This is a genomic window from Traorella sp. mt218, from assembly GCF_055420025.1.
In genome coordinates this window covers 1-57,671 of sequence record NZ_JBVAYM010000003.1, presented here as the reverse complement: position 1 = coordinate 57,671, position 57,671 = coordinate 1, and the positions used below count along the sequence as shown (strand labels likewise).

Genomic DNA, 57,671 nt, shown 5'->3' with positions numbered 1-57,671 from the left:
CTAATAGATGAAGAATCGTGCCATCTTCAATAGAATGAGCCAAGAAACCATCATAAAATCTTTCTTTTCTTGTGATCATTGTCAGGATCGTTCGAATCTGATGGATGTTTAAATCTTCTAAATAGATATTCTTACAGTATTGATCATAGTTTTCCATGTAATTTAGGTCAGCCGGTAAGAGCTGTATATACTCGAAGGCTTCTTTTGGATAGATTGGATAAGAGCGTCCTCCTTTTTCATTTTTCGTCCAGGCAACTTTTTTATAATCAGCAAAGAAATTGATTGCTGCTTGCAACTGATCTTGATTGATTTGTTTGATGAGGTCTTCTTCTTTAAGATGTTGATTTAGGATGGTTTCACCTAACTGCAGCGTGTTGTCATCAGGAATCGCAAAGATGATGTTGATATCATAGCCGGGGTGTTCATTGATAAAATCACTGCAAGCCTGTATAGCGGTTTCCCATGCTTCTTTTTTCGGATATCCATAGATACCTGATGAGATCAAAGGAAAGCCGATCGAATGACAAGCCCGTTCTGTCGCAAGCTTTAAAGCGTTTTGGTAACAACGATAAAGTAATTCGGGCTCATGATGTTGACCATCTATCCAGATGGGGCCTACGGCATGAATGATATAATTTGTATTAAGCTGGAAGGCAGGGGTAACAACAGCATTACCGGTTTCACAATAATTGATATTGCGACAGGCTGCTGTTAATTCCTTGTATCCGGCAGCTTTGAAAATAGCGCCGCATACGCCTCCGCCGGAATAAAGATGGTTGTTGGCGGCATTGACGATACAATCCGTTGTAACTTTTGTAATTCCTATATGTTGAATATGAATCGTGCTCATGTTTTCACCTCTTCTTTTATTTTAACACGCTTTTTGATCAAAGGTTTGTTTTTTATAAATTTCAATTCTTTTTCAGTATAATAATACTTAACAGAGGTGATGATATGAGGGTTTTGCTCGTGGAAGATGAAAGTCTCTGCATGTATACCATCCTTATCGGCAACCACACTCATCCCGGTATCCCCCGTAATTCTAATACTGTCATTGGCATATGAAGGATTAGAAGGATTACATGTTGTTATAAGTGGTGGTATTCGTTTAATTGCCGGTGATGATGGTATTAATGCGGCTGGTGGTAATGATGCGAGTGGTACTGATGGCGGACGTGATGGCGTGTTTGGTGATCATGGCGGCTTTGATTCTTCTTCTTCTGATGGTACGATCTTGATTTCAGGTGGTAACCTGTATATACATGCTTCAGGCGATGGTATTGATGCAAACGGTACACTTGAAATTAGCGGTGGTTATACGGTTGTCGTAGGTCCGACACAGGGAGATACCACAACGCTTGATTATGATGTCAGGGCAACGATCAGCGGCGGTATATTTATTGGTACAGGTGCTTCAGGGATGGCTCAAACCTTTAGTGATTCCACACAGGGCGTGATTGCTGTGAATGCCGGGCAACGCGCTGCGGGAACGCTGATTATCCTGACAGATCAAAAGGGCAATACGGTTATGAGCTATACTTCAGAATTAGATTTTAATGTAGTGATCCTCAGCAGTCCGGATATCATCAGCGGTGATACTTATACGATCATGATCGGTTCTGATTCAGGTGAATTTGAAGCATCATAAATTGATTTCAGCGGAATTTCCTTTTTTCTTCATCAAAATTTCATTTTCTGGCGTTAAATTAAAAGCATAGAAAGAAAGGATGATGATTATGTTCGATAAGGATCAGACAGAGATAAATGAAAATGAAAAAATAACAGAGGAAAAAGATATGAAGAAAGATAAAGCGAAAAGACGTTTTATCGCAATGGCGCTTTGTTTTTCACTAATTGGTGGAGTATGTGGTGCCGGAGTCATGAAACTGAGCGATGTGATCGGTAATGATGCATCAACGATCAATCTTGGAACACGTCCTTCTTCCATTATTAATGTCAATCATGTGAATACGGGAGAAGAATTGACAGCTGCCGAAATTTATGCGAAATATGTCAATTCAACGGTAGGTATTAAGACGGAATCAACAACGAATTATTTTGGTCATACAACGACATCAGCAACTGCCGGTTCCGGTTTTATTCTCACTTCGGATGGCTATATCGTTACGAATTATCACGTGATTCAAAATGCGCAGCGGATACAGGTGACTACTTATGATAACACATCATATGATGCGATCTTAGTGGGCTATGATGAGAACAATGATATTGCGGTATTGAAAATCGAGGCAGAAAATCTTACACCGGTCGTACTTGGTGATTCAGGCAATATGAATGTGGGCGATGATGTCGTTGCGATCGGTAATCCATTAGGTGAGCTGACCTTCTCTTTGACAGGAGGCAAGGTGAGTGCCTTAAATCGTGATATAACGACTTCAGAAGGGATTACGATGGAATTGATTCAGACAGATTGTGCGATCAACTCGGGTAATTCAGGTGGCGCTTTGTTCAATATGTATGGTGAGGTCATCGGTATTACCAATGCGAAATATTCATCTTCATCCAGTGGTACTTCAATTGATAATATCGGTTTTGCGATTCCGATCAGCAATGTCCTTGATATCATTGAAAGCATCATTGAAAAGGGCTATGTCAGTATGCCTTATATCGGTGTCACGGTTACCGATGCATCTGATCAATCTTCAATTGAAGGTGCTTTAGTGGCAGGTATTCAGAGCAATTCTCCGGCTGAACAAGCCAATCTGCAGGAGGGCGATATCATTACGTCAGTGAATGGTGAAACAATTAGCGGAAGCAGTGATTTAAAAGATAAGATTTCAGAAAGTAAGGTTGGTGATACCCTCTCACTTGAAGTATATCGGAATGGTAAAACCTTGACGATTGAGGTAACGGTCGGTGAACAGAATACGACGAATAATGGCGCAAATGTAGAAAAAAGTAATTTTTCAAGCTCAAATGATAGAAATTAATGAAAAGCATAGGTCAAAAGACTTATGCTTTTTTAAATCGTAATGGTTAAAATTTGATATAATAATAGAGTATTTATTCATGAAAGGAAATGTATATGAAAGATTATAAGATACTCGTCATTAATCCAGGTTCAACCTCTACCAAGCTCTCTTTATTTATCAATGATAAAAATATGTTTACCAGTGATGTTTTTCATGATTCTTCAATTTTAAAAAAATTTCCAACGATCAATGATCAATTGGATTATCGAATGAAGGTCGTAAGTGATTTTATAGAAAATAACCATCTTGATCTTTCAGACTTAGATGCGATTGCCTGCCGCGGCGGTGCAAGCTATTCGGTGGCCAGCGGTACTTATGAGGTAAGCGATCAGTTGATACAAGATACGAAAGAAGCAAAAGGCGGCTTATATCATTCCTCGATGTTAGGTGTACAGATGGGTAAAAAAGTACAGGAAAAATATGGTGGACGAATGTTCATGAGCGATCCGACCGTCGTTGATGAATATTGTGAATTGGCAAGAGTTACAGGTATTGACGGTATTTACCGTCGAGCAATCAGTCATGCCTTAAATTTAAAAGCGGCGGCCCGTAAGTATGCGACTTCAATTCATCGCAATTATGAGGACTTAAATCTTATCGTTGCGCATATTGATGGCGGCATTACGATTACGGCTCATGATCATGGCAAAATGATCGATGGCAATGATGGCGGTGGCGGAGAAGGACCTTTTACGCCTACGCGCATGGGTTCTATGGCCATAAGTGATGTCATCGCTTATTTATGGGATAAACCAAAGGAAGAAATGCGCAATCTATGTAGTGTCACAGGTGGCTTCTCCAATTATTTCGGTACTTCTGATTCAGATAAGATTCATCAGTTAGTAGAAAAAGGCGATAAAAAAGCAGTTCGTGTTTGGAATGCAATGATCTATCAGATCGCGAAATGTATTGGCGCCATGAGTGCGGTACTGGAAGGTCATGTTGATGGGATCGTGCTGACAGGTGGTTTGATGCGTTTTGAAGATATTAGGGAAGAAATTCAAAAGCGTTGCGGCTGGATTGCACCTATTGCGGTATATGCTGGAGAATATGAGCAGGAAGCACTGGCTTTCAATGCCTTGCAGGTGCTTAAGGGTGAAAAAGAGACCTTAGTTTATACAGGAAAACCTGTCTGGAATGGATTTGATGATGAAGAGAAAACCATGATCTGATCAATATTCGTCTATGAATTATGTTGATGGGTGTTGTAATAGTTGATATGAATATTAGAAAAATGGATGTAACTATTGACATTACAACACAGAAGTGTTATCTTTTAGATGTAATCAAAAAGATTACAACAGCCAGGGCATTTAAAATGAGATATTAGGAGGACAAAAAGATGACACAGATTGAAAAAGCATTAGAATTGATTCAGACATTTGCAAGTGGTGATACCGATAAGGCATATGAGCTGCTTGCAGAGGGATATATCCAGCATAATTTAGCTTATGGTACAGGACGTGATGCCTTTATAGGCAGCGTAAAATATTTAGCGGGTGCACCTGTTAAGACAACAGTAAAAAATATTCGTGCCTTTGAAGATCATGATAAGGTGTTCTTACATACCGTTTATAATTTTGCGGGTGCAGGTGAGCAGGTTGCTTTTGATATTTTCCGTTTTGATGAAAATGGTAAGATTATTGAACATTGGGATAATCTGGCAGCAAAGGCAGATGTAAATCCATCAGGTCATTCCCAGATTGACAATGTAGCTCCTGTTTTGGATTTAGATAAAACAGAAGCGAATCGTCAGTTAGTGAAGGATTTCTTATATGACGTGATGCAGGGAAACAATCCTCAGAAAACACCTGATTACTTTGATGGTGATACCTATATCCAGCATAACTCAGGTATTGCCGATGGCGTTTCCGGGTTAGGTGCGGCTTTAGAGGAAATGGCTAAGGCTAATATTGAGATGATTTATACGACCATTCATCAGGTGCTTGCCCAAGGCAATTATGTATTAGCTGTCAGTGAAGGAACTTTTGGTGGAAAGCCGACAAGCTATTATGATTTGTGGCGTGTAGAAAATGGCAAGATTGCTGAACACTGGGATGTGATGGAAACGATTGCCGATCGTTCTCAGTGGCAGAATGATAATGGAAAATTCTAAAAAAAAAGTCGGATCTTTATGGTCCGGCTTTTATCGATGATAATAATTTTTTAAAAATTCTTTTTTATATTCTTCAAAAGTACCATTGATGATGGCTTCACGTATTTCTTCGGTCAAACGAATGATAAAACGTAAATTATGCATGGAAGCAAGATTGTAATACTGATGCTTATCTTCCTGTTTTTCAGATTTCATCAAGGCTCTTAGCTGTGTTCGTGTCCATCCGGCTTTGCATGTCGGACAATCACAGTTGGCATCTAACAGCTCATGGATGCCATCAAATTTATGAAGGCTGATAGGACCATATTTTGTATAGATACGGCCATGACGGGCTTCTCTTGTCGGAGCTACACAGTCAAATGTATCGGCACCCATTTCTGAACCGATCAAAATATCATCCGGATGTGACAGACCTAAAAGATGACGAGGTTTATTTTCAGGTAATTCTTCACAGCACCAGCGAAGGATCTCACCCAAACTTTCTTTTAAGAAAGCACCTCCAAGTCCATATCCGTCAAAATCCATGCTGGCCAGCTTTTTGGCGGTAGAACGACGCAAATCTTCCCAGCGGCCACCTTGCAGTACACCGTAGAGTGATTGGCGATAACCAAGATCATCACGATGCTTGAGATGTTCGTCAAGACTGCGCTGTGCCCATCTTTCCGTACGTGCTAAAGCCTCTACGTTATAATCATAGCTGTCCGCCAATGAAGTCAATTCATCAAAGGCCATATGGATGTCTGCGCCAATACGGCATTGAATCTGCATCGATTCCTCCGGCCCGATAAAATCATCCTGATCTGTAAACGGATCATGAAAATATACCCCGTCTTCGCTTACATGTGCCAAACGATCTTTCGGATCGGTATTGATCACTTCCTGTTCACGCTTCATACTGACAACCTTGCCTAAACCGCTTCCTAAAGACATGACCTGGAAGCCACCGGAATCAGTCAATGTCGGTCCCTGCCATCCGGACCATTCTGCCAGTCCGCCATGCTCTGCAATTTCAGGAGATACATTACGCAAGTGATAGCCATTGCTTAACATGGCCTGTGCATGAATCGCATTCAAATCCTCACTGCTGACAAAGCGTACCTCACCTTTTGTGCCTACACACATAAAAGCAGGTGTATGAATATCGCCGTGAGGTGTATGAATGATACCGGCACGTCCTAATTTTCCATCTAATTTTTTTGTGATCTCAAAGCTGAACTGATTGTTGTTTTTATATTGTTTCATGTAATCTACCTCTTAACTTATTTGCAATGAACGCTTCTAATGGCGATAAGATGATCTCAAACCCCATACCGAGAAGATAGGCAAAAAGGGCCTGAGTCAAAAAGTCCATAAACGGAAGGACACCAATAAAAGCAATGGTTTCAAAAATTGCGGAATCAACCAAATGGGCAAAAGCAGATGATCCCAAAGCTCTGGCAATAAAGCTTCTTGAAAAAATATTTGGACTATTTTTTAAACGTATGAAAAGATGATTATTAAAAAGATTGGAACAGATATAAGCCATCAGCGAAGCCACGATGATTCGTGGTGTAAAGCCCAATACATCCGCATAGGCTTCCTGCATCTTCCATTCCTTATAAGCAGGTAAAGCAATTACGGCATAAAATACGATCATTGCGATGATATTCACCAAAAAACCTGCCCAAATGATATCCTTTGCTGTTTTCTTACCATAAAATTCAACGATCAGATCACCAAGAATATAGGTAAGCGGGAAAACAACGATGCCTCCGTCAACGGCAATGCCGAAAAAATCCCACAGCTTGATCGCCGCGAGATTTGACATCAACAGAGTGCTTGCTGAAAGAGCAGCAAAATAGATCAAAAGCTTTTGTTTAAAATTCGACATGAAAGTATTATACCATAAAAATAATGGAATGACAGTTAGATTCAATACATGAATCATCGTTGTTGCGATTCACAAGGATGAAAAAATAAACTTTTTCATTCTTTTTTTGGGAAAAATGACCATTTCATGGATATAAAATAGTAGGTGCCATAAATAAAAGGAGGGAGTACCATGACACCTGTATTTTTTGTATGGAGGGATTACAGATGGGTTTTGAACCTTTCATTCTTCTCCAACTATTCTATGAGAATATGATAGTTGTGAAAGAATGCTGGCGTTTGATCATGCTGTATATCAGTCTGATCAGTCGATAAGCTGTGATCCTCCCTCCTAAATGAAACCCCAGTGTTGCAGCACTGGGGTTTCCTATTTGTATGGAGTTCATCCGTTATTATTCTAGCATATCTTTTTGCATTTGTCATTAACATTTCACTTTTTTATGCACGACTAATAATCGAAAATAATTTTGCTTTCTTGCCGATGAATAGTAATCCATGGTTTAGCTTGAATCATATAAAATGATTGGGAAAAAATAGAAATACTGATATAATAATAACGAGGTGGATCATGGAAAATACGATTGAACAATTAAACAGTATGTTTAAAGGTGGTCTTGTTAATGGAATCTTGACGATTTCATTCTATGTCATCTTATTTCTTCTGGTAAATTATCTCATAACCAAACTTATTCGCAAGCATGAGTTCAAACATAAGGATGCAGTTCTCAGGATCAAAAGCATACTTCTATGGACGATTTTAATTTTCAGTGTGTTATCGCAAATTACCTTTATGCAGGATATTGCGACAACCTTACTTGCCGGAGGAGGCATCGTAGCTGTTGTTGTTGGTTTAGCGAGTCAGGAAGCGGCAAGCAGTGCTGTCAGCGGTATGATGATCCTGATATCCAAACCATTTAAGGTGGGAGATACGATCATTTTAAAGGAATATGATCTTCGCGGCAAGGTAACAGAGATGACCTTATCCCATACGGTCATCGAAACGCTTGAGAAAAATCTGATCATGATTCCGAATACCTTGGTCAATAAAGCGATTGTTGAGAATATGACGCATGAAACAGAGTACAAGGTAGCTTATCTGTCATTTGATGTTTCCTATGAGAGTGATCTGGATAAGGCAAGTGAGATCATGAAAGAAGTTATTACAAACCATCCTCTATATTATGATATCGGTGAAGAAGTAAAGATTCATTGCACGGAGCTGAAGGATAGCGGTATTACATTAAGAGCCAGGATGACGACCCGTAATATTGACGACAGCTTTGAATTATGCAGCCAATGTCGTTTACAGATAAAAAAAGCTTTTGACGAAGCAGGCATTGAAATTCCTTATCCGCATATTACCATCACCAAATAAAGCCATTGTAATCACAATGACTATTCTTAAAGAAGCGTTTTAATTTGAAGAAGCGCTTTTTCTTTTATATGACGGCTTTCTTCTAAAAGATGATTTATTTTTGTATTCCATTCATATCTTTCTTTTTCATCAAGTGAAGATAAGTTAATTTCGACATTGACACTGGCTCCCTGAATGGCCGCATCAAGAAAGATGATGCCGCAGGCCAGATCACTGATTGCATTTTTATTGCCATTGCTGATCATTTTTTCGCAGAGCCGTGAAGCTTGAAGTGAAAGCTCCATGATATGGTAAGGAGATTCAATGGCAATATATGTTGCTTGCTGGATTTCTTTTTGACGGAACCGTATTTCTTCATCTGTATTTTTAGGAAGACGACAGGCGCTCATGACATGATCATAGGCTTTGCAGTCTTCGTCAATTGCCTGTGTCAATTCTTTTTTTAGATCTTCAAGTGTCATGAAATGTTCAAGAAACTGTTGCCGGGTGCTTTCATCCAAGGCTAGAAATTTCTTTTTATGAATACTTAAATGGGCATACATGCCGGAAAGTGAGATACCTAAGGCTGCGACAAGGGCGCTGACACTGCCTCCGCCGGGCGTGGGTGAAGAACTGTCAATTTCATTTAAGATTTCTAAAGCGGTCTTTTCAATAAGCATACCTTTGCTCCCTTCTTATATATGAATCATTATATCATTAATGATGGTTTTCACAAATGCTTTCATAAAAAGAGTGAAGTGAGAAAATAGCTTGTCAAGGAACTATGACAACGGTTAAAATAAATATGAAAGGAAACGTTAAAACGTTTAGGAAGAGAAAGATGAAAGCTGAACAAATCAAAAAAGGCTTTATGGATCGCAACTGTGATTCATTATTGCTGGAGCTGTATGAAGATGAACATCGTCTTGATGATCAAAATCAGCGGTATATCGGCATGCTTGAAAAATATATCGCTTATTACGGAAACGATGACGTCCAAATTTATAATACACCGGGAAGAAGTGAGATCTGTGGCAATCATACCGACCATCAGCATGGCTGTGTCGTAGCTGCCGGCGTTAATTTGGATGCGATCGGAGCGGTCAGTGTTCAAAAAGATAAGGTTTCGATCATCTCTGATAATTTTTTTCTGGAAGATATTGAGATTGATGATCTGACGGTCAAAGAGGAAGAAAAAGGAACTTCTGAGGCTTTGGTACGAGGAATCCTGGCACGCTTTCAACAGCTTGGATATCAGATCGGCGGCTTTAAGGCTTATATTACCAGTGAAGTGATGATCGGTGCCGGATTATCCTCTTCGGCAGTCTTTGAGGTGATGATTGCAACGATACTTTCAGGACTTTATAATCGACAAATGATTCCTTCAGAAGAATTGGCAAAGATCGCCCAGTATGCGGAAAATGTATATTTCGGAAAACCATGTGGCCTGATGGATCAGTGTGCCTGTGCCTTTGGCGGACTGATCGCCATTGATTTTAAGGATGCTGCTTCTCCTTTGATAGAAAGCCTTCAGATTGATTTTTCTGCTTTTCATCATTGCTTATGTATCGTCGATACCAAAGGTTCTCACAGCGATCTGACAAATGACTATGCGGCGATTCCTTTAGAAATGAAAAAGGTAGCTCATTTTTTTGGAAAAGAGGTGCTTCGTGAAGTTGATGAGGAAGCATTTTATGAACAGCTTAATGAGATAAGAAAGCAGTGTGGTGATCGTTCACTCTTACGGTCGATCCATTTTTTCAATGAAAATCAAAGAGTGAACGGGCTTGTCAAAGCATTAAAAGAAAATGATTTTAAACGATTCAAAGAAATCATGAAGGCATCCGGTGATTCCAGCTTTAAATATTTACAGAATGTATATGCCGATCCAAATCATCAAAGTCTTTCATTGGCACTTGCCCTTTCAGAAAAAATATTACAGGATAAGGGTTTCTGCCGTGTTCATGGCGGTGGCTTTGCCGGTACGATCCAGGCCTTTGTGGAAGATGAACATGCATGGAGCTACAAGAAAGAAATGGAAAAATATTTTGGAGAGGACAGTGTGCATTTATTAAAGATCAGAAAACAGGGAAGCATACGGATGATGTAGAGGAAGAGATATGGATGAAGATTTGATTTATCAGATATTGGCCATCGTTTCTGAAATACCAAAAGGCAGGGTGGCCAGTTATAAGCAGATTGCCGAACTGTCCGGTCATGAGAAAAATGCCCGGCTCGTAGGACGTATTCTTTCACATGCCTCTTTCTATGGCAATTATCCGTGTCACCGGGTCGTCAGTCAATCCGGACGGCTCGTTCCTCATTGGGATGAACAAAAAGAGAGGCTGATGGAAGAAGGTGTTGGGTTTAAAAGTAACGGCCATGTAGATATGAAAAACTATCAGTGGAAGATATGAAGATGTATGTTTTAGAAAATGATAAGGAAAATGTTAGAAAAATGTAATCATTGATATTACAACATGAACATGATATAATTCAGACGAAAGCGGTGAGAACATGAAAAAAATAGTTTTATTGATGCTTGTTTTGGTATTAGGCGGATGCCGGACACAGGAAGAGCCTGAAACAGATCAGCCATATTGCAGTTTTAATAGTGATGAGTGTCTGTCGGATAGCGATGAATATGAAGCGTTCATCAAGGATAGCGATGTCTTCATAGAAATTACGATGCAGGAAGCGATCGATATGTTTGAAAATCAAGAAAGCGGTATTTTGTATTTTGGTTTTCCTGATTGCCCGTGGTGCTTAGAAGCATTGCCTATTATGGAAGAGGCCGCTAAAGAGAATGGCAAGGACATTTATTATGTGCGTACAAGAGATGATGAGCGTAATCTGATCTACACTGATGAAGAGAAAAGCGCCATTTTATCTTATGTAGGTCAATTTGAAGATACGGATGACGAGGGCAATGCAGCTCTTTTTGTACCGCTGGTAGTAACCGTAAAGGATGGTGAAGCAATCAGCGGTCATGTAGGAACTGTTGAGGGACATGATGCTCATGAAAGAGTGATGAGTCAGGATGAGCAGGATCAATTAAAGAAAATCTATGTTGAAATGTTTTCAGAGTGATAGGAAGTGAGCATATGCAGATATCCAGCCGATTTACAATAGCGATCCATATCTTTTGTTGTATCGATACGTTTAAGAATGAAAAGATAACAAGTGAATTTCTGGCTTCCAGCGTACAGGTCAATCCGGTCATTATCCGTAAGATATTAGGTCAGTTAAAAAAAGCGGGATTGGTACAGGTACATCGGGGAAGCGGAGGGGTTGAGATTTCAAAGCCTTTAGATAAGATTACTTTTTTAGATATTTATAAAGCGGTTGAATGTGTTGAAAGCAAGGGACTGTTTCATTTTCATGAAAATCCTAATCCAACATGTCCAGTAGGACGCAATATGCATTCAATATTGGATGAAAGACTTGAACATGTCCAACAGGTGATGGAGGATGAACTGGCTTCCATGACACTGGCTGATGTGAAAAAAGATTTAGATAAGATACTTGGTAATGACCGGACATAGAGCCGGTTTTTTTATTTTCTTGATGTAACTATTGACATTACAACAAAGGAGTGATATCCTTTAGATGTAATAAATAATATTACAACTATCAATTCTTATATGAAAGAAGGAAAGTGATGATGAATAAAAATCAGAATGATGTAGAAAACACTTTTATGAAAACAAGTGATATATTAACGATCTTACAAAAAAAGATACATACCGTCATCATGGCAACCATAAATGAACATCATCATCCGATGACCTGTGCCATTGATCTGATGTTATATGAGGATGATACCCTTTATTTTCTGACAGCTCGGGGCAAATCATTTTATGAGCGTTTGATGGCGCATCCGTATGTTGCGTTAACAGGGCTCAAAGGAGAGGATACCCTCTCATCTGTGGCCATTTCTTTACAGGGAAAGGTAAAAAATATAAGACATGAAAAGCTGAAAGAAATTTTTGAAGAAAATGAGTATATGAAAGACATCTATCCGAATGAGGAGGCCAGAGATGTCTTAGAAGTCTTCCGGTTTGAAGATTATCAGGGTGAATATTTTGATCTGAGCCAAAAACCCCTCATACGTATTCCATTTTCGTATCAGCGGCCATTGCCAAAGGGCCGATATCAGGTTCTTGACAGCTGTATCGGCTGTTTGAAATGTTATGATGTCTGTCCGCAGAAATGTATTGATATCACGCAAACGCCTGTTAAGATCATTCAGAAGCATTGTTTGCATTGTGCCAAATGTGTTGAGGTCTGTTTTCAACAGGCGATCGTAAGAATTTAGAGGTGATAGGATGAATCAGAAGGAAAGAGAAGAATATTTGATCGATCATTTGCTCATGGAGCGCCATCAAAAAGCAGATAAAAAGGACTATGGTTTTGATCTGTACCGTGCTCTGGTCAATGTGCGCAAGCCGATGCCGATCGATGAGGAATATCTGGAAATTGAAGATGAATATTTACAAGAACTGCTTCAAAAAAAGAAAATCGTGGAAATCAAAAGTGATCAGCGGATTGTTTTATGGCAGGGGGATATCACACGTTTAAAGGCGGATGCGATCGTCAATGCTGCCAACGAGCAGATGTTGGGTTGTTTTGTAGCGAATCATCACTGCATCGATAATGCCGTCCATACTTTCGCAGGCGTACGCTTACGTTTGACATGTGAAGAGCTGATGAAAAAACAGGGCTATTTAGAACCGGTTGGACAAGTAAAAGTAACCCCGGCCTATAATCTGCCGAGTCAGTATGTATTCCATACGGTAGGCCCTGTCGTATCTTCTGCACTGACAAAGCGTCATGAAAAGTTATTGAGGATGTGTTACTTGAACTGCCTGAAAAAAGCGGATGAAATGCACCTGGATTCCCTTGCATTCTGTTGTATCTCAACCGGCGTCTTTCGTTTCCCGCATGAAAAAGCTGCTGTGATCGCAGTGGATACGGTCCGGAAGTATTTGTCTTCATCTCAATTAAAACAGGTGATCTTCAATGTATTTAAGGATGAGGATAGAGAAATTTATGAAAAATTATTAAAGGAGTGATTCGATGAATTGGCAGACATTATTAAGCACTACACCGGCATCAGATTACATCAATCAAAAAGAAGATCATGATAAACAGATCAAAAAGGCCGTAAACATGATCAAAGAAGCCGGTGCCATTCTGATTGGAGCCGGAGCAGGATTATCAACTGCTGCAGGTCTTGCTTATGGGGGCAAACGTTTTACCGATAATTTTCAGGAATTTATTGATAAATATCATTCTCCATATATGAGCGATATGTACAGTGCCGGATTTTATCCGTTTCCAAGTGAAGAGGCAAAATGGGGATATTGGTCAAAACACAGCATGATCAACCGTATCTTACCAGAAGCAATGCAGCTGTACCAACAAATATATACGCTAGTAAAAGAAAAAGAAGTTTTTGTGATCACGACCAATGTGGATCATCAATTTTACAAGGTCGGCTTTAAGGATGAAGATGTCTTTGCGACACAGGGTGACTATGGAGAGATCCAGTGTGCCAAAGGCTGTCATCCAAAAGTTTATGATGCGAGGGAATTGTTCATCCGGATGGATCAGGCAAGAAAAGATTGTGAGATTCCTTCCTATATGGTGCCCCACTGTCCCGTTTGTGGAGGCGTGATGGCCATGCACCTGCGATGTGATGATACTTTTGTGGAAGATGAGCATTGGCATCGGCAGGCACAAAGATATCATGATTTCTTAAAAAGAAATAAACATAAGAAAGTCGTTTTACTGGAGCTGGGCGTAGGCTTCAATACACCTGTTATCATTCGTTTTCCTTTTGAGAAAATGGCACGTGAACATAAAAACTTCTCATTGATCCGTTTCAATCTGAATGAAGCGTTCATACCTGCCTCACTGAATGAAAGGTCCGTAGGTATCAATGCAGATATTCAAAAGACGATACATGATTTACTGGATGAATGGGAAAATTGAATATATCAAAGAAATTCAGAACTGATGAAAGTAAAATCATCAGTTTTTTTAATATCTGTTGACAAATACATACTACACTTGTAGTATATAAGTAGATACTACAAGTGTAGGAGGTGAAGGGATGAAATTAACTGAAGCTGAATGGCGCGTCATGGATGTTCTTTGGAAACAAAAGGAGTCTTCTTTGGGAGAAATCGTAGAAGCGCTGCGTTCCAAGAAGAATTGGAATCGTAATACGGTGCTGACTTATCTGACAAGGATGGAAAAGAAGGGACTTGTAACAATCAAACGAGAACAGGAACCGCATCGCTATGCACCTTTGATCTCACGTGATACATGTTTAAAGGCCGAACGGGAGCTGTTGATCAAAAAGGTTGAAAGAGGTTCTGTGGGAGATCTGATTGCCGCTTTTTTGAAAGAGAATAAAATAACTTCAGAAGAAAAGAAAAGGCTCAGCCAGCTTCTTGATGACATGGAGGTGTAGGTATGAGAAACATATGGGGATTTTTGATCCAGACATTGGAAGTTTCTCTTCTAGCTATCCTGCTTTTAATTCTGAAGCATTTATTGAAAGATAAGCTCTCACCCCGCTGGCAATATGGAATCTGGAGCATATTGATTTTGTCGATCTTACTTCCTGCCGGGCTGTTTGGCACTTATCTGATACCACTTTTGGATGTGTTCATAGAAGCTGTTAAGACGATATGTGAAAGTCATTTACATTCGTCTTATACACAGGCTTATGTCGCTGTGATCAATACGTCTGTTTTCCCGTATTTCACTTCATTTCCATCCAGTATAACGGATGTCCTGTTTGTGATTTATGCTGCGGGCATTTTATCAGGAATGATCAAGTATCTGAAAGACTACCTTTCATTAAAAAAACTGCTTCATAAAGCTGAACCTGTCAATGAGAGAGTAAAGAAACAGATCGGGGATGTTGCGCATCGCTATCAGCTTTCACCATGTAAGGCGGTCGTTGTTGAAGGGCTTTCCTCTGCCTTTGTATTCGGTATTTTCAAGCCTGTGCTGGTCCTTCCTCAAGAAGAGATTGATGACAAGATCCTTCTTCATGAATTGCTTCATGTACGTTATAAAGATTCTTTGCAGAATGTCATATGGTCCATCTTGAAATGTCTTCACTGGTGCAATCCGTTTCTTCATTATGTCTTTCATACGATTTCAAATGATTTAGAAGCGTTATGTGATCAGCGGGTATTGGAACATATACAGGGAGAAGAAAGGCGTGATTATGGACGGATCTTATTGGCAATGACCAATGAGAAATATCCCCATGCCTTCGCTACGACATCGATCTCAAACGGTGCCGGGCAAATCAAAAAAAGGATCGAAGCCATCACCCGCTTCAAAAAATATCCAAAGGGAATGGGGCTGGTTTCTGTGTGTATCGGGATCCTCTTGCTGCCGCTTGTTTTAGGAAGCGGTTCCTCTGTTACGATGATCGAAGCGAATACGAGTGATTTTGGTCAGCAGCTTTCTTTGGCAAGTACGCGTCTGATGACCATGCCGAGTGTCGCAGGTGCGATTGATTATTATGCGAAAGGTCTGTTAACCAATAATGATGCGTATATCATGGCTGTGATGCCATCTTCTTTACAAAGTGAATATCTTTCTGTTCTGGATGATCTTCCTGAAGTGAGCATTTCTTATCCGAATGAAGCCTTGTATCGTGTGTTAAATTTGAAGGAAACGGCAGATCATGTGATCGAAGGATTTTTGGTCTTCACGGATGATTCAAATGATTTCATTACCAGCACCTATGTACCGATCAAACTTACAAAAGAAATCGGCTGGAAGGTACAACAAAACGGAAAGGTCGAACAGTATGAACTGGATCGCAGTGACCCTTTTTCACAAATCAGAAATATCCATTGGGATGCCCCGGCATATGGTACATATCATATGGAATTAGAAAACGGTGAAACAGATATCAGCGTTCATCGGACCTACATCGTTCAAAATGAAACAGACTACTTCAATATGGGTTTTTATTCGACAAAACCGAATGCGAATGCCATTTTTGAAAGAAGCTATCAGACGATGAAGATTAAATATACCTATACCGGAGATGATTTTGATTATTACAGGATCGAATCGGCCATGGTTGACAAGGCGGATAAAGATGTTGTTCGTTATCCGACATGTCCGCAAAATCCTTGTACTTTTATTGGAAGCGATGGCAGCATAAGGGCTTATGCCATCGATGAAAACTGGGATCGTACGATCGAGATGTATCATACCAGTGATGTTCATGAAAGCTCATCTGAGATCGAGATGGGACTTCCTGATATCTTTGATTATCGTGTCAGGATCAATTGGGAAACGGTGGAAGAGGTCATCTTAGATCTAAAGGAGGATCATTATGAATGAATATCCAAAGGCAGTCAGCAGAATTGCTGTTTCTTATCTGATACTTTTCTTTTCATTTAAATTAGGAACAATTGAATGTATTCCGCATTGGATCGCTTATTGGATGATTTATAATACATTGGAAACGATAGCGGTTTATGAGAAAAGTGTCATGCTTTTAAGATCCTTAACGATCTTGTTGATTGGCTATGAGCTGATTTCATGGCTGCTTTCAGCATTTGGCGTGATGATCGATCAATCTTTCCTTACGATCTTCTTTTTAGCGTTATCACTCTATCTTCATTATCAGCTGCTGACCAATCTTGCGGATATTGCACAAAGACATCAATGCAGTCAGGCTAAAAGGATCCGACAGCTTCGTGATGCGCGTACCTTATTTTCTACGATTTCTGTACTTCCGATTTCATGGAATATGACAGGAATGATCATTTTTATCGCAATTGGTCTGATTATATCAATCTGGCTGATGCGTACGCTTTATACATATTCCTATGATGAAAAGTTACTTGTCAGGAAACAGGCTCAGATAGCCAGGGCGATGGAATCTTCATGATTCATCGTCTTTTTTTTTAAAAATATGGTAATATTTTAGTATTGAAGGAGGAGTGAGGATGAATAAGATTTCAATTGGATTTATTGGTTATGGAAATATGGCACAGGCGATGGCCAAAGGGCTGATCAAGGAAAACGTAGTCAGTCCTCAAAATATCTATGCTTGTGCCAGGCATTATGACAAACTGGTTCATAACGCAAAACAGCTGGGTGTCGTGGCTTGTGAAAGTGCTGCTGATGTCGTGCGGGCTGCTGACATGGTCATCATTGCCGTTAAGCCTTATCAGATTGAAGAGGTTGTAGGAGCGCTTGCTCATGCGCTGATCGGTAAGATCGTCGTATCGGTGGCTGCCGGTTATACATTTGATAAATATGAAAAGCTGCTTCCAAAGGAGGTTCATCATATCAGCACAAGTCCGAATACTCCTATTGAGGTAGGGGCCGGTATCCTTATATGTGAAAATCGTCATAATTTAAGCGAGGAAGAATATCGGATTTTCTGTCAGATATTTGAACCGATAGCCTTGATTGAAGAAGCAGATACATCACAATTGTCGATTGCCGGTACGATTTGCGGCTGTACGCCGGCTTATACGGCGATGTATATGGAAGCGTTGGCAGATGCAGCCGTTAAGCATGGTCTGACGCGGCAGGCTGCTTATCGCATGGTTGCTCAGATGATCTATGGGACAGGAAAGCTTTATCTGGAAACAGAAACGCACCCGGGAATCATGAAGGACCGGGTATGCTCACCTAACGGTACAACGATCAAAGGGGTCGCATCTTTGGAGAGAGATGGTTTCCGGGGAGCTGTGATATCGGCCATTGATGCGGCAGAAAGTAAAGAATAAAGCATATTTTGGAATTGAAATATGTGATATAATATATTAAAAGTGAGGTGGATAGGATATGATGGAAAAGTTGAAATTATATTTGACGCGTAAAAATGTTTATTTCGGGAATCTGGTGATTGGCATAGTGGCCATCATTTTGGGGATCTTGTATCTCTCTGCCGGAGGAAATGTCACAAGCTTGGATGATCTGGGGAATGTATTGTCACTGCTTAAATTCATGTGTGTTCTTTTTTATCTGGATTTGATCGTTTCACTTTTGTTGACGGCTTGTCTGGCTTTCCGTTTGTTTTATGTCAAGGATCATGAGATCACGGTCAAGATTTTAGGGGGTCTGAGCTTATTCAGTTCTTTGATGGGACTTTTGAGTTTTTCCGGAGTACATGCGCTGTATCAGTTATTGAATGGCAATTTTATGGCGCTTTTTGGACTTGGCGGTTTAAGCAGCTTAGGAACGATGCTGTTTCTCTTTGTTGCCAGTGAAATTGCTCAGGGTGTCACAGCCGGTTATCTTTTGTTTGTCAGGAAGACTGAGGAACTGGATGTATCAGCGGTGAAAGAGGATGCTGAACAGTTAGGGGAAATGGCCAAGGAAAAAGCCTCTATGGCGATGGATGCCGCAAGCAGGAAAGCCAATAAGCTTTCTGAAAAATGGAAAGCTTACTATGCTACTGAGAAAGGGAAAAAGACGATACGCTATGGCGGTATCACTCTTGCTTGTGTGGTCGTGGTGATCGTTGCCGTAAGTGTTTATTTCAGTCTGAAGAAAACGCCGATCGATCTTACTTCAAGCTGTGAACTGACATATAGCGGGGTATCGGGAGAAGGCTATGCCAATGTGAGCTGCAATGTCGATTATGATCAAAACAATCCAAATTTTGTTACTTTTGTCAATGGTGTTTCTTACGAAGTGGAAAATAACGGTTCTCTGTCAAATGGAGATACCATCGTCTTGAAAGCTATATATAGTGAAGAAACCGCAAAAGGAAGCAAGATCGAAGTAGTCAATCCGCAAAAAGAGTTTACAGTGGAAGGCTTAGAGGTCGTATATCGTACGTTTGCAGATATTCCTGAGGATGTATCCTCACAATTTGCACAGGCGGCAGAAACAGCTTTAAGAAAGGATATCGAAGAAACTGCACAAAGTGTCTTTGGACCGGTTACGATCGTGATCAACAGTTGTGATCAGATCGGTGTTTATTATTCCTATAACAGTTATTATCACGAAGGAACGGCTTATTATGTATATCGTACGAATGTGACGGAAGATTATACGTCACGCAGCGAAACCGTTACGGAATATTATTATGTCCGGATCAATAATATCAGCAGCCGGGAAGAAGTGGATCTGGGTCCGGATTTCTTGACGATATCACGTATCAGTCTGTATGGTGATGAAAAGACAGATGAAGAAGCTATCGAGTCTTTTAAAACATATCGAAGCGATCTGGAGGTCGTCAGTGAATCTTTATCTGATGAAACCTATGTAGATGAAACCGTACAAAAAGAAAATTAAAGGATGGGTCAGCCCATCCTTTAATTTGGAATTATTTTGAATAATCACGTTTTCCGAAAATATCGCTTCCGATACGTACCATCGTTGTTCCATGGCGCAGTGCAATCTCGTAATCATGGCTCATACCCATGGATAATTCTTGAAAGTGATATTTATTTTTTAACTGTTCTGCCTTACAAAAGACTTCTTCAATTCTCTTTTCATCATCCGTATTCGGACCGATGACCATCAGCCCTTTGATCATGACATGCTTATAAGCATGTGCCAAGACATCCTCTAATTCATCTTCATCAAAACCAAACTTCGTTTCTTCATGAGCAAGGTTTACCTGCAACAAGACATTGACGATGATATCTTTTTTTTGAGCTTCCTTTTCAATGGTTTCCAATAAATGAAGCGAATCAACAGAATGAATCAGAACGACCTTATCTACGATATATTTCACTTTATTTGTCTGTAAGTGACCGATCATATGCCAGCGTATATCTTCATCAGGCCGATATTTTTCAAGCAGCTCCTGTACCTTGTTTTCACCAAAGTCAAGCTGTCCGGCCTGGATGGCTTCATCGATACAATTGCGGGGATAAGTTTTGCTGACGGCAATTAAACGAACATTTTCTGGTAAAGTATTTTTAATTTTGTAAATATTTTCTTGAATCATGACCATAAACAAAAAAACAGGATTACATACCCTGTTTCTTTAATGTTCTCAGTGCGCGAGCAGAAATACGCATCTTTTGAGGCTTACCATCTACTACCACTTTTACTTTTTGTAAATTCACATTCCATTTACGACGAGTAGCACGCAATGAGTGAGAACGTTTATTCCCTGTTAAAGGGCCTTTACCAGAAATTGCACAAACTCTTGACATAACGTAAACCCTCCTTTCGACTTACTTGTCCATAATTTGCTTTATTACTATACCATTATCTAACCTAATTTGCAAGTATAAATTTTAGCGATTTTCAGCGATTTTTAAGGCTAATTCGAATGCAAGAAAGACAATCTTCACTTTTTCATCCAATTTCGCATGTCCGCTTAACGAACGTGGATCCCAGTCACTGTGATCCAAATTATCACCGGCATAAAAATACTGGAAAAAGTCAATGCCCCTGAAATCACACATAGCCTGCATCGCCGCACATTCCATTTCCACACAGATCGCTCCCTGTGCCTTTCTTCGATTGACCTTATCTCTGGTTTCACGATAAAAAGCATCGGTTGTCCAGCATCTGCCTTCAATATAAGGATAAGTGCTCTCTTCACAGATCTTTTTAAATTCAGGAATATATTTTTTATTGACTTGAATCGTATCGCTTGCGGAAGCATAATGATAGCTTGTTCCTTCGTCACGCAAAGCACTGGTTGGAATGATGATGCCGCAATCTTCGATGGACTTATCCAGGACACCGCAGTTTCCTAAAAGGATCAGAACTTCACTGCCCATCTGGTGTACTTCTTCATAATCACCTACACACATCGGGGCACCGACATAAGACTTGTAGAAAGAAAATTTATGTCCCTTATAAGTGATCTCATAGATAGGATTTTCTCCGTTACATGACGTATTATAAGCTATTTCTTTATGTTCAAGAAGGTCCAATACTTCTTCAAAAAGTGTCTTTGAGAAAACTGAGATCGTAATGGGTGGAAAATCTTTGATTTTCTCAACTGTTTTTGCCGGATCGATGACAGCACTTTTTGATGGGTCAAATTCTTCTAGCAGCATGTTATCACCTCGTTGTTTTCCTATTCTATCATATCTTGTTTTAAAGTCAACAAGGGGTTTTTGTAATCTTTCTTCCTAAAGGAAAACACTTCCAATTATTTGAAAAAATCGTTGAAAAAAACATCAAAATCTATTTTTATGTACTTCAAATTATGTTATTATAATAAGGAAAGCAGTTAGGAGGTATTTTTGTGGCGCAAAAACAGGTTCATGCAAGTGTTGAGATTGCTGATCACGAAGTAAGGCTCGTCGTTGGCGAGTTTCATGAAAATCACTTAAATATCCTTAGAGTAGAAAGAGTACGGCACAATGGCATTGAGAATCAGAAGATCGTGCATGAGGGTACGATCGTCAATGCTTTGATGAAGGCATGTGAAAATGCTTCTAAAATATTAGGCTATAAGATAGAAAGAGTTTTGTTGGCAGTTCCATGTGTCAACATGAAAAAATTGAACGGAAAGGTAAATGTTTCTGTAAAGGGTGACAAGATCCAGCTGTCAGATATCCAAAGAGGGATCAATGAGGTCGTTGTGAGCAGTCACGATGAAAATCTGGAGCTGGTGAATATCGGTGGTATCAAGTATGTCGTAAATGGCATTACTTCAAGAAAGATGCCTTTGAATGAAGAATGTGATCTTTTTTCAATTGATCTGGATCTGTTTTATTGTGATAAGAATACATTATATGCTTATGCCAATGTGATCGAGAAGGCAAATCTGGAAATTCTGGATATTTGTTTAGATGCATATGCGATTGGCGAAGAAGCTGCCTTGTTCGAACAGGCAGTCGGAAATTATATTGTTTTGATTGATTTGGAAAGACAGACAACGACATTATCTTTATTCTCACATGGTAAACTGTTGAACAGTGAGGTACTTTATGAAGGATATGGAGAATGGTTGACGCCATTGACCAATATGACAGGGTTAAAAAGAGAAGTCTGCGTGCGTTTATTAACTGAGAATGCGGTCTTGAAGGAAAAGGATTATCCAAATGTGCCGGTGTTTTTATGGGCAAACGGCAATCAGGAGAGAACGATTTCTCTGAAAGAGCTGCATGAGGCAGTGAAGGAGCCTGCAAACAGGTGGCTGGAGCTGATGAAGAATGCATGTCAGCCAATGATGGAAGGCGGCTCATGTCAGGTGATCTTGACAGGTGAAGGCTGTGAAGTCAGAGGCATGGATGAGGTTGTCAGTCAAATTGATGAAAAAGCAATGATCTATGTTCCACAGACGATAGGCGGGCGTGATTGTGCATTGACATGTACGCTTGGTATGTTTTATGCGTGGAAAGAAATCAATATGATACGTAATAACCGATTACAGGCTGCGGATGATCGATTGATCGATGACTCGCTGAAGGTAGTAAAAGGAAAGAACACAGAAGAAAGCGGATTTACAAAAAAGCTCATGAGCATCATCATGAATGAAAAATAAAAGGAGAAAAGTTATGGGAGAATTAGATTTCAGACAGGTTGCTAAAATCAAAGTATTTGGAGTTGGCGGCGGCGGTGGCAATGCCGTTAATCGCATGGCTAAGGAAGGCGTGCGGGGTGTAGATTTTTATGTATGTAATACGGATGCACAGGTCTTAGCAATTTCACCGGTTGCGAATAAGATCGTGTTAGGCAGAGAATTGACAGGAGGACTCGGTGCCGGAGGAAATCCTGAAATCGGTAAAGCAGCTGCGGAAGAAAGCGTTGAAGAAATCCGTGAAGCGATCAAAGGCAGCGATATGGTCTTTATCACGGCCGGTCTTGGTGGCGGAACAGGTACCGGAGCAGCCCCTGTATTTGCGAAGATTGCAAGAGAAGAAGGAGCTTTGACGGTCGGTATCGTTACGAAACCTTTCACTTTTGAAGGAAAAAAGAAAACGGAGCAGGCCAATAAAGGACTTGCGGAATTAAAGGAATATGTGGATTCACTGATCGTTGTATCAAACAACAATCTCTTGGAGATCATGGGCAGAAAACCAATCAGTGAAGCTTTTGAAGCGGCTGATAACGTATTGCGCCAGGGTGTGCAGACAATCACCGATCTGATTGCGGTGCCGGCTTTGGTCAACCTTGACTTTGCGGATGTTAAGGCCATCATGTCCAATCAGGGAACCTGTGTCATCGGTGTAGGTATGGCCGAAGGTGAAGACAAGGCGAAGGAAGCTGCGGAAAAAGCCATTCAGTCACCGCTCCTGGAAACAAAGGTTTCAGGTGCTACCAATGCCATCATCAACCTGACAGGTGGTGCCAGCACGACGCTTTATGATGCGGAAGATGCACGCAGCGTGATTGCGGAAGCCTGCGGTGGTGAAATCGATACGATCTATGGTATTGCAATCAATGAAAACTTAGGTGATGCGGTCATCGTTACGGTCATTGCGACAGGATTTGATGCTGTGGATAAGACATCTGAACCAACGTATGCACGTGAATCCTATGAAGCACCAAAAGCTTCAAAGACAAATACGTCAGGAAGTCATGTTGAAAAGAGCGAACCTGAGATTTTCCCTAAATTCTTTATGAATAAATAAATAATAAAACGCTGTTGTATCAAACGACAGCGTTGTTTTAATATGTGAAAAGAAGTTGATTTCTACTTATTTATTTTATATAAATTTATATAAATATTATATGCATTCGTACATTCTTCTAGTGAAAGATGTGTTTCTTCCACTAAATAATTAATGGCATCATCCTTAGTTTTAAATGAATTTAATAATACGGCTATTTCAGAAATTCGATGCAGTGAATGATCAAATTCATTAAAAGAAATACTTTTATCACTTAAATTATATAATTGATATTTCAACAAAGCCAATAGATTTTCATCCGCACATTTCTTATAATCTTCATCAGCAATCTTTTGACCGGCAAATAATTCATTGATTGAAATATCTAAAAGATGACATAAAGGCTCATACAATGAAGCATCTGGTAAACAGTGACCGTTTTCCCATTTTGAAACTGATTTATCAGTAACTCCTAATTGTTTGGCAAATTCTGATTGTGTAAGATTCTTATTTTTACGACATTGTGCAATAAATTTTCCTATTTTTTCTTGATCCATATATTGCTCCTTTCGTCATCATCATATCTTACAAGCTTATTTTATAACACCCATCAGAAGTAGAATTTATTCATCCGTAAATACTGATCTGTCTTATATGGATTTCTAATATCCGGCTTTATAAATAAAGAATTATTTTTCTAATACCGCTTCATATCCATTTATCTTATCCCCGGTAATCGTAATATAATAAGATTCACCAAATTTCGCATGCAAAGCAATTGCATCCATTTCTTTTGTGTATTCTTCCGGATATATATTTTCATAATTAGGATCTACATATTCAGTGATGATTGAAAATTGTATCGACAGATTTTCAACATCGCTTGGATTTTTGAAATTTTGTTTATCCAACGTGTAAATAAGTAATTCATCATGTTTTAACAGTGATTTATCTGCATTTGATGTACCGCCGCTGCCACTGGAATCATTTGCTTCATAATCTACGATAAGCAAGCCGATATCTTCTTTAATATCTAATTGTATTTGCAGTGCTATTTCATTATCACCGGCTTCATAGGGGATTTCATCCGATTTACTACATCCAGATAAAGTCAAAATCATCATGACGATCATTAATTTCTTTTTCATAATATCTCCTCATCACTTATAAATCTAAATATTTATCTATTACATATTTCAAATATCTTTCTCATGGTAGTTGCAGTTCTTATCGTTATTGAATGACGGATATCTGTACTTGCAGTTCTGCTCCACCAGTTTGTTTTCCGATAATCTTTTAAACGATAAGACCAAAAGATGTGGTTTTTATATTCTTGTATTTTCTCATATTCATTCGGGTTTCCCAGAACACTATATACATCATCATAAGTCACAGGTGGTATGATGAAAATTAAATTATCATAGATTTCCCTGTTATCAGTCCCCCACCAGTCAGGAGCGTTGACGAGTGTATCTTTAAGTTCAGATGCAGTCATGATAAAGACAGGTATTTCAAGATGAAATTTATCTTTTATGATTTTATAAATGTCTTGCATGATAGATTCTTTATGATCGATTTCACTTTCAAAAATAATGTTACCGCTATTTAGATAAGTAGATATGTTTTGATATTTATATTTTTGTAATTCTGATTTTAATTCATTCATTGAGATTTTATTTTTACCACTTATATTGATTCCTCTTAATAGTGCGATATATTTCATCATATGCTCACCTCCAGACTGTTTATATATTGATACCTGATTCTGCTTGCCATTTTCTTTCCTTTTTTAAATATATCTAACAGTTAAATTTTGTAATGATCCCTTTATACCAAGTAGGTATTTCAAGTTTAAAATGGTCATACCAGAGCATTTGAAGATCCGCCAATTTTCGAGCTGTCTTGATTTCTTCCTCGCCAAATGTCATTGCCCATGGTAAATAAGTGATCAGACTTTCAGAGGTATAGTATTTTAAAACAGGGAAGAAATCATCAGGTATTTTATTGTCGAAATAACCGTTGATCAGTCCTGTTTCAAAATATTCACTTTCCATTACATTCCAGTAAAAAGGTTTAAAATCATCATAAGGATCAGCTATTTGATTTTTTGTCAAAATCAATGATACCTATTTTTCCGTTATGAACGATCATATTTCCCAGATGATAGTCACCATGGGTAAAACATAAAGGTCTGTTTTTCATTAAAAAGCAATGATTTTTATAATACTGAATGATTTCATCCTGCATGGGAATTCTATATTCACAATTTAATAATTTCGTGATTCTTTTATCTACTTTTATTTCATATTTTTCCCACCATGAATCTTCTTGCTTGGGTATTTCAATGGAATGAAGCTTTTTTAGTGCCTGTCCTGCTTCTATTCCTAACAGATAGGCTTTTTCATCAGTGAGTGCTTTGATGGCTTCTTTACCATCAATTCCTTCTAAATAAGATAAAAGGATATAAACATCTCTGTTTGTCAGTGTTCCAAATTCTAAAGGGCATGAACAGTAAATATTTAATTTTTCCAGGTGTTTTAATGTTTCAAACTGTTTTTTCTTTTTGTCGTATAATTTTTTGTCAGAGATTCTTAGCAAAAAATGATTTTTATCAGAAGAAGTAAGGATGTACTTTTGATCCTTTGACCATCCTTTAGCAAGAGGTGTCATGAGGGTGATAGGGTGTTTTTTGATAAATTCTATTTCCGAAAACAAATGATCATCTCCTAACTTTTAAAAATATTCATGTATTTCCATTTTAACATTTTACAGGTAATATTCAATATGATCGTTTTCAACTTTCCGCATCAAGGGTTCTAAGAGATGATTTTCTCTCATAAATTGCTAGGGGAGAGTGAGTCATGGACGAATACAGCATAAAAGAAGTTGAATTGCTTTTTAATACGAGCATACAGCATGGTTTATCGCATCAGGAAGCGATGAAGCGATTAAAAAGTGATGGTTATAATGAAATTGTCAGTGTAAAGAAGAAAACGTTATTGATGATCTTTTTGGAACAGTTTAAGGATCCGATGGTGTATATCTTGCTTGTAGGGGCAGTTTTATCGCTTTTGTTAAGAGAAGTGATCGATGCCTTGATCATTTGTCTGGTGGTACTGCTGAATGCGGGAATCGGTGCTTTTCAGTTAGTAAAAAGCGAGAAAGCCTTGGAAGCATTGCAGGCGATGATGCAGCCGACCTGTAAGGTCGTGCGAGATAGCGGCGTCATGCTTATTGAAACAAGAGAAGTGGTAGTTGGGGATGTGATCGAATTTGAAGCAGGAGATTGTATTCCTTGCGATATCCGGCTTGTAAGCACGACACGATTGATGATGGATGAAAGCTTGCTGAGCGGTGAAAGTCATAATGTTTCGAAAAATGAATTTTATCGTTCTAAGGAGAAAACAGCATTAAGTGATCAGCATAATATGGTCTTTATGTCTACATATGTTACCAGTGGCAGAGGCAAGGGAATTGCCGTAAGCTGTGGAATGAATAGTGAAATGGGGAAGATCGCAAATCTTTTGAATGAAGATAACAGCGAAATGACACCTCTTCAGAAAAGAATGAATCAGCTTGGTAAGATGTTAGGCCTGCTGGCCGTTGTTATTTGTGTGATCATGCTGATGGTCAGCCTTTCAAAGGGCAAGAATTTTCTGGAAATGTTATTATTGGCGATTTCTTTAGCGGTTGCTGCTATTCCGGAAGGTCTGCCGGCAGTTGTTACCATCGTGCAGTCAATGGGTGTCAGCATGATGTCGAAGAATAAAGCCATCGTGCGGAAGCTGAGTGCCGTTGAAACCCTGGGCTCTGTCAATATCATTTGTTCGGACAAAACAGGAACGTTGACACAAAATAAGATGAGCGTCGTTCATACGTATTTTAATCATGAATTTGATCAGGAAGTACCTCTCATGGGACTTGTCTGTATGGCCTGTGCCCAAAATGTAGCGATCGGTGATGTCCTTGTCGGTGATTCCAGCGAAAAGGCACTTGTGGAATATGTCTTGCCTCGTCTGTCAATTTCTGACATCAATTGTGAATATTTGCGTATTGATGAGATTCCTTTTGATTCTGTGCGTAAGAAAATGAGTACCGTCCATCAGAAAGATCAGGATCAATATGTATTTTCTAAAGGCTCCTTGGAACATATCCTTAAACAATGTTCTTTTATCATGGTTCATAATCGAAGGATTCCTTTAGGAGAATATGAGCGCAAGCGATGTCTGGAGGCCTGTGCGATCATGGAAAATCAGGCATTGAGAGTTTTTGGCTTATGTATGAAGAAAAGCCCATTGACGAATCGCGATTATGAAAGTGAGGCTACCTTTTTAGGTCTTGTTGGTTTAAAGGATCCTGTAAAAGAAGAAGTGAAGGATGCGATTGAAAGGTGTCATCAGGCCGGTATCGAAGTGGTGATGATCACCGGTGATTCTTTGAAGACCGCTTTTGCGATCGGTAAGGAATGCGGACTTGTCGGTGATGAAAAAGAAATCATGAGCGGTCATGATATTGATGCATGCAGTGATATCCAGTTGAAAAATAAGATCAAAACGATCAAGATCTTTGCACGTGTTTCTCCTTCTCATAAGGTAAGACTGGTAGAGGCCTATCAAAAAGAAGGCAAAATCGTTGCAATGAGCGGAGATGGGGTCAATGATGCACCGGCTTTAAAAAAAGCAGATATCGGTATTGCCATGGGTAAAGGGGGCAGTGATGTTTGTAAGAGCGTGAGTGATATCGTCTTGATGGATGATCATTTTACGACCATCGTGAAAGCGATCGAAGCCGGAAGAAATATCTATTTAAAGATCCAGAAAAGTGTCTTCTATCTGCTTTCCTGTAACTTGGGAGAGATCATGACCTTATTTTTCGCAAGTCTTTTTATGACGCAATATGTACCGCCGTTATGTGCGATTCAGCTTTTATGGACAAATCTGGTGACCGATGCATTTCCGGCATTGGCATTAGGGGTGGAAGCTGATGAAAAGCAGGTCATGAAACAGAAACCTAAACCGACAAGTGAGAGCCTGTTTGCGCATGGCGGTCTGATTTTTGTGATATGTAACGGATTGTTTATTGGTACGATTTCCCTGGTTGCTTTCAGGATTGGGATTCAAACGAGTGATTTATGTGGTCAGAGCATGGCTTTCATGGTGCTTTCGCTTTCACAGATGTTTCATTCCCTGAATTGCCGGCAGATTCATGCATCCATGTTTAAGATTGGTTTTTTTAAGAACCGATGGCTGTTGCTGACCGTGGTAATGGGGATCATTCTTCAGATTTTTGTCTGTCAGCTTCCTTTCATGAATATCATTCTTAAGACGGTCCCATTGACTTTCATGCAATGGATCCTTGTATTTGGTTTGTCGATCAGTACGATTTTGATCAATGAGATCAGCAAGCTCTTTAACTGATTACTTAATAAAGTCATGATTTATCAATGACAAAAGTGTTAACTTATGATATTATTTTCTAGTAAAGGAAGGTAGTAGAAATGAGTACAACTTTAGTTGTTTTGGCCGCAGGCATGGGAAGCCGTTACGGCGGCTTGAAACAGATCGATCCTATCGGACCTAATGGAGAAGTCATCTTAGAATTATCGGTGTATGATGCTATTCAGGCAGGGTTTGACAAGGTCGTATTTATCATTAAAAAAGCGATTGAAAAAGAGTTTAAGGAAGCTATCGGTGATAAGCTTTCCAAACAGGTACATTGTGAATATGTATTTCAGGATTTTGCCTGTGTTCCGGAAGGCTTTAAGGTGCCTGAAGGCAGAGAAAAGCCACTGGGTACGGCACATGCACTGTATTGCTGTAAGGATGTTTTGGATGGTCCGTTTGCTGTCATCAATTCAGATGATTACTATGGACAGAGCTGTTTCAAGACATTGTATGATTTTTTAAATAATGAAGCCTGTGCCCATCATTATGCGATGGTCGGCTATGTGCTCCGTAATACATTGACGGATCATGGCAGCGTGGCTCGCGGACAGTGTATCGTAGAAAATGGGAAGCTTGTGAATGTGATCGAGCGTACGAAGATTGAAAAGCGTGATGGCAAGGTACAGCTTTTCTTAGATAATGAATGGCAGGATATTGATCCTGATACGCTTGTTTCGATGAATATGTGGGCATTTACACCGGATATCATTGATGAGATCACCCAGAAGTTTAAAGAGTTCCAGCAGGTATTGGAAGATGATCCGATGAAGGGTGAATTTTATATTCCGAATGTCGTTGGTGAATTGTTAAGGGAACATAAATGTGATGTGAAGATGCTGGAAAGTCATGATAAATGGTATGGTGTGACTTATCAGGAAGATAAAGAAAGTGTGAAGGAAGGTATTGCTTCTTTATATAAAAAGGGATGTTATCCTGAACCGTTATGGAAATAGCTTGCTATTTCCATTTTTGTTTATGATTTTCTACATGTGGAATAAATGATGAATTTGTTTAAGGAAGTTTTAGTGATGGTATCATTGTAAGATATGATATGATATAATATGAATATAAAATATCTCATTCATGTGGTTGTTATCTATCAAAGATATTTTCATATCATGCAGGAGGTGATTGTGTGGAACAGGCAAGCTTATTTGAAAAAGATCAAAGCGCTCCTTTAGCGTCAAGAATGCGTCCAAGAAATTTACAGGAATTCGTAGGACAGACGCATTTGTTAGGTGAAGGTAAGATGTTAAGAAGGCTCATTGAAAGCGATCAGATCTCTTCGATGATCTTTTGGGGACCTCCGGGTGTCGGAAAGACGACGCTGGCTCGTATCATTGCCAATCAGACCAAAAGTGCCTTTATTGACTTTTCAGCGGTTACCAGTGGTATCAAAGAGATTCGCGGCGTCATGCAAAGAGCAGAGGAAAACCGTCGTTTTGGGGAGCGGACGATCTTGTTCGTTGATGAAATTCATCGTTTTAACAAGGCGCAGCAGGATGCCTTTCTGCCTTTTGTGGAAAAAGGCAGTATCATTCTTATCGGTGCTACGACAGAGAATCCCTCCTTTGAAATCAATGCGGCTTTATTATCAAGATGTAAGGTCTTTGTCTTACAGGCGTTAACGATTGATGAAGTCGTTTCTCTTTTAAAGAGAGCCATTCATGATGAAAGAGGTTTTGGCAGTCAAAAAGTAGATATATCCGAAGATATGTTGAAAATGATTGCGACATTTGCGAATGGGGATGCCCGTACGGCATTATCAACGTTAGAAATGGTGATATTAAATGGTGATATGGATGAAGATGGTATTCATATTTCCATGGAAATATTGGAACAATGCATTTCCCGAAAATCATTGCTTTATGATAAGACCGGTGAAGAACACTATAATCTTATTTCAGCTTTACATAAGTCCATGCGCAATTCTGATCCGGATGCAGCAGTCTATTGGCTGGCAAGAATGTTAGAAGCAGGGGAAGATCCTTTATATATCGCTCGTAGAGTCATCCGTTTTGCCAGCGAAGATGTGGGATTGTCAGATCCAAGAGCTTTAGAGGTGGCGGTTGCTGCTTATCAGGCCGCTCATCTGATCGGTATGCCTGAGTGTACGGTGAATCTTAGCGAAGCAGTCATCTATATGGCTTTGGCTCCTAAATCGAATGCTTTATATACAGCCTATGAGAACGCCAAAAAAGATGCCTTGAATCATCTGGCAGAACCGGTTCCTCTAATTATCCGCAATGCCCCTACCAAACTGATGAAGGAGCTCAATTACGGTAAGGATTATCAGTATGCGCATAATACCAAAGAGAAACTTACCAATATGCAGTGCCTTCCTGATTCATTGAAAGATCGAGAATATTATCATCCATCGAATCAAGGATTGGAACAGAAATATCAAATAAGGCTTGAGGCGATTAAAAAATGGAAAAAGGAGCATCAATGACATAATTTTAAATAATGAAAAATTTATGGGCTTTGATTCTTCCGATTTTCCTGAAATTACGCAATTGCTGTTCCAAGTGGGTAGAAAGAGTCAATTGAATTGAAAATATGAAAGGAGCCCTCATAGCCGTTTGGTGAAAATCTAAAGCAATAGGATTACCTGAAGCGGAAAAAAGCTGAAACTTAAAATGAAATGATATCGACAAGTAGGAAAAGATATGCTAGAATAATAACGGATGAACTCCATACAAATAGGAAACCCCAGTGCTGCAACACTGGGGTTTCATTTAGGAGGGAGGATCACAGCTTATCGACTGATCAGACTGATATACAGCATGATCAAACGCCAGCATTCTTTCACAACTATCATATTCTCATAGAGTAGTTGGAGAAGAATGAAAGGTTCAAAACCCATCTGTAATCCCTCCATACAAAAAATACAGGTGTCATGGTACTCCCTCCTTTTATTTATGGCACCTACTATTTTATATCCATGAAATGGTCATTTTTCCCAAAAAAATAATGAAAATGTTTATTTTTTCATTATTTATGAATAGAAATGATGATCCTCCTGTGAACAGCACAGGAGGATGTTTTATGATAAAATAAAAATGGGTTTGGAAGTAAGAAGTACAGAGTCATAATTATGTTGTTTTATATTGATTATAATATAATGGAATTTAGGAGAAAAATTATGAAAAAAATCATGTCAGTGTTGATCGTAATCACTTGCGTAAAAAGGACGTCAATGATATTGATGATGAATTGTGTGTCAAGGGAGTTGTTTCTGAAACAAGTGATGAATATATCGTTATTGACGTAAATGAAGATGATGATTTATATAAAGATTATTCAAGTGTTATGGTTTCGCTTGATGTGGAAATTAAAGATGACTTGATAGATTTTACTGTTGGAGATGAAGTAGCTGTTTATTATGGCAGTATCAAATAAAGTCAGCCACCGCAGATTCATGAAGTTTATAAAATTCTTTATATCGGTGTTTCTAAATAAAAATATGTATTGGATCCAAAGTGGTTTGTTGGCCGTAAAAGAAAAAAAGTCCAGTATTGCTACTGGACAAATTTTATTGTGGCTGTTTGCCGATATATGCCAAGATACCGCCATCGACATAGAGAATATGTCCGTTGACAAAATTGCTGGCATCAGAAGCAAGGAATACGGCTGGTCCCATCAGATCTTTGGTAGTGCCCCATCGAGCTGCCGGTGTCTTCGAAATGATGAACTTATTGAATGGATGACCTTCTGTTCGTAAAGGTGCGGTCTGAGGTGTTTCGATGTATCCCGGACCGATACCGTTACATTGAATATTGTATTCACCGTATTCAGAAGCAATATTTCTGGTTAACATTTTTAATCCGCCCTTGGCAGCAGCATAGGCAGATACGGTTTCACGGCCAAGCTCACTCATCATGGAACAGATGTTGATGATCTTTCCATGTCCTTTTTTGATCATGGAAGGAATAACTGCCTTGGACACGATAAATGGTCCATTTAAGTCAATATCAACCACTTTACGGAAATCATCAGCACTCATTTCGATCATTGGGATACGCTTGATGATACCGGCATTATTGACAAGAATATCAATGACACCTATTTCTTCTTCAATTTTTTTCACAAGCCCCTGAACGGCTTTTTCATCAGTGACATCACATACATAGCCATGGGCTTCAATACCGGCTTCTTTATAAGCTTTTAAACCTTTGTCAACCAATTCCTGATTGATATCATTAAATGCGATTGTAGCACCTGATCTCGCAAAACCACTGGCAATCGCAAAACCAATTCCATAAGAAGCGCCCGTAACTAAAGCGACCTTGCCGTCTAAACGGAAGCTTTCCGGAGTAAATTCTTTCATTTTATGTACCTTCTTTCTTTATTCCCTTTAAGTATACTTTTGTTTGATTTGAATTTCAACTCTCTTGTTGGGCAGAATAAAAGGGAATTTTTTTATTTTCATGGTTCATAAGTCACACCATTTGCATCTTTTTCTCATATCATATAATATAAATAAAAGGATGTGAGAGTATGAATTGGTTTTCATTATTAAATTACAATTTAAACCGGGTCATGGAAGTTGATCCTGCCGCCAAAAGCAAGCTTGAAGTATTGCTTTTATATCCGCATATCAATGCGCTGATTCATTATCGGATCGGTCATTTCTTCTATACGCATAAATGGTATTTCGTAGCTCGCTTATTCGGACAGATGGGACGGTTTTGGACAAATATTGAAATTCATCCGGGGGCCACGATTGGCAAAGGGTTGATCATTGACCATGGAACCGGTTGTGTGATCGGTGAAACAACAGTGATCGGTGATGACTGCCTCTTGTATCACGGAGTCACCTTAGGTGGTAATGGGAAAGAAAGGGCCAAGCGTCATCCTACCTTGAAAAATCATGTCATGGTCGGCTGCAACGCCAGCGTATTGGGAAATATCACGATCGGAAATAATGTCCAGATCGGAGCAAATAGCGTTGTGGTAAAGGATATCGGGGATGATGAGGTGGCTTATGGATTAGCTGCAAGCATCAAAGAAGTAAAAAAGCAGGAGCATGAAAAATGCCCGATCATAGAAAATGTAAATGAGTGATTTCTTCGCTCATTTTCTTTTGAATTATGATACAATGTTGAGGAGGTGATTTGATGAAACATATAGAAGAATGCTTGACATTTATTCATGACTCATCAAGCATGTTTCATGCGGTAGAGAATGTGAAGAAAAAATGTGTTAATTTTATTGAATTGAGCGAAGGGGAAAGATGGCAGCTTGAAAAAGGGAAAAGCTATATCGTTACACGTAATCATTCATCCGTGATTGCATTTACGATCGGAAAATATATGGATGATCTGGCATTTAATATTTGTGCCTCACATACGGATTCACCGACCTTTAAATTAAAGGTTAATGGAGAAGTAGAGGCCAATCATGTCTTAAAGGGCAATGTTGAAGGATATGGAGGCATGATCATGAATACGTGGCTTGATCGTCCGTTGCGTCTGGCAGGCAGGGTCTGTATCCGTCGTAATGGAAAGGTTGAAGAGGTTTTATATGATTCTAAAACAGCGGTTTGTACTATTCCTAATGTTGCGATCCATATGAATCGTAAGCTTAATGACGGCTATGTCTATAATCCGCAAAATGATATGATGCCTCTTTTTAGTTCGACCTTGAAAAAGGGAGCGTTGAAGAAGAGGATCTGTGAAGATCTAAATATACGTGAAGAGGATTATATCAGCAGTGATCTTTATTTGGTCATTGATGAAAAGGGAAAGGTATTCGGATTGCAGAATGAATTTTTCTCAAGTCCTAAAATTGATAATCTGGAAAGTGTTTATGCAACTTTAATTGCTTTTTTAAATTCAACGAATGAGCGTCGTGTCAATATCTTTGCGGCTTTTGATAATGAAGAGGTAGGAAGCAATACGAAGCAGGGAGCTGATTCTTCCTTTTTGGAGGATGTAATGAGAAGGATTCAAAAGAGTCTGAATTATACGTATGAAGAATATCTGATGTCCCTTGTTCATTCGATGATGTTAAGTGTCGATAATGCCCATGCTTTGCATTGTAATCATCCTGAATTTTATGATGCAAATAATGCAGTGTATATGAATGAGGGCGTGGTGATCAAATCAAATGCCAATCAGCAATATACCAGTGATGCGGTTTCAGTGGCTTTGTTTACAGAAATATGCCGGAAGCATGAAATTCCTTATCAATTTTTCGTCAACCGCAGTGATGTGCGTGGGGGATCTACTTTAGGAAATATCTCGACTTCCCATGTATCGATCAAAAGCGTGGATATCGGCTGTGCACAGTTAGCGATGCATTCCAGTGTGGAGTGTGCGGGTGTTGAGGATATTGAACATATGATCCATGCCTGTACGGCTTTCTATGATTCAAATCTGCATGAAAAAGATCATCAGTGGGAGCTTTGATTATGAGTAAACTGATCTTGCCTGAAAATTATGATAATCCGCTTTCTTATTTAGATAGTGAGATTGCGATAAAAATCGTAAAGGACCAGTTTGAAAAACGATTGGCGGACTGCTTGAACCTGGTTCGTGTTTCGGCGCCGCTTTATGTTTCTAAGAAAAGCGGGTTGAATGATGATCTTAATGGTGTTGAGCGGCCGGTCAGCTTTGAGATCAAGGATCTGGATGAGCAGGTAGAGGTGGTACATTCATTGGCCAAATGGAAAAGGGCTGCTTTGAATCGTTATGATCTGAGAGGCTTTCAAGGTCTTTATACGGATATGAATGCGATTCGTCGTGATGAAGAATTAGATAATCTGCATTCGGTATATGTCGATCAGTGGGACTGGGAGAAGGTTATTTCCAGAGAAGACCGTAATCTTGATACATTAAAGGAAACGGTCTTGAAGATCGTGAAGGCGATCGTTCAGACGCAGACGATCTTACGCTATGCTTATCCGCAATTAAAACCGATGGTCAGCAACAATGTTTTCTTTATTACCACCCAGCAGTTAGAGGATCTTTATCCGGATCTGGCGCCAAAGGAAAGAGAGGATGCGATCTGCCGCAAACATTCTACCGTCTTTTTGATGCAGATTGGTGATCGTTTGAAAAGCGGTCAAAGACATGATGGGCGTGCTCCTGACTATGATGACTGGCAGCTGAATGGAGATTTGCTCGTTTATTATCCGCTATTGGATCGCTCGTTCGAGCTGAGCAGCATGGGAATTCGTGTTGATGAGAAAAGCCTCGTCAGTCAATGTGAAAAAGCTCATGCCAGTGAGCGATTGCATTATCCGTTCCACCAACAGATTCTTGAAGGAAAATTGCCTTTGACGATCGGCGGCGGCATCGGACAGTCACGTTTATGTATGCTTTTATTGAACAAGGCTCATATCGGTGAGGTCCAGGTATCGATGTGGAGCGAAGAAATGCGTAAAAAATGTAAAGAAAATAAGATCAATTTATTATAAGGAGTGTTTTTTTATGAGCAGCGTGTATGAAGAATCATTAAAGTTACATGAAGAACATAAAGGAAAGCTGGAAGTGGTCAGCAAGGTCAAAGTCAAGAATATGCATGACCTCAGTCTTGCTTATACACCGGGGGTTGCCGAGGCTTGTCGCAAGATCCATGAAAATCGTGAGGATGTTTATAAATATACGACCAAGGGCAATACGGTAGCGGTCGTGAGCGATGGTTCAGCGGTCTTGGGATTAGGAAATATCGGTCCTTGGGCTGCAATGCCGGTCATGGAAGGAAAATCTATCTTATTCAAGGAATTTGCAGGCATCGATGCTTTTCCGATCTGCTTGGATACGCAGGATAGCGAAGAGATCATTCGTATCGTAAAAGCCTTATCGCCGACATTTGGCGGAATTAATCTGGAGGATATTTCTGCACCTCGCTGTTTTGAGATCGAACGACGTTTAAAAGAAGAATGTGATATTCCGGTTTTTCATGATGATCAGCATGGTACGGCCATTGTTGTCAGTGCCGGAATCATCAATGCGTTGAAGCTGGTGAAAAAAGATATAGAAACCGCCCGCTTCGTCATTAATGGTGCCGGTAGTGCGGGAATCAGCATTGCCCGTCTTTTACTTCAGCTAGGTATGAAAAACTGTGTGCTCGTAGATAAGAACGGTGCCTTGTGTGAAGGAGAGCCATGGATGAATGATGCGCAAAAGGAAATGGCTCAGCTTACCAATCAAGAGAAAATACAGGGAGATTTAAAGAAGGTGATCGCCGGTCGTGATGTTTTCATCGGGGTCAGCGCACCGCATGTACTGACAGCAGAGATGGTAAGTACGATGAATCAAGATGCCATTATTTTCGCAATGGCCAACCCGACACCGGAGATCATGCCGGATGAGGCGAAAAAGGGCGGTGCCAGAGTGATTGCGACAGGAAGAAGTGATTTCCCAAATCAGATCAATAATGTGCTCGTATTCCCGGGCATCTTCCGCGGTGCTTTGGATGCACGTGCCAAGGATATCACAGAAGCGATGAAATTAGCGGCCGCAAAAGCCATTGCCGGCATTGTCAGCGATGATGAATTGAATGAAGAGTATATCATTCCTGATGCCTTTAATCCGAAAGTGGCTCAGGTCGTAGCTGAGGCTGTAAAAAAAGAGGCCTTAAAATGAAAGAAATCAGCGTTTTGAAACTTCAAGACAAGATCAGGGAAATGGTCCAGCAGGTTAATTTTCATTATCCACAGGATATTGAAGAACTCTTAAGAGAAGCCAGACAAAAGGAAACGAATCCTTTGGGAAAAGAAATTTTAGAGTTATTAGAAAGAAACAGTCAGATTGCTGCGGAAAAAAGAATCCCGATCTGTCAGGATACAGGGATGGTCATCGTTTTTATTGAGATCGGACAGGAAGTACATCTGGTCGATGGTTCTTTAAATGAAGCCATTCAAAAAGGAGTAGCCTTAGGATATGAAGAAGGCTATTTACGCAAAAGTATCGTTGCCGATCCTCTTTTTCACCGTATCAATACACAAGACAATACCCCTTGTATCATCTATCCGGCGATCGTTGACGGTGATGCTGTGAAACTAACGGTTGGCTGTAAAGGCTTTGGCAGTGAAAATATGTCGGTCATAAGGATGTTGAAACCGGCAGAGGGTGTTGAAGGGGTCAAGAGAACGATCCTTGATGCCATTAAAAATGCCGGACCGAATGCCTGCCCGCCGATGGTCGTAGGTGTCGGTATCGGTGGCAGCTTTGATTATGCGGCTGTTCTTGCGAAAAAAGCAACTTTACGTGACTGCTCGCTTGAAAATCCCGATCCCGAATATGCTCAATTGGAAAGGGAGCTTCTTGAAGAAGCTAATCAGCTGAACATCGGACCTCAGGGACTTGGAGGAAAGACAAGCGTTTTAAAGATCAATATCGAGCAGGTACCGACCCATATTGCCGGCCTGCCGGTAGCTATCAATATCTCATGTCATATCACACGACATATCAGTGAGGTGATCATATGAAAATAACCTTACCCCTGACCAAAGAAATTTGTGATAAGCTTCATGCAGGTGATTCCTTGCAGCTAAGCGGAGTCATCTATACGGCTCGTGATGCGGCGCATAAGCGTCTTGTCGAGATGATCCATAATAATGAGAAGCTTCCTTTTGAATTGGAAAATGCCTGTATTTATTATGTAGGGCCGACACCTGCACCTCCACATGCAATCGTAGGCAGTGCCGGACCGACAACGAGCATGCGTATGGATGCCTATGCACCCCTTCTTTATGATTTAGGGGTCCGTGCTACGATCGGAAAAGGATATCGTACGCAACAGGTCAAGGATGCTATTGTGCGCAACCATGCCGGCTATCTCATCTGTATCGGCGGTGCAGGTGCTCTTTTGAGCCAATGTATCAAAAAAGCGGAATGTATTGCTTTTGAAGATTTAAAAGCAGAAGCGATCTATCGCTATGAAGTAGAAGACTTTCCTTGCATCATAGCGATCGATTCTCATGGCAACAGTGTCTATTAACCTTACATTTTGCTTACACTTATGCAAGAAAGCCCCTTTTTAAGCGAAATTTGTGTATAATGAAATCGGGTGATCAAGATGAAGAGGTTAATCAAATGGACACTTTCAATCATTTTACTTATTTTTATCATATTGACGTCCTTAGGATTTGTGGAATATAAAAAGGCACTTAGTGAAATATCGCTGAAGGATAAAATCGCTCAGATTCAGGCGAAAGATGATTATGTCGAGATCGAAGATATCAGTGATTATGTCATCAAGGCAACGATCTCAACCGAGGATCAGCGCTTCTATTCGCATTGCGGTGTAGATTTCATTGCTTATGGAAGGATTGCCTATGTCCTTTTGACAACAGGACAGCTGAGCGGTGGTGGAAGCACGATCACACAGCAATTGGCAAAAAATCTTTATTTTGGTTATGAGCCTTCGATCATAAGAAAATTTGCGGAATTTTTCATGGTTCATGATATCGAAAGTCAATATGACAAAGATACGATATTGGAGATTTATCTAAATATCATTAATTATGGTGATAATCATATCGGTATCTATCAGGCAAGTGAGGGCTATTTCGGGAAAGAACCAAAGAATCTGACCTTTAATGAAGCAACCCTTGTCGTCGGTATCCCGCAGTCACCCAGCAATTACCAGCTCAGTGATCATGCTGAAAATGCCTATAAACGGCAGCAGGCGGTCATTCAGACACTGATTGATACCCAGACCTTTACTGAAGATGAAATACAAGAACTGATGGACTCAAATTGAGTCCTTTTTACTTACAGAATTGAAATAAAAAAATAAAATGATTTATGTTAAGATAAATAAAGATAGGAGGATTTGTTTTGAAGTTATATTCCCATAGACAATTATTTATATTCTTGTTTGTGATCATAAGCCTGATGCTTTTAGGATCTTTCTTTGATTATCAGATATCTTTAAAACTTTATGATGCCAAGCATATGTTTGGTATCCTTTTATCGGCGTATGGGCAGCTTCCTGCCATGTTATGTCTGATTGGCGGAGGAGGACTGCTGATGAAAGATGTCTTTGACCGACAAACAAGAAAAGAAACATTTATCATAACGTTCATCTTTGTTTTTATATTAAATCTTTTTGTTTTTGTCATGCTTTCCTTTGATACGCTTAAATATATTCCGCAGATGCCTCTTTTTATCGCTGTCATCATTTCGCTTTTCATCATCATAACTGTAAATATCATCATCTTTCGGCTATGTGAAAATAAGGATCATGATATGCTCCAGAAAATTGCATGGTTTCTTATCTTGACACCGATACTTACTTTACTTGTTGTCAATATCATCAAAATATTCTGGCAGCGTCCACGCATGCGTTTTATTTCAACACATCCGGAAATTTCTTTTCAGCCATGGTGGATGATCGGTAATTCATTGAAAGAACCGTTAAGCATGCAGGGAATACCTGCAGATGAATTTAAATCATTTCCTTCAGCACATACGGCCTGTGCTGCCTGCTGCTTTACGACAGGTGTGCTTTTATTGTTAAATAAACGTTTTGAAGGTAAAGGATATCTCTTATTTTCCATAAGCTTCATCTTTACATTGATGGTCGGATTGTCAAGGATCGTTGCCGGTGCTCATTTTTTAAGCGATATTACATGTGGAATGGCAATTTCTTTTTTCATACAGGCATTGTTGGCTAAAAAAATCTTTCATATAAAAAGTGTCAAGATGAAGGAGCGATGACATATAATGAAATATGAAAAAATTACGATGGGTCTTTATTTTGTTTTTGGCGCTTCTTCTTTTTATTCCTTCTTATGTGAAAACGATCCAGCAGGGGAAGCTTTTAAGTGGTGTGACCGTTGTTTTGGACAGCGGACACGGAGGAAAGGATCTGGGGGCGAGTGATGGAGGGGTCGATGAAGCTCCTTTAAATCTGGCAATTACCAAAAAGCTTGAAGCAAAATTAAAATCTTTAGGATGTCAGGTGATCCTGACACGAAAGGATGAGAATGATCTGGCTTCAATAACTGCTGTTAATCGTAAAAAAGAGGATATGAATAAACGAATCTCGATCATCAATGATGAAAAGAATGATTTATTTATCAGCATTCATATGAATAAATATCAAAGTGAGGATGTCAAAGGGTTTCATGTCTTTTATAAAGATGATGCTTCTAAGATGCTTGCTAGTTATATTCAAGAGAAGGGAAATGCTGTCTTAGAACAGGATAAAACGATTACAAAAGGCAATTTCTTTATTTTAAATGAAAGCAGGATACAGGGTGTTTTGATCGAATGTGGCTTTTTAAGCAATCCTGATGATCGTAAAAAGCTGACATCTGAAAATTATCAGAATAAGATCGTGGATTGTATTGCTGACAGTCTTGTTGATTATTTTGAAAGCAAGGGAATGAGCTGATATAAAAAAAGGCATTAGAAAATGCCTAGTAATTAAATTCATCATTTGATGGAAGAGTATGGAGAGGAGGAACTTTTTCGATTATAATATCAGGCTTTCTCTGCCGTATCTCATCTAATTCGAGATCAGAAGCACTAATATCAGTAATGATATGATCAATTTTTTCAATTGGTGCAGTAATAAAACTGTGAGTTAATCCAATTTTTGTATAATCACAAACGATGAATTTTTGTCCTGCTGTGCGTTGCAACATGGTTTCATTAATAATTACCTCTGGCATGATAGCTGTTGTCATGCCATTTTCTGCATTTAAGCCACCACAACCTAAAAAACATTTGGTTGCTACTACTTTGTTTAAGGCGTTTAAGGCTATATCACCAACTAATGATTCTTTTGGAAAGCGAAGCTCTCCGCCAGTCAAAGCAATTTGAACAAGGGGATCATGTTTGATGAAGATTGCTTTTGCATTATTTGTAATGATTGTGCACCGTTTTCCGATAATGTATTGAATAATTAAAAGAGCTGTAGAACTGGTATTAATAAAAATCGTATCATTTTCTTCTACTAATCTAGCAGCATATTTTGCAATTCCGTGTTTGTAGCGTTCATTAGTAAATTCATTATTATCAAAATGAATCATGTTCTGAACTAATTTTGCTCCACCATGATAACGTATAATTGCACCTTTATCTTCCCAATATTGAAGATCTCTACGTAAAGTAACAGGTGATACCTTAAATTCATTTTCTAGAGTGGTCATATCTACTTTTCCCATTTTTTGAATGATACGCATAATATCATCTCTTCTTTTTTTTACAGTTAAATAATCTACTTTCATGTTTTTCTCTCCAATTTATTATAATTATATGATTTTATTGTAATAAAAACAAGTATAAATAATCATAAAATTGCATTTTTTTTGAAAAAAATAATAATTATTATTTATAAATGATAATAATTTCATATAATTTTTTGAATTAAACTGAAATAATCATATAATCAGATAAACAATCTTAAAATAAGGTTGAACAATCTTATTAAAACGATTAAAATGAAATCATAAAGAGACCGCGGATCGATTTAGATAAAAAATGGGAACAATAATGAAAGGAGAAAGTAATCATTTATGGATGCTTAACAAGTTATTATGGATTTAAGTTTACTAAAAGAGCTATATGAAAAAGGTTTATATGTATTTGTTGACACATTTTCTGATTGGAAAGAAGCTGTTGCCTGTGCTTGTCAACCACTGATTCAAAAGGGTTATATAGATAGTGGATATGTAGATGGTATCTATAAAAACGTAGAAAAAAATGGATTCTATATTTTTATTGCTCCACACATCTGTATTCCTCATTGTGGTGCATACGAAAGTGTTCAAAAAAATTGTCTGAGTTTCATGAAGTGCAACTCTCCTGTATTGGGGGATCCTGATGAACCAGATATGGCTGCTGAGTTATTCTTTGTGATAGCGGCCGAAAATGAGGGGAAACACCTTGAAGAAATTCAGCGATTGGCAGAAATGCTAGAAAATGAAAAGATTATTGCTGCATTGCTTTCTTTACAGAATGAACAAGATTTTGTCAAATTACTTTATGGTAATGAATGTTTATTGTCAGAAACATGTGAATAGAAGAGGGATCTAAAAGAAAGGAGAAAATTATGGAAATTCTTAGTTCAATCGGCAGTTGGATTTATACGAATATTTTTACCACTGCAGATATGCTCTTGCTGGTCTTATGCTTTATTGGGCAGATGATTAACCGGAAAGGGTTAAAAAACGCTCTTGCAGGTGGTCTGAAATGCTTGATTGGATTTAATGTATACTCTACAGCAACCTCTACGATGACGAGTACTTTCCGACCATTGCTTTATGCTTTGAAAGATGCTTTTGGAATGGAAGTCGTTATCAATGATGTATATTATGGAAATTCTGCTATGCTTACTTATTTTGAAGAACATGGCGGAAATGCTGGACAAGCGGGTATTGTTTTGTGGATTGCTTTCGGTTTGATGATTGCATTTGCATTATTTAAGAAAATTACAAAAGTTCGTGATCTTCCTTTACAAGGTCATGGACTGGTTGTAGAAGCTACACGAAATTTAATTTTAATTTCATTATTAGCACCTGTATTGGATGGATGGCAATTGATTATTATCGCTGCTTTATTCATGGCTACCAAGATGTCCTGTATCGGAAATATATCAGTAGAAGCTTCCCAGGATCTGACAGATGGATCAGGAATGACTGTTGCACATAATCAAATGTTCTTAGATGGTGTTATGTATAAGATTGGCATGAAAATTGAAAAGGATACCTTGAAAAAAACAGGTCGATTACCTCGAAAGATCGATGATTTAGAGTTACCTGGATGGCTAAGCATATTTAATGATGTGTATGTTGCATGCTTTATTGTCATGTTTATATTCTTCGGAGCAATTATGTTGATTATGGGACAGCAAACTTTTATTGATCTTGGATTCACTACTCCAGATGCAAGTTTCCTTATGTACATTTTTAATACCGCCGCTACATTTCCAATTTCATTAGTGATCATGTTTACTGGTTTAAAAATGTTTAGTGCTGAAATTATGGCATCTTTTGATGGTATTAGTGAAAAACTCTTACATGGTGTTCTTCCTGGAATTGATGTAGCTGCTTTTTATGGATTCTGTGGAAATCCAAATGTAATCACTTTAGGATTTCTTGTAGGAACATTGTTGATGATCATATCAACTATCATTATGGCTCTTTTAAATGTTCCTGTTATAGTTATGGTTGGATATACGCAGATGATGTTTGACAATGCTTCCGTAGGTATGTTTGGCTATAAGAGAGGTGGATTAAAAGGATTATTATTAGGTGTACTTCTGGTTGCGATAGCAGATACATGGTTAGCTGCAAGTTTTGGAATGGCAACAGGTCTGTATGTGACTGGTGGTTTAGCAGCACCTTCTGATACATCGATACTATATGGAACGTTCGGATGGCTATTTAAATTAGGCGTTCCTGGTATTATTGCAGTAATAATCATAATTGGCCTGATACCAACTGTCCAATACATATTTACAAAAGATAAAGAAGATTATTGGTTAGTTGCATCTGATTGGGATGCCTATAAGGCAAAGCATCCAGAATTGGAAACACCTATTGTGAATTCTTCTAATTTAGATGAATCAAATTTGCAAGCATCCGAGTGAAAATTTAAAAAATTGATTTCAACAGGTATTCTGCTTTAATAAGTAGAATACCTGTTGATAAACATTGTATTGTAAAAGGAGGAACATTCTATGGCTTTGGATAAAAAGAAAAAATATAAAGTTTTAACATGCTGTGGTATAGGACAGGGTACCTGTATTTTACTTTCAAGAAATGTGAAAAGGGTATTTGATGAAATGGGAATTACAGCTACTGTTGAACCAGTTCAGGTATCTATTGGAGCATCACAAGGTAAGCTTTATGACATGATATTCTGTAATCGTAACTTAGTTGCCAATTTTGAAGATGCTGCTGCAAGCGGATGCAAGATAATTGGATTAAAAAATATTATGTCCACTGCAGAGATTAAGGAAAAGATTCTTGATGCCTATGAGTAGACGTTATTGGGCTTCCCAACAGCCAAAACAATACAAAAAAATCAAAGATTCACGTATAAAATGGCAACCAAAACGATTATCTTTTGAAGCAGGCTTAAAAACGCTTCCGTTCGTAGCGATAGGAATTTATTGTGTCCTTATATCAGTACTTTTAATATTGGTAGTATTAGCATTAAACATACTCCCACCTACGATTGTGGTTGGGCAATTGTTTAATCTTTATACGAAAGAATTTCCAACTATCTTATTTTTAGCGATGCTCTATGGTGTACAGATGTATTTAATTTACAGAGATATTGTACGACGATCTATGTCACGATTTCTCTGTGTCATACCAGTAATGTATTTTTTACTAGCAATAAATATTATTTTTCATCTTTAAAAAACATTTAAATATGTGAGTCACTTGAATTTATCGAAAGGAGATAAATATGGTTAATATTACAAAAACACTCTATTGCGATGTTGCCATTATCGGAGGAGGAACCGGAGGTTGCGCAGCAGCGATTGAATGTGGTAGAAAAGGATTGCACACTATTCTTTTGGAAAGAAGCGTGACTTTGGGCGGATTGGCTACAAATGGATACGTACCACAGATTGCCGGAGGAATTGAAGGACTTTCATTGGAATTTGCCAAGCGATTGGATGAGATTGGGCAATTGCGCAGCCCTTATCCGGATAAAGATTACTATCGGAATCCTTCTTTTGAACCAGAATATGGAAAACTTGTGCTTGAAGATATGTTATTTGAAGCAGGAGCTAGAATTTTGTACGATTCTACATGTATTGGCACAGTAGTGGAGAATGAAAAAATACAAGCTGCCATCTTTTATACTAAAGGAGGATACATGAAAGTAGTGGCAGATATATTCATTGATGCGACCGGTGATGCAGATGTTGCTGCTTTATCAGGTGTACCATATGAAGTAGGAGGACAGGATTTTGCAGGTCTTAACCAGGGAACTTCACAAGGAAGTCGGTGGGCTGGAGCAGATCTTATAAAATACCAAGCTGCAGAGGATGAATATAAAGCTTCAGAAAGAGAAAAAGGTAGGGAGCCACTTTATCCACTCATTTATGTTTTGGAAGAAGAAGCAATTAAGAAAGGTGAAATTTCCAGACATGTTTGTACAAAACGTTCGGGATTTTATCGTGTCCGGATACCTAATACTCCGGAGGATAATGCTGAGTTTGTAACTTTTTCTTTTCAAAGCTATTTTTGTCACAATACCGATGTTGAAGATATCACTCGTCAAATACTGGAACAACATCAATTAATCAAGCAATTTCATAAATTTTTACGAAAGTACGTACCTGGTTTTGAAAATGTGCGTCTTGTTGGATTGGGTTCTATACCTGGTGTTCGTGATTCTCGACGTATATTTGGAGAGTATATGCTGAAAGCATCAGATGTTGCTTCGGGTATGAAATTCAAGGACGGAATTGCTCGTTTTCCAGAACGTTTTGATGCTCATCATCCTACGAATCAATGGTGGTATACCATTCGACATATCCATATTCCTTCACCAATAGGCTCTGCTGTGATGGAAGAGTCGCATATAGGTCAGGACTGTGATGCACGTATGCATCCTTTTGGTGTACCTGGTGGATATCCTGCAAGAGTGAATCCTCAGGATTATTGTGAGATTCCTTATCGATGTCTATTACCTAAGAAAATTGAAAATTTGCTTTGTGTTGGACGTTGCTGTTCAGCAGAATTTCATGCAAATGGGGCAATGAGGATCATCGCACCAGCAATGGGTACTGGACAGGCAGCAGGGATTGCGGCGCATATGTCTATATCAAAGGGAATTCCACCACGTCAAGTGGATGGGGTAAAGGTACGTGAGCAATTAATCAAAGAAGGTGTTTTGCTGGATCAGCCATGTGATGGTTATTGGAAGGAAATAAGAGAAAAGAAACCTAATTTTGCTATTGATCGTGGAGATGAGATTGTTTTTGTTGAAGATGATTGATTTAGAAAATGAACGATAAAATGATAAATAAGGCGTCAAATCACCAAAAAAAGAATAGTGATATTTTATTAATCGTGTCAGATGTGGATGGAACATTAATTCATTCAAACGGACAGTTTTCGACGGCGACGATACAAGCGATTCACAAGATCAGGGAAAAAGGTATTTATTTTAGTCTAGGTACGGGACGAAACAATAATATGATTCGTTTGATTGCTAAGGCTCTTGATAATGATCTTTATTCTATAACAAATAATGGTGCATTGGTCATGGATCATCGGACGGGAAAAGTAATTTATAATCATACACTTAGTGAAAACCAAAGCAAAGGAATTCTCGGGGAGATTGAAAAATGTGATTGGAAATATATTTGTTATTCGAAAAGATGTATGTATTATTCAGGATATGTACATTTGATCGATGAGAAACTAGCTCAGGTGGTAGGAGATCCATCTAACTTATCCAACTTGTCAGATTTTACATATAAAGAAGTAAAGTCGTATCATGAAATTGAGGAAATCAATCAGTTATACAAAATAGGTATATTAAATATAAAAAAAGATGATTTTGAAGAAATTCAAAAAATAGCATCCTCTTTTGGTGCGGAATTGAAAAATTCAGGGAAAAATTTCCATGCTATTTTTCCTAAAAATGTTTCAAAAGAAGTCGGATTACAAAAGTTACAGGAATACTTACATGTTTCTCCATGGAATACGGCTGTAATTGGTGATTATGATAATGATTTACCACTATTTTCCCGTGCTGCTCATCGAATTGCGATGGGAAATGCATCCGCAGCAGTTCTAGCTGCATCAACGCAACAAACTTTATCTAATGATTTAGATGGGGTAGCACATTACTTGGAAAGTGTGCTTTCTCAATTGTGATAAAAGAGAAGAAAAATTTTTAAATGTGCTGGTATATAAATGGATAGAGAGGTGACAGTATGAACAAAATTGAAGGATATACGAGAGAAGAGTGGATAAGAAAGACGTTTCCTGAGTGGGGAACATGGTTAAACGAAGAAATTGAAGCCGAAAATGTAAAGTCTGATACTGTAGCAATGTGGTGGTTAGGGTGCACAGGTATTTGGTTTAAAACTCCTTTAGCAAATATTACGGTTGATTTATGGACCGGAAATGGTAAACGTACACACGGGAATGGCAAAATGGCCGTAGGACATCAGATGGCAAATATGTCAGGTGCAAGAAAGATGCAACCAAACTTGCGTGCTGTACCATTTGTAATAGATCCTTATGCAATTAATCAAATAGATGCCGTTTTAGCAACTCACTATCATCATGATCATATGAGTGAGGAATTGGCAGCACATGTAGTCAACGATGGCTTGATGACGACAAATAATAATGGAGAAAAAATTCCAGTTCCATTTATAGGACCAAAAAAGTCTGTGGAAACATGGATTTCATGGGGAGTACCTGAGGACCGTTGTCGAATTGTTAAACCAGGAGATACGCTGCAAATTAAAGATATTGAAATAGTAGTATTGCAGTCTTTTGATCGTACTTGTTTAGTAACAACTGATTCAGTTGGAGAAGATCGGGAAGAACTGGCAGGAAAGTGTCCAAATGATATGGATGAGAAAGCAGTTAATTATTTATTGAAAACTCCAGGAGGCAATATTTATCACAGTGGTGATTCTCATTATTCAATCTATTATGCAATGCATGGGAAAAAACATAAAATTGATGTAGCATTTGGATCATATGGAGAGAATCCGGTGGGAATACAAGATAAGATGACATCTGTAGATGTATTGCGAATGGCAGAAGCCCTGCGTTGCAAAGTTGTTATTCCAATCCATTATGATGTTTGGACGAATTTTCAGGCAGATCCATTAGAAATCCAGTGGCTATGGAAATATCGAAAAAATGTTTTAGATTATAAGTTTCATCCCTTTATTTGGGCAGTAGGTGGAAAATATGTTTATCCGACTGATCAGGCAAAACAGATTTACCATTATCCAAGAGGGTTTGATGATTGCTTCGAAGCGCCGCAAAATATCCCTTTTACTTCATTGTTATAATAATGAAAACATATCAATTAGGAATGTATGAAAAAGCAGTCCCAAGATCCTTGAAATGGGAGGAAAAGATGATTGCGGCAAAGGAAGCGGGATATGATTATATTGAAATCAGCATTGATGAAACAGAGGAAAAGCTGTCTCGATTAAATTGGAATACAGAAGAAAGATCGCATTTTTTAGGGTTACAAAAAAAGATGAAAATGCCAGTAACCTCTATGTGTCTAAGTGGTCATCGAAAATATCCGCTAGGTTCTTTAAATGAGGAAATAAGAAAGCGTTCTTTAGATATCATGGAAAAAGCCATTTTGCTTGCAAATGATTTAGGTATTCGAATGATACAATTAGCTGGTTATGATGTATATTATGAGAAATCTTCGAAAGAAAGTAAACAATGGTTTGAGATCAATTTACGAAAATCGGTAGAGATAGCTTCAAAATATGGAATTTTGCTAGGATTTGAAACGATGGAAACTCCTTTTATGAATACAGTAGAAAAAGCCATGAATTATGTTGATAAGATACAATCTCCTTATTTGCATGTATATCCAGATTTAGGAAATCTAACAAATGCTGCCCTTCAATATGGAATGAACGTTACGGATGATTTACTTTTGGGTAAAGGCCATTGTCTTGCAATGCATTTGAAAGAAACGAAGCCAGGTATATTCAGAGAGGTTCCTTTTGGAGAAGGTCATGTTGATTTTGATAAAGGAATTCAAACTGCTTATCAAATGGGGGTTCGTCGATATGTAACTGAATTTTGGCACATAGATGATGATTCCCAGTGGCAACATAAATTGAATCAGGTGTGCATATTATTCAAATCTAAATTAGATGAGGTTGAGAGAAAATGTTAAAAATAGAAAAAAAAGTAATGGGACATTTGAATAAATGTTATTCACTGGCCTTATTAGAATGGAATGGTAAAACATTTATCGCCTGTGCTGCTGAGAAACAAGATCCGGCGTATCTATTTGATGATGAGGGATGCCTAATCGAACAACTATGGGATGGGCCGGGAGGAGTAATGTCGATGGAGCAAATATCTGATATTGTTCCTACTTTATTTGCAACAGAACGGTTTTATTCACCTAATGATGGTTCTAAAGCTGCTATTGTATATTATCAACGAAAAAATGGAATATGGGAAAGAAATCTGTTATGTAAACTTCCATTTGTTCATCGCTTTGGTATTTTAGAACAGGGGGGGATTCGATATTTAATAGCTTGTACAATTAAATCTGCACATGCATTTAAAGACGATTGGACGTGTCCAGGAAGAGTATGGGTTGGAGAATTAGATGAGAATCTGAGCCTATATGATAGTGATCACCCTTTAAAGCTAACACCACTGATTAGTGGTCTATATCATAATCATGGTTTTTGTAAATTGAAAAAAGATGATGTTTCTGCTGCGCTCATTGGCGCAGACAATGGAATATATAAGGTCATTCCACCAAAAAATAAAATGTGTGAATGGCAATATCAAAAAATATTGGATGTACAGGCTAGCGATATGGTATGTGTAGATCTTGATGGAGATGGTAAAGAAGAATTAATCGTCATTTCTCCTTTCCATGGCGATTCGCTTAGCATTTATAGGCAAACGGAGCATGGATATGAATGGGTATATCGATCATCAAAAAGATTGCCTTTTCTTCATGCAATTTGTACAGGAAAAGTGAACGGCAATTCGTGTGCATTTGTAGGTAACCGTGAAGGAGATCGAGAATTATTTATAGTAAGCTATGACAAAGAGAAAGAAACATATCATATGGAACTTATCGATCATGGAAAAGGAGCTGCAAATTGTTTGTTTTTCGGTGAAAATAGGCTAGTCGCAGCAAACCGTGAAAGTGGAGAGATTGCTATGTACAAATTTATGGATGGAAGTGGATATAAATGTTAGAAGATTTAAAAAAGAGTGTTTGTCAGGCAAATAAAATGTTGCCTGAATATGGATTAGTAATTCTTACTTGGGGAAATGTTTCTGGTATAGATAGAAAGCGTAATTGGATTGTAATCAAACCAAGCGGTGTTCCTTATGATAAATTGTCTGCCTCTGATATGGTTGTTACAGATTTAGATGGTAAAGTTATTGAAGGATCATTGCAACCATCTAGTGATCTCCAAACACATTTGGAATTGTATAAAAAATTTCCTTCTATCGGAGGAGTTGTGCACACACATTCTATGAATGCAGTTGCTTTTGCGCAGGCGAGAATGGATATTCCTTCATTTGGAACAACACATGGCGATTACTTTTTTGGAGCTATTCCTTGCACAAGAGAGATGAAATTTGAGGAAATTAGTAATAATTACGAACATAATACAGGTAAGGTAATTGTTGAAGAATTTATGCATCGTAACATAGACCCTATGAGTATTCCAGGGGTATTAGTTTGTTCTCATGGTCCTTTTACGTGGGGAAAAAATCCTATGGATGCACTGAATAATGCGTTTATTCTAGAAACACTAGCACATATGGCAATTAAAACAATGGTTATCTCACCGAAGGCAGATCCAATGCAAAAATCTTTATTGGAAAAACACTATCTGCGAAAGCATGGCCCAAATGCTTATTATGGACAGAAGTTAATGTAATATTTATAAAAAAGCAGATTAAGTTTAGCAATTATGATAGATTTAAATGTTAGGATGATTTTCGTGAAATGAAAAGCATTTAGATTAAAAGAATCATAAAAAATATATGCTTATTTATCTTTTGTAGATGTGAATTATTATTCAGATTGTTCTACAAAATGGTTTATATAAACAGAAATTTAAAATGTTCATGAATAGTATAAAACGGATAGTGATATTTTAATGAAAAAATTTAGAATAGTAAGGAAGGACATACATTATGTCCTTTTTTATAAAAAGTTAATTGAAATAAGAAGGATCAAAGCAGTGAAGAAGACAGTAAGCTCATATTTTTGTTGGTTTTTTTCACTGTTTTGGAGTAAACATATTAGGTGAATTTGTAAATGATTATCCAAAATTATTGATTCTTTATTTTTAAGTATTTTATCTGAGTACCTTCATGGGTATTCTTTTCTTTTAATCTAATGTCAAACAATATAAAAAGGGCATCCGCCCTAGTATTTAAATTCTTCTTTCAAAGCATTCTTTACCTGATCCAAAGTTAATCCTTTGCCACTTAAATAATTTTCCATATCTTCTTTCATGGATTCATTGGTAGCATCAGAAAAAGTAACTAATACAGTATCATTATCTACGATATAGGTTTCTGAATCATCACCGTTGACACAATAGATAAGAGTACCGACACCGACACCAAAGGCTTCTACAACCGATGCTTCCTGATCCCCCAGGGTGATATATACTTTGAATTTCACACCGTCATCGTTTTTAGCCAATCCTAAAGTGGAGCCATATGAATTAGTTTCCGTTTCTAATGTAAAGACTTCCTTAACGGCTTCTAAATCACTTTTTTCATTTATTTCTTCCTGCTGTTCGTTTTCGTTGTTTGGCTTATCGGCATTACTGTTATTATTGCCGCAAGCTGTAAGACCTGAACAGAGTCCTAATACAAGTAACATACTTAATAGTTTTTTCATTTTATTTTCCTCCCTGTAATGAAATATGTTTTAATGATTTCTATTGTTTTTCAATAGTTTTTTGTTATTTTTATTATATCATATAAAATATGAATTGAAATTCATTTGTTGATTATAAAAAAACGAGTTATAAGCATTTATGCTTCTAACTCGTTTGTCTGCTTACATGGTGGAGCTTAAGGGACTCGAACCCTTGACCCCCTGCGTGCAAAGCAGGTGCTCTCCCAGCTGAGCTAAAACCCCATGTATATTTTAAATCGATGGTGGGCCTGAATGGACTTGAACCAACGACCTCACCCTTATCAGGGGTGCGCTCTAACCACCTGAGCTACAGGCCCATATCACCGATTGCTTGTATATAATACCATCAACAAATACACTTGTCAACAAAAAATTTAAAAAAATTAAATCTTTAATCAGATATTTTATTATAAGCTTGAATGGCATATTGAATCGCAATGATCGTCTTGCTGTCACGAATCGTTCCGTTCATCACTTGCTGGTATGCTTCATCCAGGTCAAGGAAATAACTGTTGATGCATTCATCTTCATCCATTGCTTTTGGGTGTTCAACTTTCGTTAAGTTTTTTGCTTCATAGATGTGAAGAACCTCACCGCAAAAACCCGGTGTCGGATAGAAAGTGAAACGTCTGATCATTTCTTCTGCTTTATAACCGGTTTCTTCTTCTAGCTCACGGCTGGCACATACGGCCAGATCTTCATTTGGTTCGATCTTACCTGCCGGTATTTCGATCGTTTCTTCAGAAACGACATAACGATATTGTCTGACAAGCAGAATCGCATGATCTTTGATCGCAAGGATAGCAACACCTCCCGGTGCCTTTACACATTCGCGGTAACTAGTCGTTCCATTTTCACATAAGACTTCATCTTTGGTTACTTTAATGACGCGCCCATCATAAATAAGCTGGCTGTTCAGCTGTTTTTCCATATAATCACCCTTTTCTATTATAAACGATTCTTACTGTCTTGACTATCAAAAAAAGAATATGCTATTCTTGATTCATTGGGGGTCACATATGAATAAATATATAGGAAACAGAAAATTTAATCTGCTGGTAATCTCTATTGCCATTCCGATCATGCTTCAAAATCTGGTGACTACTTCAGTTAATTTAGTCGATTCACTGATGGTCGGTCAGTTGGGAGATGCCGCAATAGGAGGGGTGGCAGCTGTCAATCGCTATTTTATGATCATGAACTATGGGGCATTAGGTGTTATCAATGCCGTGGGAATTTTTATCGCACAGTATTTTGGTGCCGAAAATGAACAGAAAATGAAGGAATCTTTCCGTTTTTCTGTCAGTGCTTCCTATCTTATCATATTACCTTTTTTCTTTGCGGCTTTATTTTTTCCTCGGCAGATCCTGCATTTCTTTACAGATGATGTGCTATTGATCAATGTGGGGGTTGAATATCTGCAAGTCGTCTGCCTTACGTATTTGCCGCTGGGGGCTTCTTTGGCGATCAGCAGTGCCATGAGATGTATTGGTGAAACAAAGATTCCTTTGGCGGTCAGTGTGCTGAGCGTATTGACAAATACTTTTTTTAATTATTGTCTGATTTTTGGTAATTTTGGTTTTCCGCGTCTTGGCGTCAGCGGTGCGGCAATTGCCACGTTGATTGCTCGAATCGTCGAACTGACAGTTTTGCTTTATATCATGAAAAGACGTCATTTTCCGTTTGCAAGCAAAGTCAGTGAGCTTCATCATATTCCTTTTTCGCTTATCAAGATCATCGCTTTTAAGGCGGCGCCTTTATGCCTCAATGAGCTTTTATGGTCAGGGGGCAATGCGATGATGCTGAAGCTGTATGGAACACGTGGCAGTCATGTTCTCAGCGGCTATGCGATCACGACAACGATGACAGATATCTTTTATACTCTTTTTGCGGGCATGGCGGTTGCGACAACGGTCATGGTATCTCAGCAGCTGGGGGCGAATCATCTAAAGGAAGCAAAAGAAAACGGCTATCATATGGTCGGCTTTTCCTTCTTTGTTTCGCTGCTCTTTGCAGGGTTCATGTATCTGATCAGCTTTACGGTGCCATTCTTATACGGCTCAGCCAGCACTGAGGTGATCAGCACCGCCCAAAATATGATCCATGTACAATCGATCTGCTTTATTTTATATACTTTGAATACACAAAATTATTTTATCGTCCGTGCCGGTGGTGATACGAAATCGACATTGATCATGGACAGCGGCTTCATGTGGCTGTTTACGATTCCTCTTCTGTCCTTGATCGCTTATCTGACATCGATCGATATCTATATCATGTATCTGGTGGGACAGACCAGCGAACTTCTCAAACTGATGCTTTCCACAAGGCTATTGCATAAAGAAAAATGGGTGGTGAACCTGACCAAGGTCTGAAATATGCATAAGTTTCAAGAAGCAGTTATGTGATAAAAATGCAGACAGACAGATGCATATGCATGAGAATGATTTACAAAGGTATTTTCGTGAAGTCAGCCTTGAAAGAATGGATTTCTGGTGATATATTTTAATTATAAAGTGAGTCATATCAAATAGGAGAAAATATGAGAAAAGCAGGTATTTTATTGGCTGTTTCATCACTGCCTTCATCGTATGGTATTGGTGATTTTGGCGAGAATTGTCTACATTTTATTGACGACCTGAAGAAGAGCGGCTGTCGCAGCTGGCAAATTTTGCCGCTGAATCCTTTAGGTTATGGCAATAGTCCCTATCAAGCCTATTCATCGAAGGCAATGGATGAATTGTATATTTCTTTGGATGAATTGAAGCGGATGGGATTGATCAGGAAAACAAAGAAGTTTCATGCACAGAAAAAAAGTGTCAGTTATGATGAAGTGCGGCATTTTAAAAGCGTCTATTATCAGGAGGCTTATCATAATTTCAAGCAGGATAAGGCTTTTAAAGAGTTTGCTTCGCAAAAATGGGTGATCGAATATGCTGTGTTTATCGTGTTTAAAAAACAAAATGACATGAAGATCTGGCATGAGTGGCCGCAAGAACAGCAGGATTGGATCAAAGACCGTGCTTATGATCTCACACCTTTTACTGAGGCCATCAATTATGAAATCTTTCTTCAATATATTCTTTATCAGCAATGGATGAGGGTAAAGGCTTATGCGAATGAAAATGATATTGAAATCATAGGTGATCTGCCGATTTATGTGGGAATTGACAGTGTTGATGTCTGGGCCAATCAGAATTATTTCTTGCTTGATGATCACTCCCATCCGACTTTTATTGCCGGTGTACCCCCTGATTATTTCAGCGTTACCGGACAGCGCTGGGGGAATCCGCTTTACGATTGGGATTATATGAAACAGCATGACTTTGATTTCTGGTGTGATCGACTGGCTTATAATACAAAGCTTTTTGATGTGATCCGAATTGATCATTTCCGTGCCTTTGATACTTATTGGAAGATTCCTGTCAGCTGTCCTACGGCTGTTGAAGGAGAATGGGTAGAGGCTCCGGGTTATGAATTATTCGATGTGTTGTTTGCAAGGATAGAAAATTTGAAGATCATAGCTGAAGATTTAGGTAATCTTCGTCCGGAGGTGCTCAAACTGAGAGATCATTTCCATCTGCCGGGCATGAAGGTGCTGCAGTTTACCTTTAATCCGCAAACACCGTATGCGAATGATGTTGAAAATGTGGTGGCATATACAGGGACTCATGATAATCAGCCGCTGGTAAGCTGGCTGAACTCACAGACCTCTTCTTTCAAAAGAAGAACCAGAGTCTTTTTAGATACGGCCGGCTATCATTATGAAAGTGTGATTGACAACCTGATGGCTTTTTTGATGAACAGCAAAGCCGATAGGGTCATCCTTCCGATGCAGGATATCTTACATTTAAATGCGAAAAGCCGTATGAATATTCCGGGAACGCTGTTGGATACAAACTGGACATGGAAATTGGCTGATTTCAAAGATTTTGAGAAAAAACTGGAGATGTTTTCAGATATGATTCGCTCATCGCAAAGATAGTCATATTTTTCATTGTGATAAGAGGTAAGATATGTCATAATGAAAGAGGGAAGCGATTATGGAAGAAATGTTGCTGATGATCTATATCATTTGCTTTGGACTATTGATGCTGGCAGTCTATGGGAAGGGTTATGCCAAATATTATCTTATGTTTAAATCAATGACAAGTGTTATTTTTGTCATGCTTGCTTGCTGGGTGATGAGAGAAAAGCTGTTTTGGCTATGGCTGATGGCTTTTCTTTTTTGTTTTCTGGGGGATGTGCTGTTAGGGATGGATGAGCGGAAGGAGAAAAACCGTTTCTTTGTGTGGGGACTTATAAGCTTTGTGACAGGCCATGTGTTTTTCATCATAAGGATGAGCGGGCTGACTTCTTTTGAATTGTGGGATCTGGTCTTGCCTGCCGGTATTGCTCTTGTGACATTTTTTTTGATCCGTCATCCGAAATTTCATGTAGGGGTTCATAAGCGCGCTGTCATTCTTTATTCATTGATCGTTACGCTGCTTTGTGTCAAAGGATATGATATGTTGCTGCTGGATAGATATTATTGGAATGTTTTTGTTGGCAGCGTGTTGTTTTTTATTTCTGATTTTCTTTTGCTTTTTATTTATTTTTATGAAGATAAGCTGAAGATCATGCGTTTTTTTAACTTGCTGACATATTATGGCGCAGTTTTTTTGCTTGCATGTACGGTATTCAGATAAATGAAATATTAAATTTTTAAGGGATAAATTTTCACATGTGGAAAAGTATCTCTTTTTTTTAAGGTATAATTAGGTTATAATACTCAGTA

At 38.6% G+C, this 57,671-nt stretch carries 61 protein-coding genes and 2 tRNA genes (1 of these 63 running past the window's edge); 44 read left to right on the top strand and 19 right to left on the bottom strand.

The genetic code is table 11. The features are described from left to right. On the bottom strand, positions 1–850 hold the 5' portion of the coding sequence (locus tag ACZYT3_RS02350) for a macro domain-containing protein (RefSeq protein ID WP_464087549.1). The gene continues 44 nt to the left of window position 1, outside the view; only the first 850 of its 894 coding nucleotides appear in the window; it begins with the start codon at positions 848–850; the stop codon falls past the left edge of the window. Next, the gene (locus ACZYT3_RS02345) at positions 847–1,023 is read right to left on the bottom strand and encodes a hypothetical protein (protein ID WP_464087548.1); all 177 of its coding nucleotides are present in this window, start codon (positions 1,021–1,023) and stop codon (positions 847–849) included. The genes ACZYT3_RS02350 and ACZYT3_RS02345 overlap by 4 nt, the downstream gene beginning before the upstream one ends. 31 nt (positions 1,024–1,054) lie before the next feature. On the opposite strand from ACZYT3_RS02345, the gene ACZYT3_RS02340 reads away from it, so the two are divergent. From ACZYT3_RS02340 to ACZYT3_RS02325, 4 genes are all read left to right on the top strand, one after another. Next, entirely contained in the window at positions 1,055–1,648 is a 594-nt protein-coding gene (locus tag ACZYT3_RS02340; protein ID WP_464087547.1) for a hypothetical protein, read from the top strand. An 88-nt stretch (positions 1,649–1,736) separates the two neighbouring features. Next, positions 1,737–2,951, top strand: coding sequence for a S1C family serine protease (locus ACZYT3_RS02335; RefSeq protein ID WP_464087546.1), 1,215 nt, complete (start codon positions 1,737–1,739; stop codon positions 2,949–2,951). Between the two features lie 95 nt (positions 2,952–3,046). Then, a complete protein-coding gene (gene buk, locus ACZYT3_RS02330; protein WP_464087545.1) occupies positions 3,047–4,165 on the top strand; it encodes a butyrate kinase in 1,119 nt (372 codons plus the stop codon). Positions 4,166–4,335: 170 nt separating this feature from the next. After that, positions 4,336–5,109, top strand: coding sequence for a nuclear transport factor 2 family protein (locus tag ACZYT3_RS02325; RefSeq protein ID WP_294561511.1), 774 nt, complete (start codon positions 4,336–4,338; stop codon positions 5,107–5,109). 30 nt (positions 5,110–5,139) lie between these two features. On the opposite strand, the gene tgt is transcribed toward ACZYT3_RS02325, so the two are convergent. Both tgt and ACZYT3_RS02315 read right to left on the bottom strand, forming a co-directional pair. Next, a complete protein-coding gene (tgt, locus tag ACZYT3_RS02320) occupies positions 5,140–6,351 on the bottom strand; it encodes a tRNA guanosine(34) transglycosylase Tgt (protein ID WP_464087544.1) in 1,212 nt (403 codons plus the stop codon). Further along, positions 6,338–6,979, bottom strand: coding sequence for a queuosine precursor transporter (locus ACZYT3_RS02315; RefSeq protein WP_464087543.1), 642 nt, complete (start codon positions 6,977–6,979; stop codon positions 6,338–6,340). The genes tgt and ACZYT3_RS02315 overlap by 14 nt, the downstream gene beginning before the upstream one ends. A 567-nt stretch (positions 6,980–7,546) precedes the next feature. Between ACZYT3_RS02315 and ACZYT3_RS02310 the strand changes: the two genes are divergently transcribed. Then, on the top strand, positions 7,547–8,353 hold the full coding sequence (locus ACZYT3_RS02310) for a mechanosensitive ion channel family protein (protein WP_464087542.1): 807 nt from the start codon (positions 7,547–7,549) through the stop codon (positions 8,351–8,353). 26 nt (positions 8,354–8,379) lie between these two features. Here ACZYT3_RS02310 and ACZYT3_RS02305 read toward each other — a convergent pair whose 3' ends face one another. Beyond that, on the bottom strand, positions 8,380–9,012 hold the full coding sequence (locus ACZYT3_RS02305) for a cyclodeaminase/cyclohydrolase family protein (RefSeq protein WP_294561499.1): 633 nt from the start codon (positions 9,010–9,012) through the stop codon (positions 8,380–8,382). A 161-nt stretch (positions 9,013–9,173) separates the two neighbouring features. Here ACZYT3_RS02305 and ACZYT3_RS02300 point away from each other — a divergent pair, with 161 nt between their 5' ends. The 12 genes from ACZYT3_RS02300 to ACZYT3_RS02245 all read left to right on the top strand — a co-directional run bounded on the left by ACZYT3_RS02300 (position 9,174) and on the right by ACZYT3_RS02245 (position 19,639). Then, entirely contained in the window at positions 9,174–10,442 is a 1,269-nt protein-coding gene (locus ACZYT3_RS02300) for a galactokinase (RefSeq protein WP_464087541.1), read from the top strand. 10 nt (positions 10,443–10,452) lie between these two features. Then, complete coding sequence (locus ACZYT3_RS02295) at positions 10,453–10,749, top strand: MGMT family protein (protein WP_294561497.1); 297 nt, start codon at positions 10,453–10,455, stop codon at positions 10,747–10,749. 100 nt (positions 10,750–10,849) lie between these two features. Further along, positions 10,850–11,422: a thioredoxin domain-containing protein gene (locus ACZYT3_RS02290; RefSeq protein WP_464087540.1), complete on the top strand. Its 573-nt coding sequence runs from the start codon at positions 10,850–10,852 to the stop codon at positions 11,420–11,422. 14 nt (positions 11,423–11,436) lie between these two features. Beyond that, on the top strand, positions 11,437–11,877 hold the full coding sequence (locus ACZYT3_RS02285; RefSeq protein ID WP_464087539.1) for an Rrf2 family transcriptional regulator: 441 nt from the start codon (positions 11,437–11,439) through the stop codon (positions 11,875–11,877). A gap of 116 nt (positions 11,878–11,993) precedes the next feature. Further along, positions 11,994–12,650, top strand: coding sequence for a pyridoxamine 5'-phosphate oxidase family protein (locus ACZYT3_RS02280; protein ID WP_464087538.1), 657 nt, complete (start codon positions 11,994–11,996; stop codon positions 12,648–12,650). A gap of 10 nt (positions 12,651–12,660) precedes the next feature. Then, positions 12,661–13,407, top strand: coding sequence for a protein-ADP-ribose hydrolase (locus ACZYT3_RS02275; protein ID WP_464087537.1), 747 nt, complete (start codon positions 12,661–12,663; stop codon positions 13,405–13,407). A gap of 4 nt (positions 13,408–13,411) precedes the next feature. Continuing rightward, positions 13,412–14,329, top strand: a complete 918-nt coding sequence (locus tag ACZYT3_RS02270; RefSeq protein ID WP_464087536.1) for an SIR2 family NAD-dependent protein deacylase — start codon at positions 13,412–13,414, stop codon at positions 14,327–14,329. A gap of 121 nt (positions 14,330–14,450) precedes the next feature. Then, complete coding sequence (locus tag ACZYT3_RS02265; protein WP_464087535.1) at positions 14,451–14,813, top strand: BlaI/MecI/CopY family transcriptional regulator; 363 nt, start codon at positions 14,451–14,453, stop codon at positions 14,811–14,813. A 2-nt stretch (positions 14,814–14,815) separates the two neighbouring features. Further along, complete coding sequence (locus tag ACZYT3_RS02260) at positions 14,816–16,720, top strand: M56 family metallopeptidase (RefSeq protein ID WP_464087534.1); 1,905 nt, start codon at positions 14,816–14,818, stop codon at positions 16,718–16,720. Beyond that, positions 16,713–17,273: a hypothetical protein gene (locus ACZYT3_RS02255; RefSeq protein WP_464087533.1), complete on the top strand. Its 561-nt coding sequence runs from the start codon at positions 16,713–16,715 to the stop codon at positions 17,271–17,273. Before ACZYT3_RS02260 ends, ACZYT3_RS02255 begins: the two co-directional genes overlap by 8 nt. Before the next feature lie 58 nt (positions 17,274–17,331). Next, positions 17,332–18,123, top strand: coding sequence for a pyrroline-5-carboxylate reductase (proC, locus tag ACZYT3_RS02250; protein WP_294561488.1), 792 nt, complete (start codon positions 17,332–17,334; stop codon positions 18,121–18,123). Positions 18,124–18,181: 58 nt separating this feature from the next. Then, positions 18,182–19,639 carry a hypothetical protein gene (locus ACZYT3_RS02245; protein WP_464087532.1) on the top strand — a complete coding sequence of 486 codons (1,458 nt, stop codon included), beginning with the start codon at positions 18,182–18,184 and terminating at the stop codon, positions 19,637–19,639. 31 nt (positions 19,640–19,670) lie between these two features. Here the strand turns inward: ACZYT3_RS02245 and ACZYT3_RS02240 are convergent, their stop codons facing one another. From ACZYT3_RS02240 to ACZYT3_RS02230, 3 genes are all read right to left on the bottom strand, one after another. Continuing rightward, positions 19,671–20,300: a YggS family pyridoxal phosphate-dependent enzyme gene (locus ACZYT3_RS02240; protein ID WP_464087531.1), complete on the bottom strand. Its 630-nt coding sequence runs from the start codon at positions 20,298–20,300 to the stop codon at positions 19,671–19,673. A 22-nt stretch (positions 20,301–20,322) separates the two neighbouring features. Further along, a complete protein-coding gene (gene rpmB / locus ACZYT3_RS02235) occupies positions 20,323–20,511 on the bottom strand; it encodes a 50S ribosomal protein L28 (RefSeq protein WP_071442063.1) in 189 nt (62 codons plus the stop codon). Between the two features lie 84 nt (positions 20,512–20,595). Next, positions 20,596–21,369: a nucleoside phosphorylase gene (locus ACZYT3_RS02230; protein WP_294561899.1), complete on the bottom strand. Its 774-nt coding sequence runs from the start codon at positions 21,367–21,369 to the stop codon at positions 20,596–20,598. A gap of 191 nt (positions 21,370–21,560) precedes the next feature. Here ACZYT3_RS02230 and ACZYT3_RS02225 point away from each other — a divergent pair, with 191 nt between their 5' ends. Continuing rightward, complete coding sequence (locus ACZYT3_RS02225; RefSeq protein WP_464087530.1) at positions 21,561–22,805, top strand: cell division protein FtsA; 1,245 nt, start codon at positions 21,561–21,563, stop codon at positions 22,803–22,805. A gap of 13 nt (positions 22,806–22,818) precedes the next feature. After that, positions 22,819–23,895 carry a cell division protein FtsZ gene (ftsZ, locus tag ACZYT3_RS02220; protein WP_294561901.1) on the top strand — a complete coding sequence of 359 codons (1,077 nt, stop codon included), beginning with the start codon at positions 22,819–22,821 and terminating at the stop codon, positions 23,893–23,895. Between the two features lie 62 nt (positions 23,896–23,957). On the opposite strand, the gene ACZYT3_RS02215 is transcribed toward ftsZ, so the two are convergent. From ACZYT3_RS02215 to ACZYT3_RS02195, 5 genes are all read right to left on the bottom strand, one after another. Next, entirely contained in the window at positions 23,958–24,431 is a 474-nt protein-coding gene (locus tag ACZYT3_RS02215) for a helix-turn-helix domain-containing protein (protein WP_294561902.1), read from the bottom strand. Positions 24,432–24,563: 132 nt separating this feature from the next. After that, positions 24,564–25,022: a hypothetical protein gene (locus ACZYT3_RS02210; RefSeq protein ID WP_464087529.1), complete on the bottom strand. Its 459-nt coding sequence runs from the start codon at positions 25,020–25,022 to the stop codon at positions 24,564–24,566. Between the two features lie 32 nt (positions 25,023–25,054). Next, positions 25,055–25,600 carry a DUF1697 domain-containing protein gene (locus ACZYT3_RS02205; RefSeq protein ID WP_464087528.1) on the bottom strand — a complete coding sequence of 182 codons (546 nt, stop codon included), beginning with the start codon at positions 25,598–25,600 and terminating at the stop codon, positions 25,055–25,057. Between the two features lie 73 nt (positions 25,601–25,673). Then, the gene (locus ACZYT3_RS02200; RefSeq protein WP_464087527.1) at positions 25,674–25,988 is read right to left on the bottom strand and encodes a hypothetical protein; all 315 of its coding nucleotides are present in this window, start codon (positions 25,986–25,988) and stop codon (positions 25,674–25,676) included. Continuing rightward, entirely contained in the window at positions 25,966–26,589 is a 624-nt protein-coding gene (locus ACZYT3_RS02195) for an aminoglycoside phosphotransferase family protein (RefSeq protein WP_464087526.1), read from the bottom strand. The genes ACZYT3_RS02200 and ACZYT3_RS02195 overlap by 23 nt, the downstream gene beginning before the upstream one ends. A gap of 146 nt (positions 26,590–26,735) precedes the next feature. On the opposite strand from ACZYT3_RS02195, the gene ACZYT3_RS02190 reads away from it, so the two are divergent. The 4 genes from ACZYT3_RS02190 to ACZYT3_RS02175 all read left to right on the top strand — a co-directional run bounded on the left by ACZYT3_RS02190 (position 26,736) and on the right by ACZYT3_RS02175 (position 32,720). Beyond that, entirely contained in the window at positions 26,736–29,291 is a 2,556-nt protein-coding gene (locus tag ACZYT3_RS02190) for a calcium-translocating P-type ATPase, PMCA-type (RefSeq protein ID WP_464087525.1), read from the top strand. Between the two features lie 80 nt (positions 29,292–29,371). After that, positions 29,372–30,271: a nucleotidyltransferase family protein gene (locus ACZYT3_RS02185; protein ID WP_464087524.1), complete on the top strand. Its 900-nt coding sequence runs from the start codon at positions 29,372–29,374 to the stop codon at positions 30,269–30,271. Between the two features lie 182 nt (positions 30,272–30,453). After that, on the top strand, positions 30,454–31,770 hold the full coding sequence (locus ACZYT3_RS02180; protein ID WP_464087523.1) for a replication-associated recombination protein A: 1,317 nt from the start codon (positions 30,454–30,456) through the stop codon (positions 31,768–31,770). 728 nt (positions 31,771–32,498) lie between these two features. Further along, positions 32,499–32,720 carry a hypothetical protein gene (locus tag ACZYT3_RS02175; RefSeq protein WP_464087522.1) on the top strand — a complete coding sequence of 74 codons (222 nt, stop codon included), beginning with the start codon at positions 32,499–32,501 and terminating at the stop codon, positions 32,718–32,720. A gap of 133 nt (positions 32,721–32,853) precedes the next feature. Here ACZYT3_RS02175 and ACZYT3_RS02170 read toward each other — a convergent pair whose 3' ends face one another. Continuing rightward, on the bottom strand, positions 32,854–33,648 hold the full coding sequence (locus ACZYT3_RS02170) for a gluconate 5-dehydrogenase (RefSeq protein ID WP_464087521.1): 795 nt from the start codon (positions 33,646–33,648) through the stop codon (positions 32,854–32,856). Positions 33,649–33,818: 170 nt separating this feature from the next. On the opposite strand from ACZYT3_RS02170, the gene epsC reads away from it, so the two are divergent. The 9 genes from epsC to ACZYT3_RS02125 all read left to right on the top strand — a co-directional run bounded on the left by epsC (position 33,819) and on the right by ACZYT3_RS02125 (position 41,672). After that, positions 33,819–34,385 (top strand): serine O-acetyltransferase EpsC, encoded by a 567-nt coding sequence (gene epsC / locus ACZYT3_RS02165; RefSeq protein WP_294562071.1) that lies wholly within the window; start codon positions 33,819–33,821, stop codon positions 34,383–34,385. A 53-nt stretch (positions 34,386–34,438) separates the two neighbouring features. After that, positions 34,439–35,731, top strand: coding sequence for a M18 family aminopeptidase (locus ACZYT3_RS02160; RefSeq protein ID WP_464087520.1), 1,293 nt, complete (start codon positions 34,439–34,441; stop codon positions 35,729–35,731). Between the two features lie 2 nt (positions 35,732–35,733). After that, positions 35,734–36,741, top strand: a complete 1,008-nt coding sequence (asnA, locus tag ACZYT3_RS02155) for an aspartate--ammonia ligase (protein ID WP_464087519.1) — start codon at positions 35,734–35,736, stop codon at positions 36,739–36,741. Positions 36,742–36,754: 13 nt separating this feature from the next. After that, positions 36,755–37,912 carry an NAD(P)-dependent malic enzyme gene (locus tag ACZYT3_RS02150; protein WP_294562068.1) on the top strand — a complete coding sequence of 386 codons (1,158 nt, stop codon included), beginning with the start codon at positions 36,755–36,757 and terminating at the stop codon, positions 37,910–37,912. Beyond that, on the top strand, positions 37,909–38,757 hold the full coding sequence (locus tag ACZYT3_RS02145) for a fumarate hydratase (RefSeq protein ID WP_464087518.1): 849 nt from the start codon (positions 37,909–37,911) through the stop codon (positions 38,755–38,757). The genes ACZYT3_RS02150 and ACZYT3_RS02145 overlap by 4 nt, the downstream gene beginning before the upstream one ends. Further along, the gene (locus tag ACZYT3_RS02140) at positions 38,754–39,269 is read left to right on the top strand and encodes a FumA C-terminus/TtdB family hydratase beta subunit (protein WP_464087517.1); all 516 of its coding nucleotides are present in this window, start codon (positions 38,754–38,756) and stop codon (positions 39,267–39,269) included. The genes ACZYT3_RS02145 and ACZYT3_RS02140 overlap by 4 nt, the downstream gene beginning before the upstream one ends. A gap of 78 nt (positions 39,270–39,347) precedes the next feature. After that, on the top strand, positions 39,348–40,034 hold the full coding sequence (locus ACZYT3_RS02135; RefSeq protein ID WP_464087516.1) for a biosynthetic peptidoglycan transglycosylase: 687 nt from the start codon (positions 39,348–39,350) through the stop codon (positions 40,032–40,034). Between the two features lie 77 nt (positions 40,035–40,111). After that, a complete protein-coding gene (locus ACZYT3_RS02130; RefSeq protein WP_464087515.1) occupies positions 40,112–40,993 on the top strand; it encodes a phosphatase PAP2 family protein in 882 nt (293 codons plus the stop codon). Positions 40,994–41,006: 13 nt separating this feature from the next. Further along, a complete protein-coding gene (locus tag ACZYT3_RS02125) occupies positions 41,007–41,672 on the top strand; it encodes an N-acetylmuramoyl-L-alanine amidase family protein (protein ID WP_464087514.1) in 666 nt (221 codons plus the stop codon). Between the two features lie 25 nt (positions 41,673–41,697). On the opposite strand, the gene ACZYT3_RS02120 is transcribed toward ACZYT3_RS02125, so the two are convergent. Beyond that, positions 41,698–42,510 (bottom strand): DeoR/GlpR family DNA-binding transcription regulator, encoded by an 813-nt coding sequence (locus ACZYT3_RS02120; RefSeq protein WP_464087513.1) that lies wholly within the window; start codon positions 42,508–42,510, stop codon positions 41,698–41,700. A gap of 309 nt (positions 42,511–42,819) precedes the next feature. Between ACZYT3_RS02120 and ACZYT3_RS02115 the strand changes: the two genes are divergently transcribed. The 9 genes from ACZYT3_RS02115 to ACZYT3_RS02075 all read left to right on the top strand — a co-directional run bounded on the left by ACZYT3_RS02115 (position 42,820) and on the right by ACZYT3_RS02075 (position 51,896). Then, a complete protein-coding gene (locus tag ACZYT3_RS02115) occupies positions 42,820–43,305 on the top strand; it encodes a PTS sugar transporter subunit IIA (protein WP_464087512.1) in 486 nt (161 codons plus the stop codon). A gap of 29 nt (positions 43,306–43,334) precedes the next feature. Next, complete coding sequence (locus tag ACZYT3_RS02110) at positions 43,335–44,873, top strand: PTS transporter subunit IIC (protein WP_464087511.1); 1,539 nt, start codon at positions 43,335–43,337, stop codon at positions 44,871–44,873. A gap of 90 nt (positions 44,874–44,963) precedes the next feature. Beyond that, positions 44,964–45,269 carry a PTS sugar transporter subunit IIB gene (locus ACZYT3_RS02105; RefSeq protein WP_464087510.1) on the top strand — a complete coding sequence of 102 codons (306 nt, stop codon included), beginning with the start codon at positions 44,964–44,966 and terminating at the stop codon, positions 45,267–45,269. A gap of 431 nt (positions 45,270–45,700) precedes the next feature. Continuing rightward, positions 45,701–47,245, top strand: a complete 1,545-nt coding sequence (locus ACZYT3_RS02100; RefSeq protein ID WP_464087509.1) for an FAD-dependent oxidoreductase — start codon at positions 45,701–45,703, stop codon at positions 47,243–47,245. Between the two features lie 8 nt (positions 47,246–47,253). After that, positions 47,254–48,132 carry an HAD family hydrolase gene (locus ACZYT3_RS02095; RefSeq protein ID WP_464087508.1) on the top strand — a complete coding sequence of 293 codons (879 nt, stop codon included), beginning with the start codon at positions 47,254–47,256 and terminating at the stop codon, positions 48,130–48,132. A 59-nt stretch (positions 48,133–48,191) separates the two neighbouring features. Next, on the top strand, positions 48,192–49,292 hold the full coding sequence (gene ulaG / locus ACZYT3_RS02090; protein ID WP_464087507.1) for an L-ascorbate 6-phosphate lactonase: 1,101 nt from the start codon (positions 48,192–48,194) through the stop codon (positions 49,290–49,292). Between the two features lie 2 nt (positions 49,293–49,294). Beyond that, a complete protein-coding gene (locus ACZYT3_RS02085) occupies positions 49,295–50,149 on the top strand; it encodes an L-ribulose-5-phosphate 3-epimerase (RefSeq protein ID WP_464087506.1) in 855 nt (284 codons plus the stop codon). Then, positions 50,143–51,201 (top strand): hypothetical protein, encoded by a 1,059-nt coding sequence (locus ACZYT3_RS02080; protein ID WP_464087505.1) that lies wholly within the window; start codon positions 50,143–50,145, stop codon positions 51,199–51,201. The genes ACZYT3_RS02085 and ACZYT3_RS02080 overlap by 7 nt, the downstream gene beginning before the upstream one ends. Then, positions 51,195–51,896: an L-ribulose-5-phosphate 4-epimerase gene (locus ACZYT3_RS02075; protein ID WP_464087504.1), complete on the top strand. Its 702-nt coding sequence runs from the start codon at positions 51,195–51,197 to the stop codon at positions 51,894–51,896. The genes ACZYT3_RS02080 and ACZYT3_RS02075 overlap by 7 nt, the downstream gene beginning before the upstream one ends. A 494-nt stretch (positions 51,897–52,390) precedes the next feature. Here the strand turns inward: ACZYT3_RS02075 and ACZYT3_RS02070 are convergent, their stop codons facing one another. The 4 genes from ACZYT3_RS02070 to ACZYT3_RS02055 all read right to left on the bottom strand — a co-directional run bounded on the left by ACZYT3_RS02070 (position 52,391) and on the right by ACZYT3_RS02055 (position 53,825). Continuing rightward, positions 52,391–52,873 (bottom strand): hypothetical protein, encoded by a 483-nt coding sequence (locus tag ACZYT3_RS02070; protein WP_464087503.1) that lies wholly within the window; start codon positions 52,871–52,873, stop codon positions 52,391–52,393. Between the two features lie 167 nt (positions 52,874–53,040). Continuing rightward, positions 53,041–53,116 (bottom strand) — tRNA-Ala (locus tag ACZYT3_RS02065). An 18-nt stretch (positions 53,117–53,134) separates the two neighbouring features. Beyond that, positions 53,135–53,211 (bottom strand) — tRNA-Ile (locus ACZYT3_RS02060). 74 nt (positions 53,212–53,285) lie between these two features. Continuing rightward, positions 53,286–53,825: an NUDIX hydrolase gene (locus tag ACZYT3_RS02055; RefSeq protein WP_294562061.1), complete on the bottom strand. Its 540-nt coding sequence runs from the start codon at positions 53,823–53,825 to the stop codon at positions 53,286–53,288. An 88-nt stretch (positions 53,826–53,913) separates the two neighbouring features. On the opposite strand from ACZYT3_RS02055, the gene ACZYT3_RS02050 reads away from it, so the two are divergent. The 3 genes from ACZYT3_RS02050 (at position 53,914) to ACZYT3_RS02040 (ending at position 57,582) form a co-directional block, all read left to right on the top strand. Next, positions 53,914–55,269 carry an MATE family efflux transporter gene (locus ACZYT3_RS02050; RefSeq protein ID WP_464087502.1) on the top strand — a complete coding sequence of 452 codons (1,356 nt, stop codon included), beginning with the start codon at positions 53,914–53,916 and terminating at the stop codon, positions 55,267–55,269. A 167-nt stretch (positions 55,270–55,436) separates the two neighbouring features. Next, positions 55,437–56,879: a 4-alpha-glucanotransferase gene (malQ, locus tag ACZYT3_RS02045; protein WP_464087501.1), complete on the top strand. Its 1,443-nt coding sequence runs from the start codon at positions 55,437–55,439 to the stop codon at positions 56,877–56,879. A gap of 58 nt (positions 56,880–56,937) precedes the next feature. Beyond that, positions 56,938–57,582, top strand: coding sequence for a lysoplasmalogenase family protein (locus ACZYT3_RS02040; protein WP_464087500.1), 645 nt, complete (start codon positions 56,938–56,940; stop codon positions 57,580–57,582). Positions 57,583–57,671 lie beyond the last annotated feature (89 nt).

Excerpts from the sequence above, each read along its gene's own strand:
- ACZYT3_RS02210 (WP_464087529.1), bottom strand. The coding sequence starts at position 25,022 with ATGAAAAAGAAATTAATGATCGTCATGATGATTTTGACTTTATCTGGA.
- asnA (WP_464087519.1), top strand. The coding sequence starts at position 35,734 with ATGAGTAAACTGATCTTGCCTGAAAATTATGATAATCCGCTTTCTTAT.
- ACZYT3_RS02135 (WP_464087516.1), top strand. The coding sequence starts at position 39,348 with ATGAAGAGGTTAATCAAATGGACACTTTCAATCATTTTACTTATTTTT.
- ACZYT3_RS02245 (WP_464087532.1), top strand. The coding sequence starts at position 18,182 with ATGATGGAAAAGTTGAAATTATATTTGACGCGTAAAAATGTTTATTTC.
- ACZYT3_RS02305 (WP_294561499.1), bottom strand. The coding sequence starts at position 9,012 with ATGCTTATTGAAAAGACCGCTTTAGAAATCTTAAATGAAATTGACAGT.
- ACZYT3_RS02240 (WP_464087531.1), bottom strand. The coding sequence starts at position 20,300 with ATGATTCAAGAAAATATTTACAAAATTAAAAATACTTTACCAGAAAAT.
- ACZYT3_RS02140 (WP_464087517.1), top strand. The coding sequence starts at position 38,754 with ATGAAAATAACCTTACCCCTGACCAAAGAAATTTGTGATAAGCTTCAT.
- ACZYT3_RS02150 (WP_294562068.1), top strand. The coding sequence starts at position 36,755 with ATGAGCAGCGTGTATGAAGAATCATTAAAGTTACATGAAGAACATAAA.
- ftsZ (WP_294561901.1), top strand. The coding sequence starts at position 22,819 with ATGGGAGAATTAGATTTCAGACAGGTTGCTAAAATCAAAGTATTTGGA.
- ACZYT3_RS02295 (WP_294561497.1), top strand. The coding sequence starts at position 10,453 with ATGGATGAAGATTTGATTTATCAGATATTGGCCATCGTTTCTGAAATA.
- tgt (WP_464087544.1), bottom strand. The coding sequence starts at position 6,351 with ATGAAACAATATAAAAACAACAATCAGTTCAGCTTTGAGATCACAAAA.
- ACZYT3_RS02190 (WP_464087525.1), top strand. The coding sequence starts at position 26,736 with ATGGACGAATACAGCATAAAAGAAGTTGAATTGCTTTTTAATACGAGC.
- ACZYT3_RS02170 (WP_464087521.1), bottom strand. The coding sequence starts at position 33,648 with ATGAAAGAATTTACTCCGGAAAGCTTCCGTTTAGACGGCAAGGTCGCT.
- ACZYT3_RS02230 (WP_294561899.1), bottom strand. The coding sequence starts at position 21,369 with ATGCTGCTAGAAGAATTTGACCCATCAAAAAGTGCTGTCATCGATCCG.
- ACZYT3_RS02300 (WP_464087541.1), top strand. The coding sequence starts at position 9,174 with ATGAAAGCTGAACAAATCAAAAAAGGCTTTATGGATCGCAACTGTGAT.
- ACZYT3_RS02120 (WP_464087513.1), bottom strand. The coding sequence starts at position 42,510 with ATGAAAGTAGATTATTTAACTGTAAAAAAAAGAAGAGATGATATTATG.
- ACZYT3_RS02335 (WP_464087546.1), top strand. The coding sequence starts at position 1,737 with ATGTTCGATAAGGATCAGACAGAGATAAATGAAAATGAAAAAATAACA.
- ACZYT3_RS02310 (WP_464087542.1), top strand. The coding sequence starts at position 7,547 with ATGGAAAATACGATTGAACAATTAAACAGTATGTTTAAAGGTGGTCTT.
- ACZYT3_RS02075 (WP_464087504.1), top strand. The coding sequence starts at position 51,195 with ATGTTAGAAGATTTAAAAAAGAGTGTTTGTCAGGCAAATAAAATGTTG.
- buk (WP_464087545.1), top strand. The coding sequence starts at position 3,047 with ATGAAAGATTATAAGATACTCGTCATTAATCCAGGTTCAACCTCTACC.
- ACZYT3_RS02280 (WP_464087538.1), top strand. The coding sequence starts at position 11,994 with ATGATGAATAAAAATCAGAATGATGTAGAAAACACTTTTATGAAAACA.
- ACZYT3_RS02080 (WP_464087505.1), top strand. The coding sequence starts at position 50,143 with ATGTTAAAAATAGAAAAAAAAGTAATGGGACATTTGAATAAATGTTAT.
- ACZYT3_RS02040 (WP_464087500.1), top strand. The coding sequence starts at position 56,938 with ATGGAAGAAATGTTGCTGATGATCTATATCATTTGCTTTGGACTATTG.
- ACZYT3_RS02160 (WP_464087520.1), top strand. The coding sequence starts at position 34,439 with ATGAAACATATAGAAGAATGCTTGACATTTATTCATGACTCATCAAGC.
- ACZYT3_RS02115 (WP_464087512.1), top strand. The coding sequence starts at position 42,820 with ATGGATTTAAGTTTACTAAAAGAGCTATATGAAAAAGGTTTATATGTA.
- ACZYT3_RS02265 (WP_464087535.1), top strand. The coding sequence starts at position 14,451 with ATGAAATTAACTGAAGCTGAATGGCGCGTCATGGATGTTCTTTGGAAA.
- ACZYT3_RS02205 (WP_464087528.1), bottom strand. The coding sequence starts at position 25,600 with ATGATGAAATATATCGCACTATTAAGAGGAATCAATATAAGTGGTAAA.
- epsC (WP_294562071.1), top strand. The coding sequence starts at position 33,819 with ATGAATTGGTTTTCATTATTAAATTACAATTTAAACCGGGTCATGGAA.
- rpmB (WP_071442063.1), bottom strand. The coding sequence starts at position 20,511 with ATGTCAAGAGTTTGTGCAATTTCTGGTAAAGGCCCTTTAACAGGGAAT.
- ACZYT3_RS02110 (WP_464087511.1), top strand. The coding sequence starts at position 43,335 with ATGGAAATTCTTAGTTCAATCGGCAGTTGGATTTATACGAATATTTTT.
- ACZYT3_RS02290 (WP_464087540.1), top strand. The coding sequence starts at position 10,850 with ATGAAAAAAATAGTTTTATTGATGCTTGTTTTGGTATTAGGCGGATGC.
- ACZYT3_RS02145 (WP_464087518.1), top strand. The coding sequence starts at position 37,909 with ATGAAAGAAATCAGCGTTTTGAAACTTCAAGACAAGATCAGGGAAATG.
- ACZYT3_RS02325 (WP_294561511.1), top strand. The coding sequence starts at position 4,336 with ATGACACAGATTGAAAAAGCATTAGAATTGATTCAGACATTTGCAAGT.
- ACZYT3_RS02255 (WP_464087533.1), top strand. The coding sequence starts at position 16,713 with ATGAATGAATATCCAAAGGCAGTCAGCAGAATTGCTGTTTCTTATCTG.
- ACZYT3_RS02105 (WP_464087510.1), top strand. The coding sequence starts at position 44,964 with ATGGCTTTGGATAAAAAGAAAAAATATAAAGTTTTAACATGCTGTGGT.
- ACZYT3_RS02285 (WP_464087539.1), top strand. The coding sequence starts at position 11,437 with ATGCAGATATCCAGCCGATTTACAATAGCGATCCATATCTTTTGTTGT.
- ACZYT3_RS02050 (WP_464087502.1), top strand. The coding sequence starts at position 53,914 with ATGAATAAATATATAGGAAACAGAAAATTTAATCTGCTGGTAATCTCT.
- ACZYT3_RS02125 (WP_464087514.1), top strand. The coding sequence starts at position 41,007 with ATGAAAAAATTACGATGGGTCTTTATTTTGTTTTTGGCGCTTCTTCTT.
- ACZYT3_RS02070 (WP_464087503.1), bottom strand. The coding sequence starts at position 52,873 with ATGAAAAAACTATTAAGTATGTTACTTGTATTAGGACTCTGTTCAGGT.
- proC (WP_294561488.1), top strand. The coding sequence starts at position 17,332 with ATGAATAAGATTTCAATTGGATTTATTGGTTATGGAAATATGGCACAG.
- ACZYT3_RS02345 (WP_464087548.1), bottom strand. The coding sequence starts at position 1,023 with ATGAGTGTGGTTGCCGATAAGGATGGTATACATGCAGAGACTTTCATC.
- ACZYT3_RS02055 (WP_294562061.1), bottom strand. The coding sequence starts at position 53,825 with ATGGAAAAACAGCTGAACAGCCAGCTTATTTATGATGGGCGCGTCATT.
- ACZYT3_RS02215 (WP_294561902.1), bottom strand. The coding sequence starts at position 24,431 with ATGGATCAAGAAAAAATAGGAAAATTTATTGCACAATGTCGTAAAAAT.
- ACZYT3_RS02100 (WP_464087509.1), top strand. The coding sequence starts at position 45,701 with ATGGTTAATATTACAAAAACACTCTATTGCGATGTTGCCATTATCGGA.
- malQ (WP_464087501.1), top strand. The coding sequence starts at position 55,437 with ATGAGAAAAGCAGGTATTTTATTGGCTGTTTCATCACTGCCTTCATCG.
- ulaG (WP_464087507.1), top strand. The coding sequence starts at position 48,192 with ATGAACAAAATTGAAGGATATACGAGAGAAGAGTGGATAAGAAAGACG.
- ACZYT3_RS02270 (WP_464087536.1), top strand. The coding sequence starts at position 13,412 with ATGAATTGGCAGACATTATTAAGCACTACACCGGCATCAGATTACATC.
- ACZYT3_RS02085 (WP_464087506.1), top strand. The coding sequence starts at position 49,295 with ATGAAAACATATCAATTAGGAATGTATGAAAAAGCAGTCCCAAGATCC.
- ACZYT3_RS02315 (WP_464087543.1), bottom strand. The coding sequence starts at position 6,979 with ATGTCGAATTTTAAACAAAAGCTTTTGATCTATTTTGCTGCTCTTTCA.
- ACZYT3_RS02185 (WP_464087524.1), top strand. The coding sequence starts at position 29,372 with ATGAGTACAACTTTAGTTGTTTTGGCCGCAGGCATGGGAAGCCGTTAC.
- ACZYT3_RS02095 (WP_464087508.1), top strand. The coding sequence starts at position 47,254 with ATGAACGATAAAATGATAAATAAGGCGTCAAATCACCAAAAAAAGAAT.
- ACZYT3_RS02260 (WP_464087534.1), top strand. The coding sequence starts at position 14,816 with ATGAGAAACATATGGGGATTTTTGATCCAGACATTGGAAGTTTCTCTT.
- ACZYT3_RS02275 (WP_464087537.1), top strand. The coding sequence starts at position 12,661 with ATGAATCAGAAGGAAAGAGAAGAATATTTGATCGATCATTTGCTCATG.